This is a genomic window from Paenibacillus sp. D51F, from assembly GCF_053345695.1.
The window spans coordinates 250,664-308,334 of the sequence record NZ_JBKFAO010000006.1; the positions used below are offsets into that span (position 1 = coordinate 250,664).

Below are 57,671 nucleotides of genomic sequence, written 5' to 3' on the forward strand. Positions count from 1 at the left end.
AAAGGCAAAGGCAAAGGCAAAGGCAAAGGCAAAGGCAAAGGCAAAGGCAAAGGCAAAGGCAAAGGCAAAGGCAAAGGCAAAGGCAAAGGCAAAGGCAAAGGCAAAGGCAAAGGCAAAGGCAAAGGCAAAGGCAAAACACCTTCAAACCCCATCCGCTCCGCCGGCAGATCATTCCTCCGATCCCTGTTGAACCCCGAATGCTCTTCATCTCCCTACCCCTTATCAGGGTCAGCATCCGGTCTTCAAAGGGGAACGCTTCGCCATCTCCCACCCGCACCCTATCTCCGATGGGCGCCAAGGTCGCCGGCAAAGCTTCTGCAGAACGATTCTGCCCGCTCCGCTCCCCGGTTTGAAAACCCCAACCGCCGCCCTCCCCCTTATTAATAGGAGGGCCGCCTTCCGAGTACATGGAAGGCGGGGGCAGGCAGGGTAGAAAGGGCCGAAGCCTAGTCGACGAAGACTGGACAGCCAAGCTCGACGCCACAACCTGGTGGAGCCGGATCTGGAATGCAATGCCCGCGCAGCGAAGCGGGTGAATCCGAAGGGTAGACAGGCGAAGCCTGCACAACCTGCGGCTTAAGCCCGAACCGGCTGCTTCAGACAGTCAAGCCTGTCCTGCAAAGCGGCTGTCTGAGGGGCGGAGTCGCAATGCCGGCGAAGCTGGGATGGAGAGGCAATGCCGGCAAAGCTGGGACGGAGAGGCAATGCCGGCGAAGCCGCATCCGTAAGCTGGAGAGCCGTCTGCGGCGCTCCGTTGCAAAGGCAAGGCCTGGTCTCAAGTCCGCATGGGGACGGAGAAGGCGGCGGGATTCAGGAGAAGCGGAGCGCTCGCATTTGCCCCCGGGTTAGCACCGCCAACTCCTCGATCAACTAACCTGGGGGCAAGAGCGATCGGAAGAACCCGCGGCCTTCGAAGTCATCCTTCATGCATGACAACCGGCGAAAGCCGCATCCGTAAGCTGGAGAGCCGTCTGCGGCGCTCCGTTGCAATGGCAAGGCCTGGTCTCAAGTCCGCATGAGGACGGAGAAGGCGGCGGGATTCTGGAGAAGCGGAGCGCTCGCATTTGCCCCCGGGTTAGCACCGCCAACTCCACAACCAACTAACCTGGGGGCAAGAGCGATCGGAAGAACCCGCAGCTTTCGCAGTGACCCTTCTTGCGTGACAACCGGCGAAGCCGCATTCCAGCAGTCATCCTCATGCGCGGCAACCGGCGAAGCCGCATTTCAGAACAGAGAGTTGTCCTTGTCGAAGCGGCGGACGACCCAATTGGACAGCAGCACGAGAGTGAAGCCGACGAAGCTCTGGTAGAGGCCGGCAGCCGTGACCATGCCGAACTCGCCGGTCGTTTTCAGGCCGCGGTAGACATAGGTGTCGATGACGTTGGTGACAGAGTACAGCGTGCCGGAATCCCGAGGCACCTGGTAGAACAGGCCGAAGTCGGCGTAGAAGATCTTGCCTATGGCCAGCAGAGTCAGAATCGTCATGAGCGGCTTCAGCATCGGAATCGTGACGTTGCGGATCTGCTGCCACTTGTTCGCGCCGTCGATCATCGCAGCCTCGTAGAGGGAGCGGTCGATGCCCATGATGGACGCCAGATACACGACGCTGTTGTAGCCGATTCCCTTCCACAGGCTGATGAAGACAAGAATGAACGGCCAATAGGCCGGGTTGTTGTACCAGTTGACCGGGTCGATTCCGATGGAGGAGAGAATCTGGTTGAGCAGGCCTTTGTCCAGGCTGAGGAAGCTGAAGGCGAAGTAGCCGACGATGACCCAGGAGAGGAAGTAGGGCAGGAACATGCCGGTCTGGTACAGCTTGGACAGGCGTTTGTTGACGATCTCGGAGAGTACGATCGCCATGGCGACCGAGGCGATGAGGCCGAGGACGATGAAGACGATATTGTAGAGCAGCGTGTTGCGGGTGATGACCCAGGCGTCGCTGGTGCTGAACAGGAACTTGAAGTTCGACAGTCCTACCCAGTCGCTGTCGAGGACGCTCCGGAGGAAGCCGTGGCGGCTGATCCGGTACTCCTTGAAGGCCAGGATGGTTCCGGCCATCGGAATGTAGGAGAAGATGAGGAACCATAGCGCTCCCGGCAGCACCATCAGCAGAATCGCTTTGTTGCGGCCCAGGTCGCGGAAGAAGCCGGCCAATCCTTTCATGGGGTTGCCTCCTTTTCATGCGTGCGTTTTCAGGCAAAAGAAAACGGGCGAAGAAACTGCCTTCGCCCGGAGTGGTTGCGTTCTTACTTGTTCGAAGCTTTCCAGGCGTCCAGCTGGGCTTGGGCTTCGGCGATGATCTTGTCGAGGCCGGCCGCTTTCAGCTTTTCGTTGGCGCGCGGCAGGTAGCCGGCAGGGTCGACGGTGCCGGTCATGAGCGGAGCCCATACCTCGGCTTTGACATTCTGCAGAGCGGCGATTTCGTTCGCGACCTTGGAGGTGTCGAAGTTGAAGCCGAGCGTAGGAGCGTTTTTGCCTTCGTCGTTGAATTTCTTGAACTCGTCCCACTTGTTGTCCGGGTCGCCCGGGTTCAGGTACGTGAGCATGACGTTGCCGAGGGAGAAGGTCGGCATGTCGTAGTTTTTGGCTTCTGGAAGGTTCTCCATCCGGTTGTCGCCGGTCATCTTGTAGTGCGTGCCCTCGATGCCGGAGTCGACCATGTTGCGCAGCTTGGCGTCGGTGTTGAGCAGGTTCAGAAACTGCATCGCTTTCTCCGGATATTCGGAGTTGGCCGAGATCGCCTGCATGGAGCCCATGACGGACCAGTTGTAGATGATGGACGGGCCGGCCGGCGTCGATTCGATCGGGTAGCCGAGGCTGGCGCTCCAGGTGTTGTCGGCGAGCGGCTGGGTCGTCGCGAGGTCGATCAGCCATTTGCCGGTTTTCTCGACATCGTTGGTCGAGGTGGTCGTGGCCGCTTCAGGCGAGATGTAGCCTGCTTTGTAGTAGCTGTGCATCGTCGTCAGAGCCTGCTTCATCTCCGGCGTGTCGAGCACGTTGACGATCTTGCTGTTGTCGCCGTCGAGCGCGACAGCCATCGGCAGGCCTTGGATGATGTAGTCGTAAGGAACGAACGGAGTGAAGTTGTTGTCCATCTTCAGCCCCAGCACGCCTTGATTTTTTTCCTTGTTCGCCTTCAGGATCGGCTCGAGGTCCTCGAGCGTTTTCACGTTCTTGAAGTCCATGCCGAGCTTGTCCAGGTTCTGCTTGTTGAAGCGGTAGACCGTCTGGGCCGGCAGCTCTTTGTTGGCCGGAATGCCGTAGTTGTGGCCGTCGACTTTGGAGCCTTCGAGGAAGGCCGGGTCCAGCGTGTCCACGATGCCTTTTCCATCCGATTTCAGCAGGTCGTCGATTTTGTAGAAGGCGCCTTTGCGGGCATTCTGCACGTAGTCGAAAGCCCAGGAAGAGGTGAACAGAATGTCCATCGGCTCGCCGGAAGCGGTCATGACGCCCATCTTCTGGCTGTAGTCGCCGAAGTCGATCTGCTTCAGGGTAACGGTCGCGCCGATTTTCTCGGCCGTGTATTTGTTGACTTCAGCCATGACCTTGTCGGTATCCTTCTGCGGAACGCCGATTGTGTACCAGATCAGGTTGACCGGTTTTTCTGCGGTTCCTTCCGCGGCGCCGCCGCTTTTGCCGCAGGCCGTTACGGTCAAGGCTGCGGTAAGGATGAGGGCGATCGCGCCCATGGCTTTCGGGGATCTCTTTTTCATGCCGGTGAATCCTCCCTTTGCTTCTGTCTGTGTTGAACTGCTTATCCTCACCTTACCGGATGAAAGCCGTTACAAATAGGCGACAAATTATGAATCCGGTGTCGAAACTAAAGAAAGAGAGCTGCTAATGCCGCAGCTCCCGATATTCGTTGGGCGAGATGCCCACATATTTTTTGAATTGCTTGTAAAAATATCCCGTTTCCACGTAACCGACCTCGCGGGAAATATCCGCCACCTTGTCGTCGGTATCCTTCAGCAGCTCCTTCGCCTTCTCGATCCGGTACTTGTTCAAATACTCGGAGAAGCCGGAGCCGGTTTCTTTGCTGAACAGCTGCCCCAGATAAGCCGGATGGATGCGGTGCGCGGCTCCGAGAGTTTTCAGCGACAGCGCCTCGCGGTAATGCCCGGCAATGTACTGGATGACCTGGTTCACGACCGGCACGCGGTCGCTGCGCTGCAGCTGCTCCATCGTGAAATGCGCGTAAGCCTTGACCGCATCCGTCAGCTCCTCCAGGGAGGAGGCTTTGCCGATCCGGTCCAGCGTTTTCTTGAACCGGAACAGCACCTCCTGCGCCTGCTCGCCGCCGCGCATATCCCGCAGCTCCAGGCGGAACGCGACGACCAGCTCGATCGCCGCGCTCTGGAGCAGCTCCGGCGTTGCGCCTTCAAGCCGCTGGAAACGGCGGAAATCCTCGTCGACGCGGCCATAGAGCGCGTCCGTATCGCGGGCGAGCAGCATGCGGGAGTAGTCGCCATTGCCGATCTCCAGCGCTTCGCCGCTTCCCGGCTGCTCGCGCAGGTCGGCGGCGTCCAGAATCGGACTGCCTTCATGCAGCAGATGATAATCCTGGGCTTTCTTCGCGAGCGCGTAGCTGCGCTGCTCCAGCGCGCCGATCCGCTCCGCCGTCCCGAGCGAGAGGCGCAGTCCTCCGGCTGCGGACAACAATTCCAGCGCGCTCCGGGCGGCTGCTCTTCCCGCATCTGCCGTATCCGACGGAAACAGCAGGACGAGGTCGCCGTCGAGGTCGGCGAAGCTGAGCGAGCGGGAATCGGCCGGCAGCAGGGTGCGGACCCGCTTCCTCAACGCGGAGACGCTCTCGCCGGTTCCGCGGACGACGGCCGACGTCAGCCACGGCCTGTCCAGCCGCAGGCCGAGCAGCTCCGCCCGCTGGGCGAGCTCGGCGGGATCGATCTCGCCGCGCATCCAGCGGTAGAGGATGCGGTCCTTGAGAATGCCGATCTCTTCCTCGGACAGTGAGAGCTCGGAAGGCTCCTCCTCCGCGTCCAGCTTGGCTGCCGTCGCAGCCAGCGTCGCCCGCAGCTCCTTGAAGTTGACGGGCTTCAGCAGGTAGTTCTCGATGCCGAGCGTCATGCCTTCCTTGAGATAGTCGAACTCGTTGTAGCCGCTCAGGATGATGGCTTTCATTCCGGGCACAATCGCCCGCGCTTCCCGAATCAGCTCGAGCCCGGACATGCCGGGCATCGTGATATCCGTGACGAGCAGATCGACGGGCTGCTTCTTCAGCAGCTCCAGCGCCGCCTTGCCGCTGCCCGCGACCGCGGCGATCTCCAGATCGAAGGCCGACCAGTCGATCGCATCCTGCAGGCCTTCCACAATAAAAGGCTCGTCATCGACGAGCATGACCCGATACATCAGCTTCTCTCCTCCTCGAGTTCGTCCGGGAACCGGATGATGACCGTCGTTCCTTGGCCAGGCTCGCCGGCGATGGACAGGCCGGCTTCGGGCCCATAGACAAGCCTCAGCCTCTCCGACACGCTGTGCAGGCCGAACGAGCCTTCGGCCTCGTCCGGAAGCGGAATCCGCAGGCTCCGCTGCACTTCTTCCAGCCGCTGCGGTTCCATGCCTCGGCCGTTGTCGACGAGCGTAATGACGATCATTCCGCGGACAGCTTTGGCCTTGATGAAAAACCGGTTGTCGCCGCGCTCCGGGTCGAGACCGTGCACAATGTAATTTTCGATGATCGGCTGCAGCGACAGCTTGATGACTCCGCGGCCCCCGATATGGCCCGCCATCTCGATTCCATAGGAAAACCGGTCCTTGTAGCGGATCCGGAACAGCTCCAGGTACTGCCTCCCGAGCTCCAGCTCCTCCCGCAGCGGCACGATACTCTGGCTGCTGACCATGCTGCGGAACAGCACGGACAGGCTGTAGATCATTTCCCCGGCGTCGTCCGCGCCTTGCGAGACGGCCCTCATCCGGATGACCTCCAGCGTATTGGAGAGGAAATGAGGATTGATGCGCGCCTGCAGGGCGGACAGCTCTGTATTCCGCTGCCTGATTTCCGCTTTGTATTCCTGTTCGATATGGCGGTCCAACTGGTCGAGCATCCGGTTGAAGCCGCTGGCGATCTGGCCGAGCTCGTCTCCGCGGGGATCGTGGATGCGGCCGGCCATGTCGCCGGTCTCGACCCGTCTCATGAGGCGGACCAGGCTTCCCGTCCGGCGTGCGACGCTGAATACCGCGATCGAGGGAAGGGCGACCGCGAACAGGATGCACACCGCGCTTACGCCGAGCACGGTCCGCCGCATGCTTTCCGTCGCTTCGCTTATTTCAGACTTGGGAACGACGCTGACGACGTTGAAACCTGCCGCGCTTTCGGGAAGCACCGATACGAGCGACGTTTCTTCCAGCTCCGCAGAGGGGGATAGGGCGCTGATCCGGGAAGCGTACGGATAGACCTTGCCGTAGTAGGCGCCCGAGGAGTCGAACACGACCTGTCCCTGCGGCGTCAGCACGAGAAGGTAGCCCTTGAGGACGTCCGCGTACGATGCCAGCGCCCGCTGGATGCCGTCGGAGCTGTAATAGACGAGCAGCTGTCCGATGTTCTGCAGCGTGGAGGAATCGTTGATCGCGGATCGGACCGCGTACAGCCGCTTGTCCTCCAGCCCGAGGCCGGAACGGACCCAGGGGCTTGGAAGGCTTACCGGCGGCGTTTCGAGCGCCATCGCGTCGGGAATGTAGGACAGCGCCGAGTTCAGTTGCAGCAGCTGGGGATTGCCCTCCCTCCGGTAGGCGTATAGATACTGGACGCCGGAGCTGTACAGCAGCAGGTCCCGGATGTCGGCGTCGCCTTCCGCTTTGCGCTGGAAGTAAGTCAGCGCGTTGCCGAAGCCGGCGCGCGGCTCGTCCGCATAACGGTCGATGCGGAAGCGGAAGTAATCCGCGAACGGATGCTCCAGCAGATACGACACGTTTTGCGAGAGGGCCGTGTCCTGGTAAATGTCGGAGACCATGCGTTGAACCGAGTCGTTTTTGGCGGTCAGATAACCGCTGACGCTCTCCATGGCGCGCCGCTGGTTGCCGAGAATGTCGCGCTCGATGGAGCCCGCCATCACCGCGTAGAGCAGATAGGAGAGGGTTACGATCGCCAGCACCGCAATGGCCGAGAAGGTGGCGAGCAGCTTGGTGAACAGGTTGTTGCGGATATAGGTGCGGTAGAAGCTGCCGGCCTTCATGGCGGATGACCCTCTCCTTTCTCCGGCCCTGTACGGGCGGCATGGTTTGAATGGGGCTAATTATAGCATAAGTCCGCCCGTTTCCCAGCCCCCGCGATGCCCGCCTTCCATGGAGAAAGCCTTCTCTGCTGCAAGCCGTGGCGCCCCGGAATACTCTGTGGTATGCTAGCTGGGCAAGAAACACAACCGAAGACGAAGTCCGGGAAGGCGGCGCTGGCCAGCCACGCCCGGGAGAGGTTCGCGAACTCCCTCTATAAAAAACTACAAGGCGCACGATTCCCGCGGGGATCCGTGTGTTTTGCGTTCGGCGGAAAGCAGCCTCTGTCATCAGGGGCATGCTTTCCGCCGTTTTCTTTGGTGCGACGCCGCCGACGCTTGTTCGAAGCGGCAGAGCCGTACGGCTCGGGATCCAGAGATATGGAGTTAATCGCTGCTCTCTCTTCGGCCATCATGGAGAGGGGAAGTTGAAGCAAATGAACGGATTGGAAAAAAGAAAAGGCAAAGCGGTCGTCGTTTTCAGCGGAGGCCAGGACAGCACGACCTGCCTGTTCTGGGCGCTGGAACGATACGAGGAAGTGGAGGCCGTCACCTTCAGGTACGGACAGCGCCATGCGCTGGAGCTCCAATGCGCCGCATCCATAGCGGCGGAACTCGGCATCCGCCATCATATGCTGGACATGAGCCTGCTCGGGCAGCTCGCTCCGAGCTCGCTGACTAGGGAGGATCTCGCGGTAGCGGATGCTCCCGAAGCGGGAGGACTCCCCAATACGTTCGTGCCGGGACGCAACTTGATGTTCCTGTCGTTCGCGGCCGTTCTGGCCAAAGGAGTCGGAGCGGGCACGCTCGTCACCGGAGTATGCGAGACGGACTTCAGCGGATATCCGGATTGCCGGAACATTTTCATCCAGTCGCTGAACGTGACGCTCAACCTGGCGATGGAGGAGAATTTCGTCATCGAGACGCCGCTCATGTGGTTGGACAAGGAACAGGTATGGGAGCTGTCGGACCGGCTGGGAGCTTTTGATTACGTCAGGGAAAAAACGCTGACCTGCTACAATGGCGTGCCTGCCGACGGCTGCGGGGAATGCCCGGCCTGCAAGCTGCGCCGCAACGGGCTGGAGCGTTATCTGGCTCGGCGCGGAGCGGAGAGAGAAGGCATGGGCGCGACAGCCGGAGCAGCTGCAATCGCTGCAGGCAAGCGGGACGAAGCAAGAGCGGATGCCGGCGGTGAGCTCCAGTGATGCACACCATTTATCCTTCTCCACCCCATTCGTTCCGTTATGAGCTGCATAAGGAGTTCCATTTTGCAGCGGCCCATTATATTCCCGCCGAGGAGGCGGGCAGCTGCAGCCGCGTGCACGGACATACCTATTACGCCGATGTGACGGTTGCAGGGAACAAGCTGGACGACTGCGGTTTTCTCGTCAATTTCTCGGAGGTCAAACGGCTTGTCCGCGACCGGTTCGACCACCGTCTGCTCAACGACGACGAGTGTTTCGGCTCGGAGCCTGCCGACGACCCGGAGTCGTTCCCGACGACCGAAGTCGTGGCGCGCACGGTGTGGCAGCTCGTGCAGGAAGAGCTGGACCGCCGCGGCAACGGCGCCCGATGCCTGCAGGTGTTCCTGCGGGAAACGCCGTCCAGCTACGTCATCTACCGTCCGGAGGCCGTCCGATGAGCGGGGCGCGGATCGGAGTCGGCCGAGAGGGAGCGGCGGAGCAGGGTGCATCCGCGCCTGCCGCGGGTTCGGGCATCTCGGAGCAGGCTGCATCCGCAGCTGCCGCTGGTTCGGGAATTGCAGAGCAGGGTGCATCCGCTGTGGACGCCGGTTCGGGCATCTCGGAGCAGGCTCCATCCGCTGTGGACGCCGGTTCGGGCATCTCGGAGCAGGCTCCATCCGCACCTGCTTCCGGTCCGGGCATTGCGGACAGGCAAGCGGCTCTGGTGCCCGCCTCGGCAGGTCCAAGCGCTGCGGCGAAGCCTTCCGTTCGCGGACGAATCCCGGTGCTGGAGATTTTCGGGCCTACCGTGCAGGGCGAGGGCATGGTCATCGGCGTCAAGACGATGTTCGTCCGGACGGCGGGCTGCGACTACAGCTGCTCCTGGTGCGATTCCGCCTTTACCTGGGACGGATCGGCGAAGGACGAGATCCGCTGGATGGAGCCCGCGGAAATCGCCGGGGAGCTCGAACGGCTGGCAGGCGGCAGAACGCCCGGCCATGTCACGCTCTCGGGCGGCAATCCGGCGCTGCTCCGTCCTCTCGGCGGGTTGGTCGACCTCTTGCATTCGCGCGGAGCGCTTGTCGCTCTCGAGACGCAAGGAAGCCGCTGGCAGGACTGGTTCGTGGATATTGACGAGCTCACCTTGTCGCCGAAGCCGCCTAGCTCCGGGATGGAGACGGATTGGGCGGTGCTGGAGGATATCGCGGATAAATTGACGGAGGCCGGCCGCCTTCCGTCGCTGAAGGTGGTCATCATGGACGGGGCGGATCTCGCTTACGCGAAGGAGGTTCATCGGCGCTTGCCGGGGATTCCGATGTTCCTGCAAGCCGGCAACGATCGGCTCGAAGAGCCGGATGCGGCTGCGCTCCGCGATTATTTGGCGACCCGTTACGAGCGGCTGGTGGATATGGTCATGGAAGATCCGGAGTGGAGCCGCGTACGCGTGCTGCCTCAGCTCCATGCTTGGCTGTGGGGCAACAAGCGCGGCGTGTAGCGATTGGGTCGAGCCGGCAGATGTATCCGCGGCAGAGCAAAAGAAAGCCCTCCCCAAGCATAGGGAGGGCATGAATCATTCAGCCCGTTGAGGCGATGCTTCGCGAGCTTGAATAAGATCGAGGGCAATCCGGCTCTAGTTCATTGCGCCTGCCGGCATTCCGGCAGGCCAGGCTGTGAATCATGGCGGAAGAGATGTGGAAGAGTCAGGTTTTGGAATCAGCTGCACCTGGCCCTGCCGCCATCAGGACAGCTTCTTTTGCCCGTTCACCTGGAAGACGGAGCCGTAGTCGCCGGAATAGATCGGCGATCCGTACTTGCTCAGCCAGGTCGTATAGAAGCGGCTGGAGGCGTTTTTGCGGGTGACGATGACGAAGTCGGGATGGTTGGCATCCACGAGGTCGGTGACGTACACCGGGAAGCCGTACATGGACTGCTCGAAGGCGGTCCAGCCGAAGACCGTTTTGGTCGCGTCCGTAATGAACGGGTCCTGCCGTCCGTCCGCCAGCACGTCGCCGCCGCGGAACATGACATAGCCGGAGGAGCCGTACAGCGTCATGACCTTCGGCCTCGCAGGGCCTTGGAAATGCTCTAGGATGTAGTCCATTTCCTTCACCGGGTACTTGTAGGAGTTCGGCTGAGGCGTATGCTGGAAGTTGTAGATGACGTTCACGCCGAGCCCCAGAACGAGGCCGATGATCAGCGGCTTCACGCTCAGACTGAGCCGGAAACGGCGCAGGCCGGGAACCGACTCGATGACGGCCGCAGCAAAGTACAGGACGAACAGCCACATGAAGAAATGATACTTGTAGTTGGACACGCCTAGGAAAAAGATGCCCATCATGAAGATGAAGCGGAAAAACCGCTTGTGGATCGAGAACGGCAGCAGCGCGACGAATGCCAGCAGCATGCAGGTCGCGGCCAGATTGCCCATGCTGTTGAACTGGATGGCTTTCCATTCGTTGATGAGCAGGTTGAAGTTGCCGTGCGTCACGGTGAGGATGAAGAAGATGCTTTTCGGTCCTGCTGCATTCAGGAAGCCGGCTCCGATGACCGTGACCGCAACGACCAGCCACCGCCAGCCGATGCGCCGGTTCAGCAGCTTGCGGGTGACGAGGCTCTCCAGCAGCGCCATGCCCATGAACACGATGATGACCGGCCAGACGCCGGAGTGGAAGTTGGCGATGAGCAGCGAGATGAGCGGGAGCAGAACCATGCAGCGGGCCGCCGGCTTGATCTGGAATTCGCGCAGGAAGACGAAGAACCAGACGATGAGGAACGCCGAGATCATTTGCGGACGGGTCGTGAAGTAGATGTCGTAGATCCCCCACATGACGGGCAGCAACAGCAGCATCAGGATCGGCTCGCGGCCGCGGGACGGCAGTCCGAGCTCCTTGCGCGAGACGAGCATCATGCGGTAGAGGCCGAGCACGAGCATAATCATGCAGGCCGCGGTAAGCAGGTAAGTGCCGGCCCAGCCGAAGGCATCGTACAGCAGCGCGATGACGGCCTGGAACCCGACCTCATGCGGAACATAAGGGAGCTTGTCGTCGCCGTAAAAGGTATGGATGGCGGTATGCGGAACCTTGCCGGCCTCCAGCATGGATTTGCCGACCTCGATATGCCAGAACGTATCCGGGTCGTTGTACGATTCGGACGGCGGCATCAAAAACACGATGACCGAAAGAACGAGCGCGGCGATGACCGCCGCGGCGGCGAAACGGATTTTCATGGGGATGCTCCTTGCCGGTATGATCTTGGAATGGACAATCAGTTCTCTTCATTATAGGGGCGCAGGAATGCTCCGGCAATGGAGCGCTCCGGATACTCTTTGAACGTAGAGCAAGAGAGACAGGCTGCAGGTACGCCTAACCATAATAGATCAATTGAAATCCAGAAAGGACGATACTGAATGAACGAACAACAAGGACGCTCGCAAGCCGAATTGGACGGCGTCACGCTGCTGGGCAATCAAGGGACGAAGTACCCTTCCACGTATGCCCCGGAGGTGCTGGAGAGCTTCGTCAACAAGCATCCGGACCGGGACTACCGCGTCAAATTCAACTGCCCCGAGTTCACGAGCCTGTGCCCGATGACAGGCCAGCCGGACTTTGCTACGATCTATATCGCCTACATTCCCGACAAGCTGATGGTCGAGAGCAAATCGCTCAAGCTGTACCTGTTCAGCTTCCGCAATCACGGCGACTTCCACGAGGATTGCATGAACATCATCATGAACGATCTCATCAAGCTGATGGAGCCCCGCTACATCGAGGTGTGGGGCAAGTTCACTCCGCGCGGCGGCATTTCCATCGATCCTTACTGCAACTGGGGCAAGCCGGGCACGAAGTACGAGCAGATGGCGGAATACCGGATGATGAACCTCGATCTGTATCCGGAGAAGGTAGACAACCGGTAGGAGATCGACAGGCAGGATTTGCTGATGCAGGATGAAATGGATGGATGTGGAATTCCTGGATTGGAGTTCACCGGGAGGCAAACCATGAAAAGGAACCGATTTATTACCTGGACTTCGGTCAGCTTGTGGGTAACGCCTGTTCTGCTCTACGGGTTCTATCTCTGCCTTTATTACAGGTCGGCCTTCTTTGTGCAGGACCCTGATTTTCATCCTTTTGACGGCAACAGCTTCATCCATATATCCTGGTTTGGATTCGGATTGACGTATAATCTGATTTCTTATTTTCGGACAAAAAAGAAAGAGAGCGCTCCTTGACGGGCGCTCTCTTCGTTTATTCCTGCCTCGATGTCAGATCGCATTCCTCCAGCTTGAGGAACTTGGTCTTATGCTTCCATTTATGACCGAGCCATATAGCTAGGAATAGCGGCAAGCCGAAGTAGGAGGCGACGATGAAGCCCCAATCAAGCTTGCCGTCCCCGATGCCGCCGACGAATTGCCCGCCGATGACGACGATGCATAGGATCATGGCGAGAACAGGTCCGAATGGATACCATTTGGCCCGGTAAGGCAGCTCGTCTAGCGAGCGGCCCTGGGCTTTCCAGGCACGCCTGAAGCGGTAATGGCTCACCGCGATGCCAAGCCAGACGATGAAGCCGGACATGCCGGATGCGTTGAGCAGCCAGACATACACGACGCCGTCGCCGAACAGGGAGGCGAGGAAGGCGAGCAGGCCGAAGGCGCTCGTCACGAGCAGCGCGGCGAACGGCACTCCGCGGCGGTTGATCTTCGCCAGCCAGCGAGGAGCTTTGCCCTCCTTGGCCAACACCCACAGCATGCGGGTCGAGGCATATAGGCCGGAGTTGCCGGCCGAGAGCACCGAGGTCAGGATGACAGCGTTCATGACAGATGCCGCGATGCTGAGGCCCGCCTTCTCGAACACGATCGTGAACGGACTCATGCGGACTTCGTCGCTGGCCAGCTCGGGAGCGGTGTAAGGAATGAGCAGGCCGATGATGAAAATGGCCACCATGTAGAACAGCAGGATGCGCCAGAAGATCGTACGGATCGCGCGAGGCACGTTGCGGCGCGGGTCCTCGCTCTCGCCGGCAGCGACTCCGACCAGCTCCGTTCCTTGGAACGAGAAGCCGGCGGCCATGAAGACGCCCATGACGGCGAGCAGTCCGTTCGGGAACGGCGTCTCGGTCAGCCTGCCGACATCGCCGCTCTCGCCGCGCCAGATGCCGAGCACCATGAGCAGGCCGAGCACGATGAACACGAGGATCGTGACAATCTTGATCATGGCGAACCAGAACTCCGATTCCCCGTATACCCGGACCGACAGCAGATTCAAGCCGACGAGCAGGATGAGGAAGACAGCCGACCAGAGGATGGAGGGACTGTCCGGGAACCAGAATTTCAGGATGAGGGTTGCGGCAGCAAGCTCGGCCGCCAGCGTGATCGCCCAGTTGTACCAATAATTCCAGCCCATCGCGAACCCGAGGGATGGATCGACGAACCGGCTGGCATAGGTGCTGAACGTGCCGGACTCCGGCATGTAGGTCGCCATTTCGCCGAGGCTTGTCATGAGGAAATAAACCATGATGCCGATCAGCGCATAGGCAAGCAAGGCGCCGCCGGCTCCGGCCGAGTGGATCGCCCCGCCGCTGGCCAGGAACAGTCCAGTGCCGATAGAGCCGCCGAGGGAAATCATGGCCATATGTCTGGCCTTCAAGCCTCTTCGGAGCTTTCCTCCTTCAGTTGTTGGCGTGGATGAAGATTCTTTAGCCAATCTTGCACGCTCCGTTCATGATTATCCGCATAGCGGTAGTGGTTGTTTTACTGAATGACTATAGTATCGGACAAAATTGTCGGCCTCAAGCTTTTTGGAATCATTCTTATCTTAAACGCAGAGGAATGTATTTCCTGCAATAAAAAAACACCTGATCCCCGTCGGGGATCAGGTGTCGGGACGAGCAAGCTTAGATCAGCTTGCCGCCTTGAAGCAGCTTGTAGATGACGGTTGCGGCCGCTTCGCGGGTCGTAGGAGCAGCCGGCTGGAACACGGTGGAACCGTTCGCCGAGGAGCCTTCCATGAGACCTGCCGCCGTTACGAAGGCAATGCTGTCCTTCGCGAAGGCGCCGAAGCTTGCAGCGTCGCCATACGTGCTGATTTTGCCGCCCGTTGCTTTGATATCAAGCAGAGTGGAGGCTTTGGCCAGCATGACGGACAGTTCCTGGCGGCTGATGATGCCGTCCGGACGGAACGTGCTGTCGTTGTAGCCGTTGATCAGGCCGGCTGCATAAGCAGCATTGACAGCATCACTGTACCATGCGCCGGCTTTGAGGTCGGTGAATGGAGCAGCGGTCGTCGTGCTGAGGCCTAGGCCGCGCGTCAGCATCGCGGCGAATTCGGCGCGGGTGACGGAAGTCTTCGGCGAGAACTTCGTAGCGGACGTGCCGTTGATCAGCAGCTTCTCAGCCAGAGCCTGGATGCGGCTCTGAGCCCACGAAGAGGAGATGTCGTTGAACGCGACGGCTTTCTTGGCTACGGCGTAGGTGGAGAAGCCAGGGCGGTTCACGACAACGGTCGTCGTTCCGTCTTCATTTGCAGTGAATACGGCTGGAGCCGGTGCTTCCTTGCCGTTCTCGAGGAACAGGACGCCGGCTTTTTCAGCCGATACGCCTTTGTCCAGCGTGAACGAGCGCTTGATGAAGGTCGATGCAGGCACAGCGATTTCCTTGGAGCTGGATCCGGTCACGACGTTCACCTGGAACGTTACCGGAGTGCCGACGACTGTTGCCGATGCGAATTTGGAACCGGCAGCCTTTTGGATGACGAGCTCCAAACCGCTTCCTGCAGGCACGGATTTCAGGAGCGAGAGCGGAAGCTCAAGCGTTTCCGTACCGGTGGTCAGGTAGAGCGAGCTTCCTGCAGGTGCAGTCGACAGGAGCTGTACTTGATCCGCAGGCAGGCTCAGCTTGGAAGCTTTGCCGGCTTCGGCAGCCGCGCTGACGACAAGAGCCAGCTTGGTCGTGCCGGTACCGATTGCGGCTTGCAGATCCGCATAGGTAACCGTAGTAACCGTTGCGGAAGCTTCGGACGCGGTCGCGGATTTGACGGCGACCTGCTGTTGGCCTTGACCAACGACAGCCTTCAGGGAAAGGCTAGGTGCTGCCGGAGTCGGCGCCGGAGTCGGAGCGACTGCGCCCACGCCAGGGAAGAAGATCGGGCCGGTCGTCGTACGGGCTACGGAGAACGGAAGGTAGCCGATCGTTTGGGCTGCGATTTTGCCTTTGACGATCTTATAAGCTTCAACGCTGAGGCCGTACTGGCCATCCTTCAGCTGCGCTGTCGTTGTGTTTCCTTTCTCGTCATCGATCTTATAGGTACCGTCGAAGCGGCTTGTATAGACCTTGGATTCGAGGACGGAACCGGATGAGTAAGCGTCGTTGTACGTAATATAGCCGACTGTATCATCGTTGATGTCGCTGATGGTGATTTGGTAGTAGTTCATGCCTTCCGCTGCAAGGCGGAACGAGATGTCCATGAAGTCGTTGATGCCGTCTCCGTTAGGGGAGAGCTGGCGAGTCGAGAGCGTCAGATCCTGAATGCCGTAGCCGGTGTCAGGCTTCTGATCGCCGACATGGACGACAAACGGGATGTGAAGCGTCGGCAGGCCTGCAGCAGTCAGGACAACTTGTCCCTCGTAGACGCCTTCGGGCGCATCCTTTTGAGGAGCTACGCTCAGAGAGAAAGCAGATTTGCTTCCTGCGCTGGCGGAAATCGTGCCATTGACGAGACCATCCAACAACACTTTGATTTTGCTGTTGTCCGGAGTATTGACCGGGCTGTCCGAATAAGGATCGCCAGTCACTTCGTTATTAAGCGAGTAGGTGGCGTTATAAGTAACCGCTGCATCTGAGGTGTTGTTGACCTGCAGATCGATCGTCTTGAAATCGCTGCCTGCCTTCATCACTCCAAAGCTGGCGTTGTCACCGTAGTTCGTCGTCGGAACCGGGTTCATCTCTTTGTCGTAGAGAACAAGCTGTTCGACCGTTTGCAGAACGGCAGGAGTTTTGATCGCTTCCGCGATGTTGACGCGGCCTGCTCCTTGGGAATAAACGTCGTACAACGTACCTTCCGCATCGGAGATCGGATCTGCCGTATTAGCGAGTGCCGCGCGGATTTCGAAAGGAGTCCAATCCGGATGCTCCTGCTGGAGCAGGGCGGCGAGTCCGGCAACATGCGGCGTTGCCATGCTGGTGCCGCTGATGCGGTTGTAGGCTTCCGCATAGCTGGCGTCAGGATTCGTCTTGCCGTATGCCGGCCAAGTGGACAGGATGTTCACGCCCGGTGCGGAGAAGTCCGGCTTGATGCCGAGAATGCCGTCCGAATTCGGGCCGCGCGAGCTGAAGTCGGCCATGTGGTCGCCCTGATCCACCGTTTTTGGATAGATGGAATCAAAAGCGAGCTTGAGGCTGGAGCCTTGGTTGGCTTTCAGGAAGCGAGCCAGCGCACGTCCTTTGGATCCTTCGAGATCAAAGGCAGGAATGAACTGCAGGCTGTCGCCCAGATAGGCCGTCGGGCCGATCCAGGAATTGCGTCCCGCGATGCTTTCGCTCAGATTGGCCGTATTCGCATCGGTTGTCAGCGCATTGCCGTTGAAAATGACGATAGCCTTGGCATGATGCTCCTTGGCGATGGCGATTTTGTCGACAAACGCCAGCGTGCCGCGGGAAACGAAGACAATTTTATCTTTTACGTCGAGGCCTTTGTAATCCGCCTCGGCTCCGAGATTGGCGTAAACGGCGGATTGCTCCTCGCTTCCGATCAAGGAGGCGAAGTCCTCTCTGCCGGTATACCAGCCCATGACGTTCAGGGCATTGTTGGCGTACACGCTGCCCGCAACCGTGGTGCCGGTGGAGTTGTAGACCGAAGCGCTGACCGATGCTCCGTAATGATTGCTCGGGCTAGTGGCGGCTCCGACGGAAATCGCCAGCTGGCTGGAAGCCGGGGAGCCCATGGAGTAGTAGTACTGCTCCGAACCCTGGGCATTATTGCCGTTGGCTACAACGGCTACGACGCCGGCTAGAACCGCATTGTTGATCGCGATGGAGTCGGGAGTGAATGCGTCCTTGGCATCATCGGAACCTAGGGACAGGTTGATGACATCCATCCCATCCTGTACGGCATGCTCGATTCCGTCGATGACCTGCGCCGAGGAGCCGGAAGAGCGGCCGGTTTCTTTATTGAAGCCCAGTACCTTGTAGACATAGAGATCGGACTCGTAGGCAACGCCTTTATGTACGATCTCGGAGTTGTTCTCTGCGCGGGCAGCGATCGTGCCGGATACATGCGTGCCATGGGAGGTGCCTGCATTGCCGGTTTCTTCGTCCGGGGACTCCTCGTAAGGATCATCCGTGTTGAAGTAGGAATCATGGCCGCCTTTGTAGGCATTTTTCAGATCCGGATGAAGGTAGTCTACGCCGGTGTCGATGACGCCGACTTTGATGCCTTTGCCCGTCAGGCCTGCATCCCAAGCCTCGGGAACGCCGATCTGCTTGAGCGGATTGATGTCATACTTGTATGTCGTTTCGGTCGCAGTAGGGGAGCTTGTAGTCGGAATGGAATAATAAGTACGGTTCTCATAAATCGACTTGACTCCTGCAATCTGTGCGAGAGCCGGAATCTGGTTGGCCGGAAGCTCGACCTCCATCCCGTTCAGCACCGTATCGAACTGGTAGGTGACCTTAAGATCGATCCCGCTTTTCTTGGCAGAGGCGATGACACCGGATTGCTGGCGGCTGATCGCGCTCTCGGTCGCTTCGGTGCTGAGGGATTTAACGCCCATTTTCGCGGCGTATTTGCCCTCGGCGATCGTCGCTCCGTCCAGCTGGACAATAACTTTGACAGGTTTGCTGGACGAAGTGTCCAGGCGGGAAGAAATCATGGCGTCGATTCCTTTGGTCAGGCTTTGGGCCAAAATACCAGAGGAGACAGGCGATGCAGCGGCTTGGGCCACGAGCGGCTGAAGCAGCAGCGCGGCAGACAGCGTGGTGGACAAAGCGGTCAGAATGATTTTACGGCGGGACTTCTGCAAGCAGGTACCTTCTTTCTATAAGTGTGTTGACCTTCCCCTTGGAAGGCGTACGAAAAATGAAAGATAACGTGACATTATTCGACATGGAATCTCTCATCTCTCGTGTGTGATAAAAGAATACTTCTCCTAATCTTCTTTGTCTAGTAATAATTAACAAGAATTTAAGTTTATTTTAACGTTGGCCGAATAAATCGGCGATTAGTTATTGTATTAATGCGTTAAAGCATTTAATTGACGCAGGCACTTCTATTATGCGTTCTCCGTTTCCTATCTTACAGTTATCTCATAATAATAGAGGATAATAGAGTAGGCCTCGCTCCATATATACATGGGTCTGAAATCCCATCTCTAACTTCTATTTCTCCATTATCTGCTAGAATTCGACCAGGGGGTTATCACATCATGCGTATGACCTGGACATACCTGGCCGCCGCGTGCGTTCCGATCGCGCTTATCCTGCTGATCATGCCGTACAGGCGGGTGCCCGGCACTTCCATATATATCGCCATGATGGTTCTCTCCGCCGTGTTCAGCTTCGCCTCGCTGATGCAATACGTCATGCCGGAGCTGCAGACCAAGGTGTTATGGCGCAACATCTCGCAGATTGCGATGTTCATCTATCCCGTGCTCAGCTTGTTTCTGGCTTTGGCCCATTCGCGGTACGAGCGGTTCGCGCGAATCCGTCCCATCATCTATGCCTCCCTGGTTCCGTTAGCGGCGATTCTGCTCCTCTTCACCAATGACTATCATCATCTCATGCGCACAGCCGTGAGGATCGGCGCCAACGGCATGCTGGAGATCGAGAGGACGGCGCTGAGCTCCATGTTCATCTCCTACAGCTCGGCCAGCCAAGTTCTCGGCATCGCCGTGCTCTTCCGCACCTGGCTGACGGCTGCAGGCACAGACCGGCGCCGGCTCCTGGGCTTGATCGGAGCGGTGCTCATTCCTCTTGTATCCATTAATGTGAGGCTGGCTAATCCTGCCTTGTCCCAAGGCATTCTTGGCGCGCTGGTTTTCTCCACGTTTCCGGCCGGCCTGCTTATTTTCTGGAGCCTCTATCGCTTTCAAGTGCTCCATGTCGTCCCGATTGCCCGGAACAAGCTGTTCGAGATCATGAAGGACGGCATCGTGGTGCTCGATACCCGGCAGAGAGTGATGGATCATAACGCATCCGCTTCCCGGCTCATTGCCAGAGCGGGCGGGACGCCAGGAGGGGACTGGCGGGGGCTGCTGCTGGAGCAGCTGATACCGGATGCCGAAGCATGGTCGGAAGCTCATGAACGACGGGTCGAATCCGAGGCGAGGCTTCGCTTCAGGCGGCCGGGATCCGAGGATATCTGGCTGGAGGTGAATGTCACTCCGCTCGTGTCGGGGCGGGGGGACTTCTATGGAACGCTGAGCGTCATCAGCGATATATCGGAATCCAAAAAGGTCGAGAAGGACCTGCGCCGGAGAGCGGCGATAGACGGTCTTACGGGATTGTACAACCGCACCGGCTTCATCGAAAGGGCGCAGCGCCATCTCGCGCTCTGCGCCGAGAACGAGCGGCCGTTCAGCCTGCTCATCATGGATCTGGATCTATTCAAAGAAATCAACGACCGCTACGGCCATCAGAACGGAGATCTGGCGCTGCAGACATTTGCGGAAGCGGCTCAGAGCGCCGTGGACGGCACCGCGATGTTCGGGAGAATCGGCGGCGAGGAGTTCGCGGTCGCGGTGCCGGGCGCCGGGGCCAAGAAAGCGGAGGAGATTGCCGAGCGCATCCGAACGGCTGTCATGGCAGCCGAGGTGCATGCTGATGACGGCAGGGAAATCCGACTGACGGTCAGCATCGGCGGCGCATCGACAGACTTGAAGCCGATGGATGGGGACAAGCTTTTCCTGCTTTTGTACGGGGAAGCAGACCGATGCCTGTATCAAGCGAAGAAAGATGGCCGCAACCGGGTTGTTTTCCACCAAGACGATTGAATAGAAGCTCGGGGCAACCCGGGCTTTTCGGGCTATCCTCCATTAGAAGAGGCTGGTCTTGACCCCGTGCGGCTACGGGAGGAAAATAAGGGTAATCTTAAGTGGTCATCATATTCCAGGGAGGGGACGTCATGCTTCAATTCAGAGCGCTGATCGTGGACAAGCAGGATGAAGACGTGGAGGCGGCCGTGCAGACGATGGAGGAGGCGAAGCTGCCGGAAGGGGACTTGTTGATCCGGGTAGCTTACTCCAGCATCAACTATAAGGATGCGCTCGCCCTTGAGCCGGACGGGCGGATCGTCAGCCGGTATCCTCTGATCCCCGGAATCGATGCGGCAGGCGTCGTGGAGAAAAGCTCCGCACGCAAGCTGCCGCCAGGAACAAAGGTGATTGTCACAGGCCATGGCTTCGGCGTGAGCCAGCATGGAGGGTATTCGGAATACGCCCGCATACCGGCGGAGTGGGCAGTGCCGCTCCCAAAAGGGCTGACCCAGCGCGAGGCGATGGCTCTCGGGACAGCGGGATTGACGGCTGCGATGTCCATCCAGAAGCTGGAGGACGGAGGCGTGAAGCCGGGCAGCGGCCCGGTCGTCGTGACCGGAGCCAGCGGCGGCGTGGGCACGCTCGCCGTCTCCATGCTGGCAGGACTCGGCTATGAAGTCGAGGCTGTATCCAGCAAGCCGGAAGCCGCCGGCTTGCTGAGGGAGCTCGGAGCAGCCCGGATACTGGACCGCGAGGAGCTGCTGCCGGCAGAGCAGCGGCCGCTGGACAAGCAGCGGTGGGCGGGAGCGGTCGACTGCGTAGGCGGGGCGATGCTGACGAATGTGCTGAGCCGGATCCAATACGGCGGAACAGCCGCCTGCTGCGGCTTGACGGGAGGCTCGGAGCTGACCGGAAGCGTCTTCCCGTTCATCCTGCGGGGAGTGCAGCTCTGCGGCATCGATTCGGTGTGGGCGCCGCAGGAGCTGCGGACCAAGCTATGGAAGCGGATGGCAGGAGATCTGAAGCCCCGCGGCCTGGAGCGGCTCATCCGCGAGGTGGAGCTGAACGATGTTCCTGAAGCGGCTCAGGCTTTGATTGCCGGACGCTCCGAAGGTCGCAAGGTGGTCCGGATCGGTTGAGTCGATCTCGGGGAGAAAGCATCAGCCCTTAGTACCTGAAACTGGCCGTCTGGAAATGAAGGGCCTTTAATGGTCCCTTCATTTCCAGACGGCTTTTTGGCTGGACAAATGAATGCCGAAAAAGAAGGTCGGCGAGATCGTCGAGCAAGCAGCCGCTTGCCGAGGTTCCGCTCGTTAAACCTTGCGGCCCACGTACACAAGGTCGCGGCTGATTCCGTCCAGGATGGCGACATCCGGGAGGCGTCCCCACTGTCCGAAGCCATGCTTCTCGAACAGGCGAAGGCTCGGTTCGTTATGCCCGAACACGAGGCCGACCAGCGTATGGACGCCGATCGCCGGGCACGCTTCCATAGCCTTCCGCAGGAGCGACCCCCCGATTCCTTGGCCGCGCAGAGCCTCCGACAGATAGATGCTGATTTCGGCGGTGCCGTCATAGGCTGCGCGCGGATGGAAGGACTGGAAGCTCAGCCAAGCCACGATATGTTCGCCGTCCTTCAGCACCCACAGCGGACGGCGCTCCGCCGAGTGCTCGTGAAACCACTGGATTCGGGCGTCGGTCGAGATCGGCTCCAGATCCGCCGTCACCATCCTTCCGGGTATGGTCGTGTTGTAAATGGCCACGATGGCGGGGAGATCGTCAAGCGAAGCATCGGTGAGAGTATAGGACAGCAGCGTGTCGTTCATGGGTCGTCTTCCTTTCAATTCCGGGGCTCCGGCAGCTTTAAGACCTATTTTAGCATGAAAAACCCGCGCTGCCATAGAGGGCGGCGCGGGCTGGACAAGGGGACCTTACGGGGTCGGCGGCTGAGACGAAGACACGCCTTCAGCCTGGGAAACGCCGAGCTCGTCGGCATATTCCTCGAGCGATTTGATTTTGCCGTGCGGCTGCTGGTTTTGCTTGCGCTGCTTCCAATTGCTTTCACGGCGGTTTTTAGCTGTGCTCATATGGCCCCCTCCTTCCACTCGGTAGAATGGGCGAAGAGGCGATGATCTATTCAAGGCGCTTCAGCTGAGCTCACATGGGATAGATAGGCCTGCGGCTCGCGGCGGATCGATTTCGCAGCCAGCTTGTAGGCTTCGGGAACAAGGGAGCGGTACAGTTCATAGAGACCGGCGATTTCCGCCGCCAGCTCGGAATCGTTGTCGAGATCCGATGCTTTGGCCGCGGGGAGGGGCTTGGGCGGCCCGTCGGCTTCACAGAGCTCGGATGCTTCGGCGCCGGTGGCATTTTGGCCGATCCGCTTGCGATGCACAGCTGCCGTATCCGCGAGCGCTTCAAGCAGCTCAAGCGATCCGATCCGCCTCAGCGCCGCCAGAATGGCAGCCCACTGCTCCGGCGACTGAAGCAGCAGCCCGGTCCAGGCATAATACTCCCAGGCCGAGCCGCGGGCATGGCCGTCCAGCACCCGCAGCATGAAAATATTCTGCCTTTCCGGTGAAAGGCTGCGATAGGCGGCTGCTTTATCCCCTTCAGAAGCTCCGCGGAGCTGGGCGAGCAATGGCCCGATGCAAGCCGTAACCAGCTGTTCATCGCCCATCTCCTGCCATCGTTCCCGTTCGATGATCGGCTTGGCCGTCATCGCCGATTCCATCCCATTCGTCATTGAATTCCTCCTCTTTCAAGTCAGGCCATGCCAGTCCGACGCAGTTGGTTCCTTCCATCTGCTCCGAATGCTTTCATGCTCGCCGGCAGCCAGCGTTACCGAATTCGCCGGCAGTTTAGCGGTTTCCTCCCATCGGTCGGGAATGGCTGCGCCAGATGTTTGATAAAATAAACCTGCAAGCGAATCAGCATAGATGTACGAATGAATGCCCTGTGCATCACGCAAGAAGAAGGAGGGACAATTGCTTGTTTTCAGGTTTCCGCCTCTATTTTTTCCAGGCTGGATTCCTCGATCGGAAAAGCGGATAAATCCAGCTCCGGCTTCGGATATTCCAGACCGAGCTTCTCCAGCTCCTCCACAAGAATGCGAAGCACAAGATAATTCCGGAACCAGCGGTTGTTGGACGGGACGATATGCCATGGGCAGCCGTCGGTCGCCGTCCGGCGGATCGCATCCTCATAGGCGGAGGTGTATTCCTTCCAGTACTGCCGCTCCTGAAGATCAGTCGGATCGAACTTCCACAGCTTCTCCGGATTCTCCATCCGGTCCCGGATCTTCTCCAGCTGGAATTCGGGAGAGATATGCAGGAAGATCTTCACGACGAGCACGTTCTGCGTCGTCAGCATCTCCTCGAAGTGCCGGATCTGCTTCAGGCGGCGGCGCGCTTCCTTGTCGCTCACGTGGCCATGCACGCGCGTGATGAGCACCTCTTCATAGTAGGAACGGTTGAAGGCGGCCATGTAGCCTTTGGCCGGGACATCCTTGTGGGTGCGCCAGAGAAAATCGTGGGCGCTCTCCTCCTCGGTCGGCTTCTTGAAGCTGTAGGCGCGGAAGCCGCCGGGATTGATGCCTCCGAACACCTTCTTGATGACGCCGTCCTTGCCGCTGCAGTCCATGCCCTGGAGAACGACGAGAACGCCGTCGCTGCGGGAGGCGAAGAGGCGGTCCTGCTGCTCGGCCAGCCTCTCCAGCAGGTCTCTGAATTTCTCCTCAACTTCTTCCTTGTCCTCGAATCCGGCGGTATCTTCGGGATCGTAGCTTTTCAGCCTGAGCTTGTTGTCGCTTCCGACCCGATAACGGTCCATGTTCATTCGACAGTCACCTCCTGGGATGATTCAGTGTGGAGATAGATCTATGAAGTAGATTACCCCAAAAAGCGGAAACTCCTGCCGGAGTTGCCGGATGGACGGAAAATAGATTGTTTATTTGCTGCCTCTGCTTCTGTGTCCGGGCCTGGCGATGACAGCAGAAGATTATATCCCTTTCATGGAAAGTTTGGCGCCAAGACGCTGCAAAGCGCTCGGCTTCCGCGGACGGGGGCGGAGCGCTGCTCCCGTTGAAGGATCTTCCGGCCTTTCCGGCAGGCCGCTTCCCCGTGCCCGATGGGGCTGCCATATCCAGACGGGACGGCTCCAGGCGCGCCCGGACCGTTTTTTTGAAATCAGGGGGCGTATTGTGAGATGATAAGGGGGATCAAAGCGGCCCAAGCGGCCGGGCAAGGAGCCATCCATGAACTCTTCGCAGCTGCAGCCATTCAAGAAGCTGAAGAACGACATTACCCGTTTCATGATGATGTACAAGTTCGCCCTGGACGAGATGGAGACGAAGATCGAAATCCTCAAGGAGGAATTCCAGCTTCTCCACGACTACAATCCGATCGAGCATACGAAGTCGCGCGTGAAATCGCCTGAAAGCATCATGAACAAGATCTACCGCAAAAATTGCGAGTTCTCGCTGCCCGCGATCAAGGAGAAGATCCAGGATATCGCCGGCCTTCGGATCACCTGCTCGTTCGTATCCGATATTTACCTGATCCACGACATGCTCAAGGTGCAGAAGGATCTCGCCATCGTGCAGGTCAAGGATTATATCGCTCATCCCAAGCCGAACGGCTATCAGAGCTTCCATCTTCTGATCGAGGTGCCGGTCTACATGTCGGATCGTCAGGAGAAGGTGCTCGTCGAGGTGCAGATCCGCACGATTGCGATGGATTTCTGGGCAAGCCTCGAGCACAAGCTGTATTACAAATACAACAAAGCCGTTCCCGAGCATCTGCTTCGCGAGCTCAAGGAGGCGGCGGACTCGGCCGCTGCGCTGGACCTCAAGATGGAGCGGCTGCATCGGGAAGTCCAGTCCCTGCAGGAGGAAGAAGAGGAAGAAGGCGACTTCCTGCCGGCGCTGTTCGGCGAGGGAGAGCGCCGCGGCCTCCAGATTCCGCCGCAGCTGCTCGGACTGCTCGGCGGCCCCGACTCCAAGTAATCCGCAGCTCTTCGTTGCCAGGAGAAGCTAAACAGCAAGGTCCCGGCCATGTCCGTCATGGCCGAGGGCCTTTTTGGCTTGCCCGGGCAGAGCCTTGCGGAGCGCCCGGCCGTCCATGCTCGGCCTCCGGAGCTTCCAGCTGCTCGTCGGCATCGAACGGGAACCTCTCTCCGGCAAGGCTGCTCGTCAGCAGCACCGTCGCGGGGTCGGAGGCATGAGGCTCGGAAAGCCTGCGCGCGGCGCTGCATTCCCGGGCGGCCTCGTACCGGTCCCGAAGCGAGGAGGTGAGACTCTCCGCAACGGCGGTAAGGCTTTCGTGTGAAGTTTCAACAAATCCGAGCGCGCTGCATTGCGGCAGCTCCCGGTCATGCAGCTCATCGAGAAGCTTCTGGCTCAGCTTGTGGCGATGGAAAGGGCCGAGCAGCAGCTCGTTCTCAGCCTCGACAGGGAACAGAAGCATGTACAGAAGCTCGAAGCAGGCTCTCTCCGCGCTGTCGGACGAGGGAGACGGAGAGGGGACGGCTACGGCTGTCTGCACTTGAATATAATAACCGGCGTAACTCTCGCAGAAATGCTGGTACTCTTGCTCGAATAAGGCCAGCTCCCGCCAGATCAGACCTGCTTCAGCACTGTACAAGGAGATGCGGCGGAGCAGGCCGATGAGCAAAAAATGACGTTTGAGCTCCCGTTCCATCCAGCTGTATTTCTCATCCGTCAGCTCGGGGTTGGCGCGCAGCACCGTTTCTCGCACCTGCAGCAGCCATTCCTCAGGCAAGGCCTCCTCGAGCCTGCGCTCCTCCTCGGCGAGTTCTGCCGGCATCCCCGGAAGCAGCCCGGCCTCGGTAGATGCAAGCTCCCTATAGAACGGTTCCCCTTCGTATTTCTTTTCTCCGTCGCCGATCTTCGCCGGCTCTCCCAGCAGATTCATCAGCTTGCCCAGCATCCGCCATCACCCCTTCTGTAGATTCCTACTTACAATTAACCCTGCCGGAGGCGCGGGCAACCGCGACGGCTGGAAAAAACGCAAGAAGGCCGCCCCTAGAGGAGCGGCCTTCTTGCGGTCATGTACGGCGACGCGGACGCCGTCCAGATCGAGCGTCCGCAGGACGGTCATCTTGGCGGCATCGATAAGGAGTGCGGAAGTCAGCGCTGATCGCCTCCATGCTCCGGCAAGGCTTCCATATAGCTGTCCGACAGGCGGAGCAGCTCCAGCGCCCGATTGTAGGCGTCCTCGTCGGAGCCTGCGGCAGGGACGCCCGACTTCAGCGGATAGCGGCTCCCGTCGTCGTACCCGATGCCGGGAATGTACATCGAGCTGCCGCTGAGCAGCGTGCCGGAAGGCAGATAATAGCGCTGCGGCAGGATGTTTTGCGTTTGGCTGAGCAGATCCTGGCCGAAATGAAGCTGTCCGTCCAGCGATGCTCCCGCAAGGCCCGCGATGGTCGGAAGCAGGTCGACCTGGCCGCCGAGCGTATCCAGCTCGGTCCCTGGAAGGGCGCCAGGAAGCGAGAGAAGGAGCGGAACGTTGATCATGTCCGGGTAGCCGTATTCATGGCCCAGAATTTCTTGCATGAGCTCCTTGTCCTTGCGGTCGAGGGAATAGAGCGGAAGTCCTTGATGGTCGCCGTAGACGACGAGGAGGGAATCCTCCCACAGTCCCGCCGCCTCGAGCTCCTCCACCAGCTTGCCGAAGGCGTAGTCGGCATAGCTTTGGGAGGCGATATAATCGCCGACAAACGTGTTCTCGTACCGATCCGGAAGCTCGAAGCGGCTCAGCCCTTCCGGAAGCGTGAACGGATGGTGGGCCGTCATCGAGATGATCTGGGCATAGAACGGCTTGCCCTCGCCGCTCATCTCCTTGAGCTTGCCGACCGACTTGGCATACAGCGTCTCGTCGTCGGCGCCGAAGAACACCTGGTTGTCCTTGCCGAAAAACTCCTGGTCGTAAAACCGGTCGAAGCCGACCGCCTTGTACAGCTCGCGGCGGTTCCAGAAGTCGACGACGTTCGTATGGAAGGTCGCGGATTGATAGTCCTGCTTTTTCAGCAGCTTGGGCAGGCTCGGAACTTCCTTGTAGGCATAGGACATCGTCGCAGCTCCGCTGCGCGGGATATAGAAGCTCGTATTGACGACGAACTCCGCGTCGGAGGTATTGCCCTGGCCGACCATTTGATGAAAGTTGTTGAAGTACAGGCTTTCCTGCGCCAGCTTGTTGAGGTTCGGAGTTACCTCGCGCCCGTCCAGCTCAAGGCCGATCAGGAAGTTCTGGAACGATTCCAGCTGCAGGACGATGATGTTCTTGCCTTGTGCAGCGCCTTGGAATGCGGACTTCTGATCCGAATCAATGCCCTTGAGCTCGTCGATGCGGGCTTGCGTCACTTTCTCCGGGTCTTCCAGCTCCGTCTGTCCCCGGTCCACGAGCGCGAACGCCTCGTAGCTCAGGATGCCCATCTCCTCGGCTTTGGTGTGCTCGTTCATGCTGGCGCGGTTCGGCACGATATTGAACAGGCACAGGGCAAAGGACAGCACTGCGACCCCGGCGAACACGGCTTTTCGCCGATTGAAGCGCGCGGCGGGCTTGTTCAGCAGCTCTCGCCGCTTGCGGATCAGAATGACGGCCAGGACGATGATATCGAGGAAGATCAGCGTATAGTAGGGATCCATCAGCGAGAAGACGCTGTTGCTGACCGCCGTCACCTGGTTGACCTGCTGGAGCGCGTGCCAGGTGGCGATGACCCCGTAATATTTATGGTACATGAAGACAGAGAAGAGGATGCCGGTCAGTGCGGCGTCCGCAATGACGTAATAGATCAGCTTGCGCTTGCCTGCGAACATCTCCAGCAGGCCGAAGATCAGCCATGCGAACGGGAGCTCCGTCACGAGAATCGCCCACGACGGGCCGTCGTCGAAGACCACGAACCAGGTCAGCATGCATTTGAGCAGAATGATGATGGAAAAGAACAAAAAAGGCCGGCTGGAGAACATCCGGGTAAACCGATTTCTCTGCAAAGTCAAACCTTCCCTTCTTAACATTTTATAAGTAAAACATTACGTAAAATGTCAGATTTAAGATTCAGTTTACATTATGGGGAATGCGCAAGGCCTTGTCAAAATTCAGGAAAGGCAGCCAAAGGAAGGAAAGGGGAGAAAAGCGGCGGAAGGAAGCCGGATAAGTTTAATTCCCCGGGGCTGATACATTTGCTCGACGGCATTCGTCTTTAATACAGCTGCAGCAAGAAAGGAGGATGGGACCTTTGACGATTCCGGAATCGGCAACGTTCAAGCAGTTGTTCTATGAGCATCATCCGGCCGTTCTTCGCAAGCTGACCGCGCTTCTGCGCGACGAGGCGGTGGCGGAGGATCTGGCCCAGGAAACGTTTCTGAAAATGTACCGGCAGCCGCCGGACAGCCTGGAGGCGGCCGGAGCATGGCTGCACCGGGTTGCGACGAGGCTCGCTTACGACTATATGGGAAGCGCCGCAAGGCAGCGCAGGCTGGCTGAACGGCAGGAGCAGCAAATCGCGGTAGATGGGATTTCAAGCCCGTCCGGCGAGGACGAGCTGATGCGCAGGCTCGATCAGGAAGAGGTGCGCGACTGGCTGGAGGAGCTGCCCGAGCGGGACCGCCGGGCGCTTCTGCTCCGGTACTCCGGATACAGCTACGCGGAGATAGCGGAGGAGCTGTCGGTACGGCAGCCGGTCGTAGGCACCCTGCTGGCGAGGGCGACGGAGAGGCTGCGCAAATGCGCGGCGGCTGCCGAACAGCGGCAGGGAGATGAGGGCATGGCCCTGACAAGCCCGGCGGGGCTCGCATCGGTTCAGCCGAAAGCGGAATTACGCTAAAAGCGTAGTGAAAAAATGACCGAAGGGTCGTAAGTGGAGTCGGAAAAGCGTCAGCGTTCGCCTTTGTAGTCTGATTTCCCCTTGTATATTCAATGAAATCAGAACTACAACAGCGATTGGAGACCCATTCCGACCGCAGTCAGCTATTTTTCACCACGCTTCTAAGACGAATCAGGATGAGCCTGATTGAAGGAGGATGGGTCCAATATGACGGAACAACGGAAAGATACAGACACAGAGAAGAAAAAAACGGACGAGGCTTGGCTGCGGATGCAGGCCGCAATGGCGGGAGAGCAGCCTCATGCTTCATGGGACAAATGGGATCGCGAAGGCGGAATGGCGGCAGCGGGGGCTGCCGGTACGGTTCAGGACGCCCCGGCTGCCGAGGCTGCCAGCGGCAGCGGGCTCAAGATCGCGACGGCAGCTGATGTCGGCGCTGAGGATCGCGTCAAGACGGCAGCATCGGCGAACGCCAAGCCGCGCCGCCGGATGGGCGGCCGTGCCCGCCGCTGGACGACTGTCGCGGCAGCAGCGCTGATCGTGGTGACGGCGGCGGCAACGCCGGCCGGCAACAAGGCGCTCGCGTCCATTCTCGGCCAGTTCCGCATGGAGCAGGTCGTCAGCGTGGACGAGAACGAGCTGCAGCGGATGTTTCAATCCTTCTCGGACGGCCAAGTCCGCGAGGCCATCAACCGGTTCGGGACGTTTACGTCGGAGTCGGAACGCTACAAGGACAATCTGAGCCGCGAGCAGGCTTCGGCCGAGCTGAACTTCGCGATGCTGCCCGAGAGCTTGACTGGCAAGCAGGAGGCGTTCTTCATCTCCGGAGGACAGACGGTGACGCTCAAGATGAACGTGGACGAAATCAACAAAGTGATGAAGCAGATGGGCGCGTCCAAGCTGATGCCGGCATCCGTAGACGGCAAGGAAGTGAAGCTCGAGACGAGCAAAACCGTTTCCTACGATCTGGCCAACGGAGAGAACGGACAATACGCTTCGATCTCGCAGCAGCTCGTGCCGACCGTCGAGGTGGAGCCCGGCATAGGCCTGGAGGATGCAAGGGATGCGGTGCTGCAGTTCCCGCTGCTGCCGCAATCGCTGCGGGCCGGGCTTCAGCAGAGCGAGTTCCTCTCCACGGGCAACCTCGTCATGCCGGTCATCACGGACGGGAAGTCGGAGAACATCACGGTTCAGGGCATCTCCGTCATCCTGAGCAAGTTCAATTACAGCGACAACGGCCAGGACCGATATTCGGCGACATGGGTGAAGGACGGCCAGCTGTTCACGATGGACGGAGGCAGCCTGTTCGCCGGCAAGCTGGACGCGTTCAAGGCCAAGCTGCAGGAGCTGATAAGCGCGTGACCGCCATCCAGACCGAAGGGCTGACGAAGCGGTTCGACAACGGCCGCGGCTGCAGCGATGTATCGATCAACGTCAGGGAAGGGGAAGCCTTCGGCTTCCTCGGTCCCAACGGCGCGGGCAAAAGCACCTGCGTCAAAATGCTGGTCGGCCTGATCTTCCCTACGGAAGGTCGGGCTTCCCTGTTTGGCGAGCCGATCGGGAGCCTTGCCGCCCGCCGGCTGATCGGTTATTTGCCGGAGCTGTACCGGTACCAGGAGTGGCTGACCGGCGAAGAAGTCGTGCGCCTGCACGCGCGGCTGTGCCGCCTGCCCCGGGCCGAGGCGGACCGGAGGGTGCCGCAGCTGCTGGAGCGGGTCGGCATCGGCCTGCGCTCGCGGGACCGGGTGAAAAATTACTCCAAAGGCATGCAGCAGAGGCTGGGCCTTGCCTGCGCGCTGGTCGGCGATCCGCGCATTCTGTTTCTGGACGAGCCTTCCTCGGCGATGGATCCCATCGGGCGCAGCGAGGTGAGGGAGCTGCTCCATGAATTGAAATCCCAGGGCAAGACGATCTTCCTCAACTCCCATCTCATGGAGGATGTGGAGTCGCTCTGCGACCGCGTCGCGCTGCTCAACGACGGCCGCATTCTCCAGCAAGGGACCGTCGAGGAGGTGCTCCAGCAGCGGCCAGTCTGGAGGCTTCGCGTCGGAGGCTTCATCCCCTCGCTGTTGGATTGGCTGACCGGTGAAACGGGGCTGGCGGTCTCGCTCGCAGCCTCCGAACCGGACGGCTCCGCCGTGCTGGAGGTAGAGCTGGAGAACGACGAGCAGGCCGGCTGGCTGCATGCGGTGATCATGGATCAAGGCATGACGCTGTACGAATCGGCGCGCGCCAAAACAAGGCTTGAGGAATGGTTCGTCACCGAGCTCTCCGGCAAGAGCCACAGGGGGGAGAAGGCATGACCATCATTCTTCGCATGACTTGGAAGGAGCTGCTGCGCAAGCGCGTCCTGCTGCTCACGCTGTTCATGACGGTACTGTTCCTGATCGCCTTCTGGTTCATCGCCTCGGCCATCGGCGGAGAAGTGCGCGGCTATGGGCTTTCCCCCGACGATCCGCAGCTTCTGGTCGAAAGGTACAGCCGGGGCATGTTCATCATCAGCCTGGGCTTTTTCTTCGGAGCGTTCGTCGTTGCTTTCCTCTCCATCTTCAGCTCCTCCTCCGTCATATCGGGCGAAGCGGAGCTGGGCGTCATGCAGGCGCTGATGCCGCGCCCGATGCCCCGCTGGAAATGGTATGCGGGACGCTGGCTCGGATACGTCAGCTTTGGCATGGGCTACGCTCTTGTGCTGTATACGGCTATATTGGGCGTTGCCGGCATGCATGCGGGCGTTCCGAGGGACATGGGCACGCTTATTACGGCTTATCTGCTGTTCGCCTCCGTCGTTCCGCTGCTGGTGTCGGTGTCGATGATGGGCTCCGGCTATCTGTCCGCGATCGGCAATGGAGTTTTCATGACGATGCTGTACGGCGGCGGATGGCTGGGCGGCATGATCGACAAGATGGCCGCCCAGTTCGCCTCGCTTCAGGAGACGGTAGGCGGCTCGCTGAGCACGATCTCGGGGCTGCTGTCGCTCGCGATGCCGGCCGACGGCCTGCAGCGGACGATGATGGACCGGCTGTTCAACGTGGATTCGCTGGCCCAGTTTACAGGTCTGCAGGTCGACAGCATCATGATGCTGTTCGGCGTCGGCTCGGCCCCTTCTCCGGCATTTCTCTGGTACGCCCTGGCCTATACGATCGTTGCTTTTGTGCTTGGCATGTGGCGCTTCCAGCGCAAGGATCTGTAGTTGCGCTGCGGAGGATCAATTTAGGATTGTAATTGGAAGGAATGGAAGAACCAAGCGAGCCGCCGGAAGGAATGGACAAGCCAAGCGAGTCATCGGAAGAAATGGACAAGCCAAGCGAGTCATCGGAAGAAATGGACAAGCCAAGCGAGTCATCGGAAGAAATGGACAAGCCAAGCGGAGGGATACTTGGCTTCTTTCCTATTTCGCTCCAGTTGGCTTCAGTTCCATATCCTCCTCTGCTCCCATCTTTGCCACAAAAAGGCGCAATTCCGTTTCAATGCTTTCTCGGCTGGGGTAATAGGAAAAACCTGTCGAAAAGCGTTGAGGCCCATAAAACAACTCCATGGAAACATGCGCAGGGCCGTTTAAGATGGCGATTCTGGGATCGGGATCGAACTGGACTGAACTGGACTGAAATGGACTGAAATGGACTGGATTGCACTTAAATGGACTGGATTGGAAGAGACCTTTTGCTGACCCGTAGCAACCCTGCCTCATGCAAATACGTTTATACCGTATAGGCTGGTGGACGAGCGGGTGTCCGGGCCAGTGCCGCCGACAAGCCGGAAACCATTCTGGGTAGGGAGGAAGCGCCGTGAGAGATCAATCGAGATTGATGGGAGTCGGGCTGATAGTGGTCGGCCTGCTGGTCGCTTTGGGCTGCTGGCACTTCAACCACGGAGGCAGCCGCGCGGATGCGGCAGCGGGCTCCGCCATCCCTGTCTCCGTTGCCCAGGATGACTCGCTTCTGGAGAAGCTGGGCATCAAGCTCGAGAATCCGGGCGTCGAGAACAAGGCGCCTCTGAATCTCGTCTCCCAAGGCCGCGCCGTGCAGAATGCCAAATGGGCCTATCCGAATTTGGCCAAGACGGCCTCCTCCATCTCTTGCGTCTATCGTCTGATCAGCAAGCCGGATTTCAACTCCTTCTCTCCAGAGGCTCTAGCGGCCAATCCTGTCCTTCGTGAAACCCGCAAGCTCATGCGCACTCCCGTTTATGTGGTGTGCTTTGAAAGCAGCGTGGCACAAGACGATATTGGCGGCTCCGGCATCGATCCGGCAGCTTCCGGAAGCAAGCATCCAAGTGCTGGCAGCCAGGAGACGAATGTTGTCGTGGACGCGATGACGGGAGTTACTTTGCTGTCGTTCAGTTACTGAAAATGAGGCATGGTTGTTCGAGATAAGCGGCTTGGTATGAGGCCGCTTTTTGATGTTGACGGACATACGATCCGCTATTTCGCTGAAATCATGCCAAATAGGGAATTATCGGACATTGGTTCCGCTATTGACGTTCTACTATCGGAATGACGATGAACTTGGCAGCAATAGCGGAACGTGTGTCCGGCAGCCGGGCGATATGGAGTTTTTTCTTTAAATAACGGAACGTATGTCCGATAGAGGACGGCTATGGAGAAATTCTCAGCATTGCCCCGGCGCGCAGGGGCGATAGAGGACGGCTATGGAGAAATTCTCACCATTCCCGGCGCGCAGGTCCGATTGAGAGCGGCAATGGAGAAATTATCTGCATTTCCTCCAGACCGCCGGTCCGAAAAGAGCGGAATGGCAGTCTGGCTTCACAAAGCTTTGCCTATCGTTGCATACAAAAATGCCCGGCGGAACCGTATCCGCCGGGCATTCGCATTTTACTTGGATTTGCGGGATTCTGCGCCTGCATCCTCGGGCTCGGGATCCTTGTCGTTGGACGGCAGCGAGCGCACGTAGCTGTCCGACATGCGCAGCAGCTGCAGCGCGCGGTCGAATTCGTCGCGTGTCGCGCCGTCGCTGCCTTGCTTGGCGCCTGTTCCGGCAGCGTTGCCGAGGCCGGCTGTGCCGCCAGTGCCGGAAGGCTCGCCCGGCTTGCCTGGCTCGGGACTGGCTTCGCCTGCTTTTTCGCTGCCCGAGCTTGCTGCGCCTTGATCGCCGCCGGCATTCCCCGCCGAGCCGCCTGCAGAGCTCAAGCCGCCGGCATTCTCCGCCGGGCCGCCTGCAGAGCTCAAGCCACTGTCGGCGCTCCCAGCCGACCCGCCGCCATTCAGCCGAGCCGCATTGGCGGAAGCTTCGGCCGCGGTCGGCAGCATGAACCGGCTGCCGTCGCCGAAGCCGGTGCCGGGCACGAAGATTTCGCTATCGTCGATGAAGGAGCCCGACGGGAGGTAGTACCTTTCCGGCAGCAGATTGCTCGGCTGGTTGAACAGATCCTGCCCGAAGTGGAGATGGTTCTCCATCGGCAGGCCGACGAGATTCGCGATTGTCGGGAAGATGTCGCTTTGGCCGCCCACCTGAGTCTGAACGGAGCCCTGAAGCAGGCCTGGAGCCGTTACGATGAGCGGAATATTCATCATTTGGGAGGAATCGTACTTGCGTCCGTCGAGCTTCTCCAGCAGATCGAGGTCGCTATCGGACAGCGAGTAGATCGGCAATCCCATATGGTCGCCATAGATGGCTATGACGCTGTTGTCCCACAAGCCGGCATCCTTCAGCTCCTGGAACAGCTGTCCGAGGGCATAGTCCGTGTAGTTCTGGGCGCGGATGTAATCCCCGACGAAGGAGTCCTTGTACGTGTCGGACAGCTTCAGCTTCACTTTGCGGTCCGGGATGTTGTATGGATGATGCGAGGACATGGAGATGAGCATCGCATAGAATTTCTTGCCCTCGTCGCGCTGCTTGGCCAGTTCCTGCACCGTCTTGGCATACAGCACTTCATCCGAAGCGCCGAACGCGACCTTGTCCTCGCTGCCGAAAAACTCCGTGTCGTAGTAACGGCTGAAGCCAAGCGCCTTGTACAGCTCCTTGCGGTTCCAGAACGCGACATCGTTCGTATGGAACGTCAGCGCTTCATACCCTTGCGCCTGGAATGCTTTCGGCATCGAGGGGAGGGATTTGCCCGCATAGGCTTGAGTCGCAGGCACGCGCAGCGGCACGTAGAAGGAGGTATTGGTCAGGAACTCCGCATCGGAGGTGTTTCCCGAACCGGCCTGCTGATAGAAGCGGGGGAAATACGCGCTCTCTTGGATAAGCTTGTTGAGGTTCGGCGTAATCTCCTTGCCTTCCACGGTTTTATTGAGCAAGAAGTTCTGGAACGCTTCGAGCTGAATGACGATCACATTGCGGCCTTTGGCGGCGCCCGCGTAGAGCGGCTGCTGCGGAGCCGCCACCCCCTTGAGCTTGTTCACGGCCTCCTGCGTGACGGTTGAGGCGGGAACGAGCTTCTCGTTGCCCGCCGTCGCCATCAGGAACACCTCGTAGTTGAGGATGCCCATGCGCTCGTTCTGCACCAGCTCGTTGGAGATGCCGCGGTTGGGCCAGACGATGGCCGTGCATACAGCGAGCATCAGGACGAATCCCGCTGCTGGAATCCAGGAAGGCATCAGCCTGCGGTTGGCCAAGCCGCGCCAGGCGCGGCGGAATTTGCCGCTGAAGCCTAGCAGCAGCCATGCGGCGACAATATCGACATAGATGAGCAGGAAGTACGGATGAAGCAGCTGGAAGACGCTGCCTTTCACCTCTGTAACCTGCCCGATCTGCATGAGCGCGTGATAAGTGACGATGATGCCGAAATATTTGTAATACATAATGACGGCGAAATAGACGGTCGTCAGCAGCAGGTTGACGATGAGATACGTCATGAGCTTGCGCTTCTTGGCCAGCAGCTCGATCAGGAAATAAGCGGCCCATACCGACGGCAGGCTCGTCAGCAGAGGAAGCCATACATGCTCGCCGCCGTAGATGACGAAAGCGGCCAAGTAAATTTTGAACACAAGAGAGAGCGTAAAGATGACGAAAGGACTGAGCCAGAACGCCTTCCGGCTCCAACGGTAGTTAGCCACGGGAATCTCCTTTGCGCGCCGCCGGGAATGGATGAGAAGGCAGCCGCGTCCGTAATGAAAAATAAGCTTTCTCCATTGTAATTCCCTGGCTTGGCGATTACAAACCGGACGATTTCGCCGCGGCAGGGCTGAGATCAGCGGGATGAGTTCACTGCTGTGCTGAAATCTTGCGCAGATTACGCAGCGGCAAAGGGATTCCGAGATAGAATCGTCTCCCGATCAGGGGATGAACATCAACCTCCGGTCTTCCGGAGGTTCCCATGTTCTTTCTTCGGCTCCGCCGGCGATCAGCAGCGCATCGAGCAGCGCCGCAACGTTCATTTTCCTTCGCAAATTTTGAATGATGCCGAAAAAAGCCTTCCGGATGGAAGGCTCTTGGATGTCGTTCGTTGAAGCAGCGTTAGTTGGCGGCTTGCGCCAGGCTCTCGTACACGTTCACAATCGCTACCGCCGCCATCTCGCGGGTTACGGTCGCTTTCGGATTGAAGTTGCCGTCCTTGTCGCCGACCATCAGCTCGGTGCCGTGAACGGCGTTCACGGATGCGGCCGCGTAAGCGGAGACGGACTTGATGTCCTTGATGCCGCCCGCAGGGGCTGCGGACAGGTCAAGCTTCAAGGCGCGGGCGAAAATGACGGCCATATCCTGGCGGCTGATCGGAGCGTCCGGCTGGAACTTGCCGCCGCCGGTGCCGGTCAGGATGCCGCTGGCGGAAGCCGTGACCACCGCCTGCTCGTACCAGCTGCCGGCCTTCACATCGGTGAAGGCTGCGCCCGCCGACGAAGCCGGCTCCAGGCCGAGCAGACGCACGATCAGCGAAGCGAACTCTGCACGCGTCAGCTTCTGCTTCGGCGCGAATGCAGGAGCCGTGCCATTGCCGGCGATGCCGCTGATCAGACCGGAAGCATATCCGTCATGGACGGAATTGCGGGCCCATGCCGCGATCTCCTTCTCGTCGGAGAAGAGGGCGGAGGTCGAGCCGACGGTCAGCTTCTGGACATGCTTCAGCACGGAAGGAGCCTTGGCGTCGCTGTAGCCCGTCACCGTCAGGTCATAGCTGCCGGCTGGCATCGCCTGGAAGGTTGCCGTGCCGTATGCATCGGCAGTTGCCGTCACGGAGCCGGCTTTCACGCTCACTCCGGCAGCGGGGGTGATGGTATAGGCGTTGGCTGTGTAATCCCAGGTCTGCCGGCTCACCTGGACGGTGAAGGCTTCGTTGTCGCGCGGCTGGCGCGGGCTGACCGCTGCGGAGCTGATCAGCTGCGTGTTGTCTCCATAAAAGACGGCCAGACGGTCGCCCTTCTGCAGAGCGAAGTCTCCCATGCCGACGGAAGGCGTAATCCAGGCTCCGCCGCGCTGAACGGCGAACAGCCAGCCGTCGTAGCCGCCGAACTTGCCGCCGTCGATGCCGCCGATCGAAGACACGTATTTGCCGAACTGCATCGATTTCACTTCCACAGCCAGCTTGGCGTCCGATGCGGCTTGCGTCAGCGCATCCAGCGCATACACGGCGCGGGTAACGCCGCTTGCCAGCAGCGTGGCGTTCGGGCCTTCCACGCTCACGGTCACGCTTGGAGCGGGCTTGGCGTACAGCCTTCCGGCGCCGTTTTTGAATTTTTCGTAGGCGGCCAAAGCCTGGACGGACTGATAGGCGCCATAAGCATTGGCAGCCAGCGGCAGGGAGTGGGAGAAGCTGCCGTCCGCATTGCGGAACGTGAACAGTTTGTCCAGCAGCCCTTTGCCGTTTTGGACGAAACGGCTGTCCGCAGGGTCGATGCCCGCGGAGGCGAGGCCGATGACGATCTGGGCGATGCTTTCGCTGCTGGATTCGCCGTAGCTCGTGAAGCCTCCGTCCTTATCCTGCTGTTTGGCCAGCCAGGAGACGACGCGCTCGCCGGCCTGCTTGGCTTCCGGCTTGTCCAGGTAAGGAGCAAGCGCGGTAAGGGCGGCGCCCGTCAGATCGGGGTTTCCGGATTTTTCGCCGTCGAAAGCGAAGCTTCCGTCCTGCGCCTGATGCTTCAGCACTTCGGCCACAAGGGCTTCACGCGTCCACTTCGCGGCGGCAGGCACTTCATAAGCGCCGTAATCCAGCGCAAGCAGAGCATAGATCGGACCGTTGACGCCCTGGTTCGTCATGCGGCTGCTGGCGGCGATCCGCTCGATCAGATTGACGCCCTGGAACGAAGAGGCGTCCTCGCCGATCGCGGTCACCGCGAGCGCCGTACGCTCCAGGTCCGTGACTTTGGTGAAGCCGGCGGCTTCCGTGCGCACCGTCTTGGCAAGCCCGGCCGCATAGGACGCCGGGAGCTCGAGGCCGGCTTGAGAGGCGGCGATGGCATCCCAATCCGACGCGATCCCGCTTTTGAGCAGCGTCTGGCCGGCTTGGCGCAGGGCGCTTGCGGCATCGGGGGCTGCGGATGCAGGCGCGGCGCCTGCCGGCAGAAGGGAGACGATAAGGGCGAGCATGAGCATCCAGGACAGCGAGGCTCGGGTAAGCATGCGTTTCAAAACGGATCGACCTTCCTTCGGTTAAAATAGTAGCCGCTTCGGGGGGTTCCGGCACCTCGCGGCTTCCCATGCGCCGGAAAAGGCGAATCTCTTCCGCTTCGCTTGAGGAGGCGGACACGGAAGCGAAAAAAGATGCAAGCTTGACGGAATTAGCGCCAAAGAAGCCAAGCCTTGGAGCGAAAAGAAAAAAGCCGCCTCGAGGGCGGCGAAAAAGTAACCATAGATGGGCTGCGGAAATAGACCGTATCGGTCGGCCGCAGCTCAGCCGCATCCGCTCTCACCCCCCGAAGAGCATCGATGCGCAGACATTCGGGCAGGTCTCCTGGCTACAGCTTCATCGTCTCGTGCGCGCCTTCCCGCCATAAGGCAGTGGCTGCATGCGCAGAGGCTCGGCATTCACAGTGGCGGGACCGCGCCGGCTTCAACCGGACTTCCCTATTAAGCCTGGCGGAATGGGACATGTCCGCGCAAGCACCCGAATGATTCTGAATATGGAACAATCCCATCTATCATAAGGTTCAGGCCAGAGGTTTGTCCATAGGGGACAGCTACGGCGACGGGGCCTTCAGCGCATGCTCGGCCGGGCAGCGCGCGCGGATCCAAGCTTCGCATTCATCCAGCTCCATTTTCCAGGTCGCGGCCCGGATGGCTGCGTCGACGAGATCGTCTTCATCGATCTCCAGCTCGCAGCCGTTCACGAGCAGGAAGGTGAGCATCGCGTGCATCGCCGTGGCGGCATTGCCCTCCCGAAAAGCGAAGGAGCGGGCCAGTCCATGCCAGTAAAGCGCGGCCTGTCGGATCAGGCTGTCGGAATCCGAGGATCCGAAGCTCTCATGAAAGGGGCGATCTATTATTTGAAGCAGGAAGCCGGGATTGCGGAATCCCGGCAAGACGCCGAACGTATCCTGATGAAGCATGTGGATCCCGATCAGCTGGGGAATCGTCAGCTTCGTCGTCATGAGCGATGCGCCAGCTTGCGGAAGGCGATACGGTGCTTCAGCAGGAGCTGCTTGGCAAGCAGAAGGACGCGCTCGTCCTGCTCCGCCTCAGAAGGCATTTTTTTGTCTGGGGAGATGTTTTTTCGTTCCGGCATGGTGGAATCTAGCTCCTTTCAAGTCAGGGGGACATGTGTTCGTAAACAAATTTTACCATTTCAGTCCATATTAATCAATAGTTAAATTGAACTTTGCAGTTGAATTTGTCCCGGTTCCCGATGTCCTTGCCTGAATGGTCGGCAGGAGCGATTTTCCCTTTCCAATGCCGCTGAAGCTTCCCTGCTCCACCCGGCCTTTTTCCCCGTCCGGCCTTCTTTCCCCACCCGGCCTTCTTTCCCCACCCGGCCTTCGTTCTCCGCCCGGCTGTCAGATCCTCTCCGGGGTCGGAATGCCCAGCAGATGGAGGCCGTGCTTAAGCACGGAGGCGGCGGCTCCCGTGAGACGAATGCGGGCAAGGCTGGCCCCTTCGTCGGTTCCCAGAATGCGTTCGCTGTTGTAGAACCGGTTGAAGCTCTTCGCCAGATCGAGCAGGTAGCGGGCCAGAACCGACGGCTCGTGCTCGCGCAGCGCGCCGCGAATGGCTTCCGCATAGGTGCCGACAGCCATCAGGCAGCCTCGGGCGGCAGGCGTGGACAAAGCTTCCAGCCTAGCGGGGCGGCCGGCCGTCAAGTCCGGCTCGTTGGCGAGCGTGGAGCCGGACGGTCCGGATTGTCCGGCGGGAGCAAGCTCTTGGCTTGCCGCCTTGCGCAGCAGACTGGCGGCGCGGGCGTACGTGTACTGGAGATAAGGTCCGGTCTCTCCTTCCATGCTGACCATTTCATCCATATTGAAATCGACCTCGAGCATGCGGCGGTTGCGCAGGTCTCCGAAGACGACGGCGCCGATGCCGACCGCCTCCGCAACGGCCTCCTTGTCCGGCAGATCCGGCGTCTTGCTGTCGATGACCGCGAGCGCGCGCTGCGCCGCCTCGTCGAGCACATCCTGCAGGAAGACGACTTTGCCGCGGCGGGTCGACATTTTCTTGCCGTCCATCTTCATCAGGCCGAACGGCGCATGCACGCGCTGCACGTCTTTCCAGGAGCAATCGAGCTTGTCGAGGACCCGGAACACCTGAGTGAAATGAAGGATCTGCTCCGCCCCGACCACGTAAAGCAGCTTGTCGCCCTGCATGGCTTCCCGGCGGTACAGAGCAGTGGCCAGATCGCGCGTGCCGTAGATCGAGGAGCCGTCGGACTTCAGAATGAGGCAGGGGGGCAGGCTCTCCTCATCCAGGCGGACGACGGAAGCTCCGTCGCTCTCCTCCAGCAGTCCGGCCTCCTCGAGCCGGGCGACGGCGGCCTGCAGCTTGTCGTTGTAGAAGCTTTCCCCAAGAATATGATCGAACTCGATTCCCAAGCGGGCGTACAAGCGGTTGAATTCCTTCAAGCTTTCGCGGATAAAGAAGGACCACAGCTCGCGTGCTTCCGCGTCTCCCTGCTCCAGGCGGCGGAACCAGTCCCGGCCTTCGTCGAGAAGCTCGGGACGGGCATCCGCCTCCTCGTGGAAGCGGACGTAGAGCTGCAGGCTCTCGCCGATGGGGTCGGCTTCCAGCGCTTCGCGGCTGCCCCAATGCTTGTAGGCCGCGATCAGCTTGCCGAACTGCGTGCCCCAGTCTCCGAGATGGTTGACGGTCTCGACCCGCCATCCCGCCGCGCGGTGCAGGTTAGCCAAGGCGCGCCCGATCACCGTCGAGCGCAGATGCCCGATGCTGAACGGCTTGGCGATGTTCGGAGCGGAATAATCGATCACGACCTTCTTGCCTGCTCCGTCGGAGAGCTGGCCGAGCCCGGGCGACTCCGCTTCCCGGAGCAGGGCTTCCATCCAGCCGATGCCTTCGGCGCGCAGGTTCAAGTAACCGCCGGCGGCATCGGCATGCCAATGAATGATGGGCGCATCGCCGGTTTCGGACGCAAGGGCGCCGGCATCTGATTTCCATCCAGCTTCATCCGGCATAACCGCCGGCGCGGGATCATCGGTCTCGCCGTTAAGCCGGCGGGCGAGCTCCTCCGCGATCGCCGCCGGGGAGCGGCGCAGCTCCTTGGCCAGCGGGAAGCAGGGCAGCGACAGATCGCCCATTTCTTCATTGGGCGGGTATTCCAGCCGTGATGCGATTTCCTCCTGACTCAGCCCCGTCAGCGGGGCAAGCAGCGCAGCGGCGGATCTTTTCAGCAATGTCATCGTCTATGTCCTCCTTATTGGATTATGCGGGCGAGAACGGCAAAAAGCCCCCGTCTCAAAAGAGACGGAGGCCTTGTCGGGTCCGCGGTGCCACTCTTGTCGGCCTCCTGTAGGCAGGACACGCTCCCGGTCGGAGAGCATGAACCTGCAGGCAGGAGGCAACTCGGCAGGGTATCGGCCAGTCCGGGCGCGCCTACGCGTCCGCCGCAAGGCGGAGTTCGGGCACCAGCTCGCGGGACCGTTTCCCCGGCCTGCCGCAGCCGGTTCCCACCCTCCCGGCTCTCTGCATGCAGGCGCGGCCGGGTACTTCCCCGTTCATCGCTTGTCGCAATTAAATTTTTCCCAGTATAGCGGATGGTGGGGGGATGCGCAAGATTTTTTGTATATGGACAGAACATTGCCAACTTTGGTGCAACGGTGTCCAACACAGAAAGTACCACGGTATATGATTACCGGAAAATATTTAGCGAATCCACCCCGTCGGTCTTTTATGGAAATAGCATTACGACCTCCGCCGATGATGAGCGCACCACCACTACCTTTAAATATGATGAAGCTCGAAAAATAACTGAACCTATTGAAACGACTCAAGTGACCACCAAAGGTTATCAGTCTTCTTCTCCTGTTGTCACCTCGAGAAGCTTTGATGATTATGGGAACATCGTCACGAGCACAGATGCTCTTGGAAGCACGACCCGATATGCGTATGATGATGGCCTTCATTTATTGAAAACCGTCACTCAGCAAACCGATTCAAGGCAAAGCTTGATTACAGAAATTGACCGAAATGATAAAGGAACCATCACGGAAGTGCGATCCAAAAATCAAGATGGAGCTTTATTAACCAGAACCCAGTACGGGGGCATCGACAGTTTTGGAAACATAGGTAAACTGATTATTAGCGATGATACGAAGGACACGGTCTACCAAAACGAATATGGATATAACAACGGATTCCTGACGAAACAAACGGTTCAGGTGAAGAATGCCAAAGACGTTGTGGAGACCATTGAAACGAAAGCGGACTATGACCCGCAAAGCGGAAGAATGGTCTCGTATACCGATGGGAACGGTTATCAGACAAAGTATAACTATGATGTGCTTGGCCGCCTTACTCTTGTTATTTATCCAGATAATGCCGCTGCTTCAGTGGATTACAATGATGCTGCTAATCAGGCCACTCTGTCGGATGAAACAGGGGTAAGCCAAGTGGTGAAGTGGGATTCCATTGGACAGAAAATTGAAGAAGGAATCCAGGATGGCACGTATCGTGTAACGCAAAAGAGTGGTTACGATGGACTTGGACGAGTGAAATGGATTGAAGATGCAAACGCAAAACAAACCGTCTACAACTACGATAAATTGGGTCGTGTGATTCAAGTCGATTATCCGAACGGCGGCGGCACCTCTAAAATAAGCTATGATGCCATAAACCGGACACAGATTAAAACCGATGCTACAAACGTTCAGATACGTGAAACCTATAATGCTGGCGGCCAGATCGTAGGCATGGAAGTTAATCGTGGGAACGGATTCGAAAAAGCAAGTTCTTCTTCCTACGACTATGCAGGAAATGTGCTAACTACTATTATGATGAGAATCAAATTATTGCTGAAGTCAGCCGCGTAAATGGAGTCGACTCGGCCCCTGTGCAGTATATTCGTGGAAACGAACTCATTGCAAGGCAAGACTCCCAAGGGAAATCTTACTATCTACTGAATGGACACGGAGATGTGACGGAGCTTAGAGATAGTACGGGGAACACCAGTCAAAACCAGTATCAGTACGATATTTGGGGCGGACTCATCTCCAGTAAAGAAACGAAATCAAATCCATTCCTGTATTCTGGTGAATACTGGGATTCCAGTGCTGGGTTACAGTATCTGAGGGCACGCTGGTATGATCCGAGCGTGGGGAGATTTATTAATGAGGATCCCTATCAAGGGAAAATAATCAATCCGTTAAGTCTTAATTTGTATACGTACGTAGAGAATAATCCACTTACTCGCGTGGATCCTTCAGGGCATGTGTTTGAGACTTTATTGGATGTCGCTAGTATTGGTTGGAGCGCATATTCTCTTTATAAAGATCCAAGTTGGTCTAATACGGGGTATTTGGCTTGGGATGTAACGGCAGCGCTCGTACCATTCGTACCCGGATCTTATGTTGCAAAAGCGGGAGAAATAGCGGTAAGTGCTGTTAAAAACGAGAAAAAAGTTGTCGAAGCAGTAACAACTGTAAAAAACGCATGTCACTGTTTTGTAGCTGGGACTAAGGTGCTGACAGACGAAGGGGAGAAACCTATCGAGGAAATCGAGGTAGGTGACAAAGTACTAGCCAAAGACGATGAGACAGGCGAGATGGCTTACAAGGAAGTCGAATGGCTCTTCCAACGTGATGTTAAGGAAACGTATAATATTACTGTTGGCGGCGAGGTCATTACAACTACCGATGAGCATCCGTTTTGGATTATCGGCAAAGGTTGGGTGGAATCCAAGAACCTTGTGGTGGGCGATGTTCTGACAACCTCCGATGGCAAAGAATTAGCTATTGAGAAGATTGAGGTTAAGCAGGGGCATGCTACGGTTTACAATTTCAAGGTGAAGGATTTCCATACGTATTTTGTCTCAAACCTTGGTATTTGGACTCATAATGCTTGTAGTACACCTAATACAACCACGAAATGGGATATTAAAACAAATGCGAAAGCAGAGTTGACTTATAATTTCCACGGACAAAAAGTGAAAGCCTATCAAGACAGTAATGGGTACTGGTGGGCGAAAGATACAACTGGTCATGGTTGCTCTGCTTACAAGGTTTTTGAAAAGAAAGGTAAAGAACTCCATTGGAAGGCAGATGCAGATGAGTACGGCAACTGGATTACAGATAAGCACAAGAGTCAGACTGGTACTGTAATCAAACTGAATTAATGCATTTGGTGGAGGGAGGGGGAATCTCCCCCCCCTTCCGTCATACACATATCATGGGCGGTGTATGAATGGGTTATAATAAACAGTTAGATGAGTTTTTATCTAGTACATTTCCAAGGCTTCAATTAAAAAGCCCCCTTTTTTACAGTTCTGAAATTGCAATTAGATTTGAACTAGGGGGCAATCTTAATGAGCGTAGTAGGGTCGAAAGAGTAATTCATAGGGCATTGTCCATATTTAACGAGTTTAATCAGCGAACTGATGAAGTATATCTAACAGTTTTTGTTGATAGTTGGGATGAAAATCCGGTGGCTTCTTTTGAGAAGGATGTTTATGAACTTTTTCTCGCGTATGCGTCTGGAGTCAGAAATGAAGATATTGACAAGCTAGAGCAAGAGTTTCGCTATAAAGACCCGGATGAAAATGGCGACGACGATACTATTACGTTGCGATATTGCACAAAGGTTAAAGTGAAAGATTTGAAGGTCGAAGAATTACTGGGTGCAATTGCAAATCGAGAGATGGGATACGAGCCGCGCATCGTTGGAGATATCTTTTTGGTCAATGAAACGAAAAAATCCATATTTTATCTCTACGATGACAGAGGTATGGATGTTGTAGCAGATGATACAAGGACGCTAAGAGCAGTTTATGAGAAATATAATAACTGGATATTAGATTATGACCGAAGTCGAATAGATAAAATATTTTCTTGATAAGTCCTTGGAGGATAATTCCCTCTAAGGCTTTTTTTGTACCCCACCCAGTGCCGAATGAATCGGGCCGCTAAGACATGATGAACTTAACGTCCAATATCCCCGTATGAGATATTCTCAAAACCCCTGTACGCACAATTTCTTTCAGTTAGCTTGAATTTTATACCCCTTTTCAGTTATCTTCTGACCTCGTTTGTACCTCAAAATCATCAGTTACCATCGTATACAGTCCGAATTTCCTTATCTTCGTTTTCTCCCGTTTTTCTGAAACAAAGAGCAAATGCAAATAAATCCGGAACAAATAGCATTACCGACACGATAGGGAGGACGAGAAAGAATAATCGCAACTATTCAGATACATAGACCGACTTTTATAGTGTGTGGGAAAGCAGTCAATTATCAATTTAGTCCGCAACTAACTGGCAATATAGAGCGATGGTTATTGTGAGAGAACAATCTGGTAACGTGCCTGTTGATATATACAGGTAAGGCAACGTGAAGGCTAGCCACCTTGCCCTCTAATTATAGACGGAAATTCGTTAAAAATTTCCGCAGGGGGCTAAGCAATGAATGAAGTAAAGGTTTCGATTGACCGCATTGTAGTTGACTTTACGAACGTGTATTGGAGGTTCTTCAATCCGCTTCGTCAGCGGCTTTGTGAAAACTACAACGCTGCGTTTTATGTTAAGGACAAGGGATTCAAGTACCGTGTTCGAGTCAGGGAGGGTAAGTATTGGGCGTATCTTTCGTATCAGCTTGTTTATGCCCGTCTAGGTAGGAAGCATACGCTTCGGCTAGAATGTCCTCCTGACTCTTTGATTCACTTCCAGTCTTGGATTTCAGAGATTGGAAATCATGCAACAGAAATACTCTATGTTCGCTCTGATGTAGCATTCGACATTCCGCTGCCCTTGACTGAAATGTTCGTCCTGTCTCTGACGGGGCGGAATATGAAGAAGAGGAAGGGGACGTTCTACTCCAACAAGCGACATCAGCGGCAAGTAGCAGGATACTGCCGAGTGTATGACAAGAAGATGGAATTGCTACAAAGGCGTGGGGTGAGAATCGAAAGCGAATTAACGAGGTTTGAAATCGTGTATAAGCCTGATGAGAAAATCCCGATGAGCGTTCTAGTCCAGTTTCCGCCCCAATTCAATAGGCTTTATCTGTGTTCCCAAGTCGTTGGACTTGAGCAGATGAAACCGAAACTGCAACAAAGAATCAATGGATTGATGAGCGGCGAACTGGAACAGAAACAAGTAACGGGGTATTACCGCAGGGGAATCGAGAAGCAAATGCGGCAACGTCCTACTTTGGACTTCGATAGACTAGCGGAAGAACAGTGGGAGGATGTCATAACGATACCATGTGCCATACTGGGCGGCGTGGTGAGCAAAGTACCAGTTGCACTTTAGTATTACTCATCCTCCATGAATATCAGTTCATGAAGCTGAATGTCGAGTGTTTTGCAAATTTGCTCCAATGTATCGAAGTAAGCAGCATTAACTTTATCGGAGCAAAGGTGGCTTACTGTGCTTGAGCGGATATTCATTCTTCGTGCAAGTTCCCGTTGACTAATGTTCCGTTGTTCTAGGATTTCTCTAAGGCGTAATCGGACTGGCATAGTGAACCTCCAAGTAACGCAATACCGTTACAAAGTTGTGATTTTCTCCATCATATCACTGAAAAACTATTGTCTGCAACGGTGTACCGTTCTATAATAGAAGAGTGATACGGAATACCGTTACATAAATTGTGATTATCGTAACGGAGGGGGAGGGAACAGCATGAATGTCATCGGTTATGTCAGAGTATCAACGAGCGGACAAGCCAAAGACGGTTACAGTTTAGCGTACCAACAGGATGAAATCCGCTCCTTTTGTCAGGAACAAGGATCGAACTTGCAGGACATCTTTACGGATGAAGGTATCAGTGGGGCAAAGGTGGATGAGGATGCTCTTGAAGTGGACAGAATCAGCTTTCAGAGCATGTTAGCCGCCCTATCTACACGAACCTATGACGCTGTTGTCGTGCTTAATACAAGCCGTTTATGGCGGTCTGACATCGTAAAGGTTTTGGTTCATCGGGAGTTCAAGAAGTACGGCGTGGATGTGAAAAGTATCGAACAGCCGACTTATTCCATCCATAAGATAGACCCAAGCGATTTTCTTATCAACGGTCTTATGGAATTGCTCGACCAGTATCAGCGGCTAGAAATCGCCCTCAAGCTAGGCAGAGGGCGTAACAAGAAAGCCCAACAGGGCGGCTATGCAGGAGGACGGGCGGCGTTTGGTTACAAAGCCCGTAAAGGTCATAAGACAATAGAAGTGAATGACAAGCAAGCTCAAGCAGTAAAACGGCTCTTTGACATACGGGAACAGAACCCGAATTGGACGTTATCCGAAATTTCATTTCAACTGAACCAAGAAGGCTTTACGACACAGCAAGGCAAGCAGTTTACGAAAGTACAGGTTAAACGGATACTAGACCGCAGGGAGTTCTACGAAGGTCAGTATCAGTACGGCGGCATTACAGCAACAGGACTACATCAAGCCATTTTATAGCGTTTATAGAGGAAGAATAGACACGCTTACCCTTCAATGTACGCCTTCGGGCGAATACTAAACAGACGATGCGGCTATTCTTTTTCCCTAAACGCTATAAAGGCTAAGGGGGACACTCGAAATGAGACATCGTAAAGAGCAGTTTATCTATGTTGGCGTTGATTTACATAAGCGGACGCATACCGCAGTTGTCATTAACTGTTGGAATGAGAAGCTAGAGGTCATTGAGTTCGAGAACAAACCATCGGCTTTCCCTGCGGTGGTCAATAAGGTCAAGAAGCATGTTCAAGAAGGCATGACAGTTGTATTCGGACTTGAGGACGTGGGCGGTTATGGAAGGTCATTAGCTGTTTATCTAGTCGAGAATCATTTCCTGGTCAAAGAAGTCAACGCTGCTTTATCTAACTGGAAGCGTAAAAGCTATGCCATGACGGAGAAGCACGATAGTTGGGATGCAGAGAACATTGCCAAGCTACTGCTTGATGAACTGGATAGATTGCCAAATGCCCACCCACAAGACGACTACTGGATTCTAAAACAGCTAGTCATGCGGCGGTATAGCTTGCGAGATACCCTCGTCATGCTCAAGAATCAGCTACATACGCAGTTAAGTTACAACTATCCGAGTTACAATAAGTTCTTCTCGGAAGTGGATGGGCAAACAGCACTAGCGGTATGGCACGAGTACCCTTCACCGTATCTATTGGAGGGCGTGAAAGTCGAAGCGTTGGCAGAGTTCTTGCGGAAGAACAGCCGTAATGTGTGTTCGACCAAGAAAGCTGCTTTAATCCTTGAGAGTGTTCAAGCTGATGGGAATACGAAGCGGAACGGGCAGGAATATCGGGATTTCCTTGTTCGCAGTCATGTGAACCAAATTCGTGACGTTCAGCGTGAGATGAACGATGTGGAGGACAATATCCGCCACATAATGCAGAAGCTAGACTTCAAGCTGAACACCTTTACTGGTATTGATGACGTTACCGCTTCGGCTATCGTAGCTGAAATCGGAGATATTAGCCGTTTTACGAGTGCTGACAAGCTAGCTAAGTATGCAGGGCTTACACCAAGCCAAATGAGCAGCGGCGGCAGAGGTAAAGACCGCAATCAACGGCAAGGAAATCGAGCGTTGAACAAGATTCTGTGGGGGCTAGCAGTAAGGCAAGTACATACCGCTAGAACTTCCAGTAAGCCGCTCAATCCTATATTCCGTGAATACTAAGAGAAACGATTGGGAGAAGGTAAAAAGAAGAAACAGGCAATCATCTGCATTATGAGAAGGCTTGTCACTATTCTTTATAGTATGTTGAAGAACAAAACCGAATACCGACTTGACGCTGTACCTGAACGGGTGGCAAGCTAATGATACAATGGTGGTAGCTGAAATGGTTGCCACCTTCTTTATTCCCTGAATCAAGGTTCTAACTAACGAAGGGGAGAAACCTATCGAGGAAATCGAGGTAGGGGATAAGGTACTTTCCAAGGATGATGAGACAGGCAAGATAGCTTATAAAGAAGTCGAATGGCTCTTCCAACGTGATGTAGAGGAAACGTATAATATTACTGTTGGCGGCGAAGTCATTACAACTACCGATGAGCATCCGTTTTGGATTATCGGCAAAGGTTGGGTGGAATCCAAGAACCTTGTGGTGGGCGATGTTCTGACAACCTCCGATGGCAAAGAATTAGCTATTGAGAAGATTGAGGTTAAGCAGGGGCATGCTACGGTTTACAATTTCAAGGTGAAGGATTTCCATACGTATTTTGTCTCAAACCTTGGGATTTGGACACATAATGCTTGTGGGGTAGCACCTCATACTGTTGTAAATGCATTATCGAATTTTCAAAGTAGTCAAATGAAGTTTGGTAGTAATACTTTCCTGCTTGATAAGTCAGGAATGAAATATATTCTAGAGCGTCACCATCCGAATTACTGGGATGGCTCAGTAAAGGCACAACAATCGTTTTTTGATGCAAGTATGTCAATTGACGATATTACGAGCGCCATTAAATCAGTTATGTCCCAAAATAGAGACATCCTTGCGAGTAAAGGGACTAAAGGGATGTATCAAATCACGGGTACTTACAACGGCAAGGACTATGTACTTGGGTTAAACAATGGGCGTGTAGGTCAATTTTATACTCCGTAAGGGTGATACGATGTTTCAAGTTGATTCATATTTGATGAAACCACAATGTAAAATTACTGATTTAAGCGATGTAGTTAGAAATCCTCAGAACTATTTTGTCGAAATCACTAATTCGTCAGGATTAAAAGAAATATATAAGAATCTTGATTTCCAGTATCTTAACGGGGCAATTTGTCTAAAGTATTACGGCGATAGTATGTTGGATATGAGGTATTGGGACTTGGTCGACCAATTATGGGCGTACGTTATTAATTTAATTGAAGAAGTGCTTCAAAAAGGAGAGGGAAGCATATATTTCCCTGACCAACCCGTCAAAATTATTCTCCGTCCAACAACTAAAGAATTACTTCTATTCTCAATTGAAGGAAGCGAAGTCACAAATTATGTATTACCTAGAAATGATTTTCTGATAGCACTAGTTCAAGGTGCAGAACAGTTTTTCTCCTGCATGACTGATACGTTTAGTTCCGATTGTGATTATTCCTATGAGTTAGAAAGAATAGTCAGGTTAAAAAAGGAATTACATTAGTGTATAAGACCTTGGGGGCTACAATCCTCAGGGTCTTTCTTTTACCCCCACCCAGTGCCGAATGAATCGGGCGGCTGAGTCCAATCATGCGTAATTCATGTAATACCAGTATAAGAACTTCTTTAATTCCTTGTACGCACATCCATGCTTGAGAAAGTATACCTAAATAATGCAATGCAGTTACATGATACAGGTTGATTATGGTCAGATACCACCATGATTGACCTGTATTTTGTTATCTTCGCTTTCTAGCGATTTTTCTAATATGAGCCGCAACTGTACAATACCCTGTCCCGATAGAGAGGGCGAAAAGGTATAATCGCATCTTCTTAGGAAGGATTGGGCGTGACACTGGAAGCATTGGCAGAGTTCCTGTGAAAGAACGGCAATAACGTATGTTCGGAAAGCTACACTAATCCAAGAAAGTGTCCAAGCAGATGGAAATACAAAGGGAATGGACAGGAATACCGTGATTTCCTCGTTCGAAGTCATGTAAACCAGATTCGTGACGTTCACCGTGAAATGAACGATGTAGAGGACAACATTCGTGAAATCATGGAAAAGCTAGACTTCAAATTGAACACGTTCACAGGTATAGATTACATTACTGCTTCGGCTACCGTTGCGGAAATAGGAGACATATCACGCTTTGCTGGTGCTGATAAATTAGCCAAGTATGAAGGGCTTTCGCCAAGCCAAATGAGTAGCGGCGGAAGAGGTAAAGAACGCAAAACAACGGCAAGGAAACAGAGCCTTAAACTAGATAGCCGTAAGGCAAGCTCAGACGGCTAGAACGTCTTCTTTTTGCCTTCACGCAATTTGGGAATTAGTACACATCTACAATAAAAATCAGCTACTATCACTTCACGTGAAAAATGTTCATCAAAAAACGGTACGTAGCAGGGGACAAGTCAATCGTTACAGAATTGACCAGTTGGAGGACAATCCTTATTTGGTACTTTCTGAAAACGTCCATTTCTTCTTGATACTATATCAGCCAAGGTATATCAAGAAGACCCTGATTCAGTCCGTCATTGCGACTATCATTAAATGGCGACTCATATAAATAATATGCAAATAAATTGTATGAGGCATATCATTCGAAGCAACCTTATCCTGATATCGCATATGAACCATACTGGAGCTGCTAGACGAAATTAGGCAGAGGCTTTGAGAAGAAAGGCTAATCTTGGATAAAGAAGATTGGAAATTCATGTAACATATAATTTTGCATGGCCAATTCAAATTAGCATTTGACAATTAACTGAGGAAACATGAAAAAAATAAAAGGGGCGTTTTGCTCTAATGAACGCCATCAACGGCAAGTAGCCGGATATTGCAGAGTGTATGGACAAAAGCTGGAACTGTTGCAAAGACGAGGGGTTAGAATTGAAGGCTGCCGAGTGCAAGTAGGGATTTTTGGCATGGAGCCAGAAGTACACGGTACAGGCATCGGCTATGAGAGGAAGGGTGAGCAGGAGGATGGTCAACGAGCGCAACTGGGCAGGCAATTACAAGTACGGAGCAACGGAGATTCTGGTCCCCGATAGGGTGTCGGATATACAGGAACGGGTGTCTCGAAGTTCCCGGATCAAGGTGCTGGGCTCGCGGCATTCGTTCAACGGCATCGCGGATACGGCCGGGAGCCTGATCTCGCTGCAAAAGCTGGACCGGGTCGTCGAGCTCGACTCCGCGAACCGGAAGGTCGCCGTCGAAGGCGGCATCCGGTACGGGGATTTGGCCCGCTATCTCCATGAGAGAGGCTTTGCGCTGCACAATCTGGCGTCGCTGCCGCATATCACGGTTGCAGGCGCGATCGCCACGGCAACGCACGGCTCGGGTGTCCTCAATGGAAATCTGGCTGCCGCCGTCCATGCGCTGGAGGTCGTCGCTGCCGACGGAGAGATCGTGACGCTCTCCCGCGACATGCCGGATGCCGAGGAGTTTCACGGAGCGGTCGTCGGGCTTGGCGGCTTGGGCGTCGTCACGAAGGTCACGCTGGATATCGTTCCAGCCTTCGAGATGACCCAGCATGTGTACGAGCAGCTGCCGCTGGAACAGCTGGAGCGGAACGTCGAAGCGATCTTGTCGGAATGCTACAGCGTCAGCCTGTTCACGGATTGGAAGGAGTCCTCGTTCAATCAGGTGTGGCTAAAGCGCCGCGTCGGGGATCCGGTGTCCTCGGACCAGCCGGAAGGCTTCTTTCATGATGCGGCTGCTGCATCCGGCAACCGCCATCCGGTGCCGGGACATTCCGGCGCCGTCTGCAGCGAGCAGATGGGCGTCGCTGGTCCTTGGCATGAGCGGCTGCCTCATTTCCGCATGGACTTCACCCCAAGCGTCGGCGAAGAGCTGCAAAGCGAGTATTTCGTGCCGCGGGACAAGGCTATCGAGGCTTTGCGCGCGATCGACGGTCTCCGGGATCTGATTGCGCCGCTGCTGTACATTTCCGAAGTTCGCACGATTGCCGCGGATCGGCTCTGGATGAGTCCTTGCTTCGGACAGGATTCGGTCGGCATCCATTTCACTTGGAAGCAAGACATGGAGGCGGTCGGCCGCGTGCTGCCCGTCATCGAAGAGGCGCTGCGCCCGCTCGGGGCGCGTCCGCACTGGGCCAAGCTGTTCGCGCTGCCGCCCGGCGAGGTTCAGCCCCTTTACGAGAAGCTCGCTGATTTCCGCCGGCTGCTGCTGCGGTACGATCCCTCAGGCAAATTCCGCAACGAATTTTTGAACCGCTACATTTATTGAGGGGACGTAGGACTGAAATGGAAACTCATTTGTTTTTGTTCGGGGGAGGGCCGCCGTTCTCGCCGGAGCTGGCCGCGCGGTTCGCAGAGCTGGCCGGTGGAGCTGACGGACTCGTAAGCATCCTGTGCGTGGATCGACCGGGATGGGAGGAGTATATGCCTCGCTATACAAAGGCTTTGGAAGAGCGGGGAGTGGCGCAGTTCCGCTACCTGCCGCTTCCGACGACGCCGGAGTCCGAAGCCATGGAAGCTCTCCGCGCCAGCAGCGGCATCATCATCGGGGGCGGAGATACGAACCGATATGCCGATTATATCGTCGAGACGGGGATTGGATCGGTTGTCGCCGCCAGGCATGAGGCCGGCATTCCGGTGGCGGGATTTTCGGCGGGCGCGCTGCTCAGTCCGGACCGCTGCCTGATCTCGGCGAAGGATAACGAGGCTTCGGCTTATCAGGACCGGAGGGGACTCGGTCTGGTTCATGGAATCTCCATTGCCGTTCATTTTTCCCAATGGCAGGAGGAGAAGCAGCTTCTGGCCTCAGCGGACAGATATCCCGATTATCGCGCCCATTACGGCCTGGATGAGGACTGCGGCCTGTACTTCCGCAATGGCGGGCTGGAAAGGACGGAGGGTGAAGGAGTGTTTGTTCTCGAGGACGGCGTGATCGGGAAGCTCGTTCTTTAAGTATTGGAATCGGAACGGCACAACGGTACCCAGCCAAGGCTTCAAAAGCTTCGAAGTTTCTCTGCTGCAGCGATCTCTTGCGCAGGCCGAAAGGCAGATGAAAAAAAAGCGCCATGAATAAGGAGGTATTCCGCCAGGAGTCTCCTTCCATGGTGCTTTCGTTTTGATGCAGGCCAGGGCCAATCGGCTTGCCGCCTGGTTTCCGCTTGCTGGATGGACCGTGCAGCCGCCGCCTGCGCCTTGAGCGGCTGAACTCGCCGGTCAAAGTCGCATTTCCGTACCGAGCCGGCTGCCCCGGTCAGGAGCAGGCGCGTATTCATATCGCGCGCTAGTTCCCGCCCGTCAGCCGCCGCCGCTTCTCCGCGTCCGGATCGAGCTCCACCCGGCTGTCCGTGTCGAAGATCATCGTCGCGCGCCGAGAGGCCTCATAAGCCGGCCAATCAAGCTCGGCGGTCGACGGATTGCCGGTACGGGCGAACGCGATCCAGGCGTCCTGAACCCGCTCCGCCATGGCGCGCATGCTCCCGCTCACTTCAAGGCCGGCGTTCTGGAGCAGGTCCAGATGGTTGAACACGAACGGAATCTCCGCCGCGTGAAAGGCTTTTGCAAACACTTCATGTCCTTCTACGGTGAAATCGTACCGGTACATCCAAACGGGAGCATACGGGAGCTGTGCGTCCGCCAGCAGCAGGGAGGAGCGCCAGAAGAAAAGATCCGTCATGAGCTGCTGCTGGCCTTCGGTCGTCCTCGGATAACCGCGCGTCCACTCCGCCGCCTCCGGCGCGCCCGTCACAGCGACATAGGCTTGCGCGTTCTTCTCGTCGGAGAGGAGCGGCATGCCGGGCGGAATGAACAAGGCGCCTTCATCGCGGTTGACGCCGATGAGAATATCGACGCCCTCGGCGGAGCCTGCCTCGATCAAGCTCTGAGGGAACTCCGGCAAAGTCTTGCCGTCGACGACCGGCTGAAACAGCATGACGGCGGATTCTCCGGCAGCCCGCTTCAGCTTGTCCGCCGCTCGCGTCAGCTCGGACGTCGGGATGTCCGCCAGCCGGTCCAGCTCGCCAGGCCCGATGCCCAGCATCTGCAGGTAAGCTCCGGCGAGCACCGAGCCTTGCTGCTCCGGAAGCGCCTGGGAGGCGCCGCTCTGCAGGATGGCTCTCCGGAACAGTCTTTTCGCAGCAGGCATGGCCAGCAGGGCGGCGATGCTCATGCTGCCTGCGGATTCGCCGAACACGGTCACCTGGGCCGGATCTCCGCCGAAAGCGGCGATGTTGCACTGCACCCACTCCAGCGCGGCGATCTGGTCGAGCAGGCCGGCGTTGGATACGTAGCCGTCATCCCCATCCGAACCGTCGGCGTAAGGAGACAGATGCAGGAAGCCGAGAGCGCCAAGACGATAGCTGATCGTGACGACGACGAGGCCGCCTCTGCGGGCCAGCTCGGCGCCGTCGTAGATCGGCAGTCCGCCGCCGCCCGTGACGAACGAACCGCCGTGGATCCAGACCATGACCGGCAGCGGCTTGGCCGAAGGTTCCTGCGGCGCCCACACGTTGACGTTCAGGCAATCCTCGGATTGCGGAATGGCCGTTCGCACGAGCCGGAAGCTTCCGCCGGACGGATCGACCGGCTGCGGCGCCAGCGGCCCGGGCTCGACAGCCGTGCGCGTTCCTTCCCAAGGCTGCGCGGGCAGCGGCTTGCGGAATCGTCTGGCTCCGACGGGCGGCTCCGCGAACGGGATCCCCTTCCAGAATCGGACTCCTTTATCGCGGGCTCCCTGAACCAGGCCGCTGTTCGTGCGGATAATGAGATCGTCCAAGCGTAACATCCTCTCTCTGCGAAGCATGATGCTTTCATTTTACCACTAAATCAATCCTTACCCCAACCGCAATCAGGCGAACCCCGCGGGGCAGCGGAAGTTGGGCTAAGTGCACCCGCCACAGCAGCGCACATTTATGGCAATTAAGGCCTATCGGGCCTTAGTGTGATGCGAGAGCGGTTACGGAGTGCAAATAAGGCCCAAATCGTGCCTTAGAGCGACACGAGAGTGGTTGTGCAGTGCAAATAAGGCCCAAATTGGGCCTTAGAGCGACACGAGAGTGGTTGTGGAGTGCAAATAAGGCCCAAATTGGGCCTTAGAGCGACACGAGAGCGGTTATGGAGTGTAAATAAGGCTCAAATCGGGCCTTAGAGCGATGCGAGAGCGGTTATGGAGTGCAAATAAGGCTCAATCGGGCCTTAGAGCGACATGAGAGTGGTTATGGAGTGCAAATAAGGCCCAAATTGGGCCTTAAAGCGATACGAGAGTGGTTACGGAGTGCAAATAAGGCCCAAATCGGGCCTTAGAGCAATGTAAGAGTGGTCATGGAGTGCAAATAAATTCCAAATTGGGCCTTAGAGCGATGTGAGAGTGGTCATGGAATGCTATTAAGGTCCAAATCCGGCCTTAGAGCAGGAGCCCTAATGTGAGGCATTTAGAGAATGCTGAAGGTTTAATGAAGCCTTATACAATTCGTCAGGGGTTCAGGGATTGCCATTGCTGCCGAGGACCGTAGACACGATTGCAGACTGCCGAGGCGATTCGTCCAATTGAAAAGTTGAATTCTCACGACGCGAATCCTGCAATGCGCCTGTGATGTCTATTTTGCCGCCGCATCGGTGCTCGCGCGCAGGACGGTGATTTCCACGCGGCGGTTTTTGGAGCGGCCGCTCTCGGTGCTGTTGGAGGTGACCGGCCGCGTATCAGCGTATCCGGCGATCTCGAACTTCGTCGGCGCCAGCTTGCTGCTGTCGATGAAGTAATGGAGCACGGATAGCGACCTGGCAGCCGAAAGCTCCCAGTTGTCGGCATATTGCCCGCCCGGATTGATGGGAAGGTTGTCGGTGTGGCCTTCGATGCTTACGGTGTTGTCCAGCGACTTGAACAGGCTCGACAGCTTGTCCAGCACCGGCGTCGCCTCCTTCTTGAGCTGCGCCCGTCCGAGGTCGAACAGGAACAGGTCGTTCAGCCGGATGGCGATGCCCTTGGGCGTGTCGGCGACGTAGACGCGGTCCTGAAGCTTGTGGTCCTTGATGTAGGTTTGAATGATCTTCAGCAGATTTTGCAGCTCTTCCTCCTGCAGCCGCTTCAGCTGCTCCTTGCCGGTTTCCTCGCTGGAGACGACAGGCTTGGCGGGAACCGGGCTTTGAAGCGGGGAGCCGTCCTGTATCGCTTGGCCGGTGACGCCGCGGCCGCCGTCCAGCACCGCATCCGATTTGTTGAACTGGAATTGGAGCGATTGCGCCAGAACCTCGTATTTTTTGACATCGAGCTGACTCATGGCATAGAGCACGACGAAGAAGATCAGCAGCAGCGTGATGAGGTCGGAATAGGTAATGAGCCAGCGCTCATGGTTTTCCGGAG

General features: G+C 56.9%; 45 protein-coding genes, 1 pseudogene and 2 riboswitches (1 of these 48 cut by a window edge). Of the genes and pseudogenes, 25 read left to right on the forward strand and 21 right to left on the reverse strand.

Going from position 1 to position 57,671, the window contains the following annotated elements; translation table 11 throughout:
- Positions 1 to 190: hypothetical protein (locus tag ACLBWT_RS13520; RefSeq protein WP_447663625.1), on the forward strand; the 190-nt coding region annotated here is incomplete at its 5' end.
- A gap of 1,034 nt (positions 191 to 1,224) precedes the next feature.
- Here ACLBWT_RS13520 and ACLBWT_RS13525 read toward each other — a convergent pair.
- The 4 genes from ACLBWT_RS13525 to ACLBWT_RS13540 all read right to left on the reverse strand — a co-directional run bounded on the left by ACLBWT_RS13525 (position 1,225) and on the right by ACLBWT_RS13540 (position 7,190).
- Positions 1,225 to 2,163, reverse strand: a complete 939-nt coding sequence (locus ACLBWT_RS13525; protein ID WP_021880223.1) for an ABC transporter permease — start codon at positions 2,161 to 2,163, stop codon at positions 1,225 to 1,227.
- 83 nt (positions 2,164 to 2,246) lie between these two features.
- Positions 2,247 to 3,713 carry an ABC transporter substrate-binding protein gene (locus ACLBWT_RS13530; protein WP_447663626.1) on the reverse strand — a complete coding sequence of 489 codons (1,467 nt, stop codon included), beginning with the start codon at positions 3,711 to 3,713 and terminating at the stop codon, positions 2,247 to 2,249.
- 124 nt (positions 3,714 to 3,837) lie between these two features.
- Positions 3,838 to 5,367, reverse strand: coding sequence for a response regulator (locus tag ACLBWT_RS13535; RefSeq protein WP_447663627.1), 1,530 nt, complete (start codon positions 5,365 to 5,367; stop codon positions 3,838 to 3,840).
- Positions 5,367 to 7,190, reverse strand: a complete 1,824-nt coding sequence (locus ACLBWT_RS13540; protein ID WP_447663628.1) for a sensor histidine kinase — start codon at positions 7,188 to 7,190, stop codon at positions 5,367 to 5,369. The genes ACLBWT_RS13535 and ACLBWT_RS13540 overlap by 1 nt, the downstream gene beginning before the upstream one ends.
- Before the next feature lie 227 nt (positions 7,191 to 7,417).
- Positions 7,418 to 7,461: riboswitch (PreQ1 riboswitch) on the forward strand.
- Between the two features lie 202 nt (positions 7,462 to 7,663).
- Here ACLBWT_RS13540 and queC point away from each other — a divergent pair.
- From queC to queE, 3 genes are all read left to right on the forward strand, one after another.
- On the forward strand, positions 7,664 to 8,431 hold the full coding sequence (queC, locus tag ACLBWT_RS13545) for a 7-cyano-7-deazaguanine synthase QueC (RefSeq protein WP_447663629.1): 768 nt from the start codon (positions 7,664 to 7,666) through the stop codon (positions 8,429 to 8,431).
- Positions 8,431 to 8,868 carry a 6-pyruvoyl trahydropterin synthase family protein gene (locus ACLBWT_RS13550; protein ID WP_447663702.1) on the forward strand — a complete coding sequence of 146 codons (438 nt, stop codon included), beginning with the start codon at positions 8,431 to 8,433 and terminating at the stop codon, positions 8,866 to 8,868. The genes queC and ACLBWT_RS13550 overlap by 1 nt, the downstream gene beginning before the upstream one ends.
- A gap of 266 nt (positions 8,869 to 9,134) precedes the next feature.
- The gene (gene queE / locus ACLBWT_RS13555) at positions 9,135 to 9,905 is read left to right on the forward strand and encodes a 7-carboxy-7-deazaguanine synthase QueE (protein WP_447663704.1); all 771 of its coding nucleotides are present in this window, start codon (positions 9,135 to 9,137) and stop codon (positions 9,903 to 9,905) included.
- Positions 9,906 to 10,148: 243 nt separating this feature from the next.
- Here the strand turns inward: queE and ACLBWT_RS13560 are convergent, their stop codons facing one another.
- Positions 10,149 to 11,636, reverse strand: a complete 1,488-nt coding sequence (locus ACLBWT_RS13560) for a hypothetical protein (protein WP_447663630.1) — start codon at positions 11,634 to 11,636, stop codon at positions 10,149 to 10,151.
- A 180-nt stretch (positions 11,637 to 11,816) separates the two neighbouring features.
- On the opposite strand from ACLBWT_RS13560, the gene queF reads away from it, so the two are divergent.
- On the forward strand, positions 11,817 to 12,323 hold the full coding sequence (gene queF / locus ACLBWT_RS13565; RefSeq protein ID WP_021880380.1) for a preQ(1) synthase: 507 nt from the start codon (positions 11,817 to 11,819) through the stop codon (positions 12,321 to 12,323).
- A 331-nt stretch (positions 12,324 to 12,654) separates the two neighbouring features.
- Here queF and ACLBWT_RS13570 read toward each other — a convergent pair whose 3' ends face one another.
- Positions 12,655 to 14,040, reverse strand: a complete 1,386-nt coding sequence (locus ACLBWT_RS13570) for an amino acid permease (RefSeq protein ID WP_447663631.1) — start codon at positions 14,038 to 14,040, stop codon at positions 12,655 to 12,657.
- Between the two features lie 262 nt (positions 14,041 to 14,302).
- Complete coding sequence (locus ACLBWT_RS13575) at positions 14,303 to 18,424, reverse strand: S8 family serine peptidase (RefSeq protein ID WP_447663632.1); 4,122 nt, start codon at positions 18,422 to 18,424, stop codon at positions 14,303 to 14,305.
- Positions 18,425 to 18,826: 402 nt separating this feature from the next.
- On the opposite strand from ACLBWT_RS13575, the gene ACLBWT_RS13580 reads away from it, so the two are divergent.
- Together ACLBWT_RS13580 and ACLBWT_RS13585 are read left to right on the forward strand one after the other, a co-directional pair.
- On the forward strand, positions 18,827 to 20,392 hold the full coding sequence (locus tag ACLBWT_RS13580; RefSeq protein ID WP_447663633.1) for a histidine kinase N-terminal 7TM domain-containing diguanylate cyclase: 1,566 nt from the start codon (positions 18,827 to 18,829) through the stop codon (positions 20,390 to 20,392).
- A 131-nt stretch (positions 20,393 to 20,523) separates the two neighbouring features.
- Complete coding sequence (locus ACLBWT_RS13585; protein ID WP_447663634.1) at positions 20,524 to 21,513, forward strand: oxidoreductase; 990 nt, start codon at positions 20,524 to 20,526, stop codon at positions 21,511 to 21,513.
- Positions 21,514 to 21,687: 174 nt separating this feature from the next.
- Here the strand turns inward: ACLBWT_RS13585 and ACLBWT_RS13590 are convergent, their stop codons facing one another.
- From ACLBWT_RS13590 to ACLBWT_RS13605, 4 genes are all read right to left on the reverse strand, one after another.
- Positions 21,688 to 22,197, reverse strand: coding sequence for an N-acetyltransferase family protein (locus tag ACLBWT_RS13590; RefSeq protein ID WP_447663635.1), 510 nt, complete (start codon positions 22,195 to 22,197; stop codon positions 21,688 to 21,690).
- 105 nt (positions 22,198 to 22,302) lie between these two features.
- A complete protein-coding gene (locus tag ACLBWT_RS13595; RefSeq protein WP_447663636.1) occupies positions 22,303 to 22,458 on the reverse strand; it encodes a DUF6254 family protein in 156 nt (51 codons plus the stop codon).
- 50 nt (positions 22,459 to 22,508) lie between these two features.
- The gene (locus tag ACLBWT_RS13600; protein WP_447663637.1) at positions 22,509 to 23,117 is read right to left on the reverse strand and encodes a hypothetical protein; all 609 of its coding nucleotides are present in this window, start codon (positions 23,115 to 23,117) and stop codon (positions 22,509 to 22,511) included.
- A 251-nt stretch (positions 23,118 to 23,368) separates the two neighbouring features.
- Positions 23,369 to 24,208, reverse strand: coding sequence for a PPK2 family polyphosphate kinase (locus tag ACLBWT_RS13605; protein ID WP_447663639.1), 840 nt, complete (start codon positions 24,206 to 24,208; stop codon positions 23,369 to 23,371).
- A gap of 418 nt (positions 24,209 to 24,626) precedes the next feature.
- Here ACLBWT_RS13605 and ACLBWT_RS13610 point away from each other — a divergent pair, with 418 nt between their 5' ends.
- The gene (locus ACLBWT_RS13610; protein WP_447663641.1) at positions 24,627 to 25,376 is read left to right on the forward strand and encodes a GTP pyrophosphokinase; all 750 of its coding nucleotides are present in this window, start codon (positions 24,627 to 24,629) and stop codon (positions 25,374 to 25,376) included.
- A gap of 55 nt (positions 25,377 to 25,431) precedes the next feature.
- Here ACLBWT_RS13610 and ACLBWT_RS13615 read toward each other — a convergent pair whose 3' ends face one another.
- On the reverse strand, positions 25,432 to 26,319 hold the full coding sequence (locus ACLBWT_RS13615; RefSeq protein ID WP_447663643.1) for a hypothetical protein: 888 nt from the start codon (positions 26,317 to 26,319) through the stop codon (positions 25,432 to 25,434).
- A gap of 200 nt (positions 26,320 to 26,519) precedes the next feature.
- Positions 26,520 to 28,385, reverse strand: a complete 1,866-nt coding sequence (locus tag ACLBWT_RS13620) for an LTA synthase family protein (RefSeq protein WP_447663644.1) — start codon at positions 28,383 to 28,385, stop codon at positions 26,520 to 26,522.
- A gap of 245 nt (positions 28,386 to 28,630) precedes the next feature.
- Between ACLBWT_RS13620 and ACLBWT_RS13625 the strand changes: the two genes are divergently transcribed.
- From ACLBWT_RS13625 to ACLBWT_RS13650, 6 genes are all read left to right on the forward strand, one after another.
- Complete coding sequence (locus ACLBWT_RS13625; protein ID WP_447663645.1) at positions 28,631 to 29,218, forward strand: sigma-70 family RNA polymerase sigma factor; 588 nt, start codon at positions 28,631 to 28,633, stop codon at positions 29,216 to 29,218.
- Positions 29,219 to 29,425: 207 nt separating this feature from the next.
- Entirely contained in the window at positions 29,426 to 30,580 is a 1,155-nt protein-coding gene (locus tag ACLBWT_RS13630) for a hypothetical protein (RefSeq protein WP_447663647.1), read from the forward strand.
- Positions 30,577 to 31,521 carry an ABC transporter ATP-binding protein gene (locus ACLBWT_RS13635; RefSeq protein WP_447663649.1) on the forward strand — a complete coding sequence of 315 codons (945 nt, stop codon included), beginning with the start codon at positions 30,577 to 30,579 and terminating at the stop codon, positions 31,519 to 31,521. The genes ACLBWT_RS13630 and ACLBWT_RS13635 overlap by 4 nt, the downstream gene beginning before the upstream one ends.
- Positions 31,518 to 32,408 (forward strand): ABC transporter permease subunit, encoded by an 891-nt coding sequence (locus tag ACLBWT_RS13640; RefSeq protein ID WP_447663651.1) that lies wholly within the window; start codon positions 31,518 to 31,520, stop codon positions 32,406 to 32,408. Before ACLBWT_RS13635 ends, ACLBWT_RS13640 begins: the two co-directional genes overlap by 4 nt.
- Positions 32,409 to 32,449: 41 nt before the next feature.
- On the forward strand, positions 32,450 to 32,833 hold the full coding sequence (locus tag ACLBWT_RS13645; protein ID WP_447663652.1) for a hypothetical protein: 384 nt from the start codon (positions 32,450 to 32,452) through the stop codon (positions 32,831 to 32,833).
- A gap of 170 nt (positions 32,834 to 33,003) precedes the next feature.
- The gene (locus tag ACLBWT_RS13650; protein ID WP_447663654.1) at positions 33,004 to 33,564 is read left to right on the forward strand and encodes a hypothetical protein; all 561 of its coding nucleotides are present in this window, start codon (positions 33,004 to 33,006) and stop codon (positions 33,562 to 33,564) included.
- A 485-nt stretch (positions 33,565 to 34,049) separates the two neighbouring features.
- On the opposite strand, the gene ACLBWT_RS13655 is transcribed toward ACLBWT_RS13650, so the two are convergent.
- The 5 genes from ACLBWT_RS13655 to argS form a co-directional block, all read right to left on the reverse strand.
- Positions 34,050 to 36,233: a sulfatase-like hydrolase/transferase gene (locus ACLBWT_RS13655; protein ID WP_447663656.1), complete on the reverse strand. Its 2,184-nt coding sequence runs from the start codon at positions 36,231 to 36,233 to the stop codon at positions 34,050 to 34,052.
- Positions 36,234 to 36,633: 400 nt separating this feature from the next.
- Positions 36,634 to 38,730, reverse strand: a complete 2,097-nt coding sequence (locus ACLBWT_RS13660; protein WP_447663705.1) for an S-layer homology domain-containing protein — start codon at positions 38,728 to 38,730, stop codon at positions 36,634 to 36,636.
- A 304-nt stretch (positions 38,731 to 39,034) separates the two neighbouring features.
- A riboswitch (cobalamin riboswitch) is annotated at positions 39,035 to 39,233 on the reverse strand.
- A 54-nt stretch (positions 39,234 to 39,287) separates the two neighbouring features.
- Positions 39,288 to 39,698, reverse strand: a complete 411-nt coding sequence (locus tag ACLBWT_RS13665; RefSeq protein ID WP_447663658.1) for a type II toxin-antitoxin system death-on-curing family toxin — start codon at positions 39,696 to 39,698, stop codon at positions 39,288 to 39,290.
- The gene (locus ACLBWT_RS13670) at positions 39,695 to 39,832 is read right to left on the reverse strand and encodes a hypothetical protein (protein WP_447663660.1); all 138 of its coding nucleotides are present in this window, start codon (positions 39,830 to 39,832) and stop codon (positions 39,695 to 39,697) included. The genes ACLBWT_RS13665 and ACLBWT_RS13670 overlap by 4 nt, the downstream gene beginning before the upstream one ends.
- 268 nt (positions 39,833 to 40,100) lie before the next feature.
- Positions 40,101 to 41,951, reverse strand: coding sequence for an arginine--tRNA ligase (gene argS, locus ACLBWT_RS13675; protein WP_447663661.1), 1,851 nt, complete (start codon positions 41,949 to 41,951; stop codon positions 40,101 to 40,103).
- A 417-nt stretch (positions 41,952 to 42,368) separates the two neighbouring features.
- On the opposite strand from argS, the gene ACLBWT_RS13680 reads away from it, so the two are divergent.
- From ACLBWT_RS13680 to ACLBWT_RS13695, 4 genes are all read left to right on the forward strand, one after another.
- On the forward strand, positions 42,369 to 43,580 hold the full coding sequence (locus ACLBWT_RS13680) for a hypothetical protein (RefSeq protein WP_447663663.1): 1,212 nt from the start codon (positions 42,369 to 42,371) through the stop codon (positions 43,578 to 43,580).
- Positions 43,581 to 43,684: 104 nt separating this feature from the next.
- The gene (locus ACLBWT_RS13685) at positions 43,685 to 44,881 is read left to right on the forward strand and encodes a polymorphic toxin-type HINT domain-containing protein (protein ID WP_447663665.1); all 1,197 of its coding nucleotides are present in this window, start codon (positions 43,685 to 43,687) and stop codon (positions 44,879 to 44,881) included.
- 68 nt (positions 44,882 to 44,949) lie between these two features.
- A complete protein-coding gene (locus ACLBWT_RS13690) occupies positions 44,950 to 45,597 on the forward strand; it encodes a DUF3885 domain-containing protein (protein WP_447663667.1) in 648 nt (215 codons plus the stop codon).
- A gap of 566 nt (positions 45,598 to 46,163) precedes the next feature.
- Complete coding sequence (locus ACLBWT_RS13695; RefSeq protein WP_447663668.1) at positions 46,164 to 47,012, forward strand: replication initiation factor family protein; 849 nt, start codon at positions 46,164 to 46,166, stop codon at positions 47,010 to 47,012.
- Between the two features lie 2 nt (positions 47,013 to 47,014).
- Here the strand turns inward: ACLBWT_RS13695 and ACLBWT_RS13700 are convergent, their stop codons facing one another.
- Positions 47,015 to 47,221, reverse strand: coding sequence for a helix-turn-helix domain-containing protein (locus ACLBWT_RS13700; RefSeq protein ID WP_447663670.1), 207 nt, complete (start codon positions 47,219 to 47,221; stop codon positions 47,015 to 47,017).
- Between the two features lie 163 nt (positions 47,222 to 47,384).
- On the opposite strand from ACLBWT_RS13700, the gene ACLBWT_RS13705 reads away from it, so the two are divergent.
- The 7 genes and pseudogenes from ACLBWT_RS13705 to ACLBWT_RS13735 all read left to right on the forward strand — a co-directional run bounded on the left by ACLBWT_RS13705 (position 47,385) and on the right by ACLBWT_RS13735 (position 54,268).
- Entirely contained in the window at positions 47,385 to 48,161 is a 777-nt protein-coding gene (locus tag ACLBWT_RS13705) for a recombinase family protein (RefSeq protein ID WP_447663671.1), read from the forward strand.
- Positions 48,162 to 48,282: 121 nt separating this feature from the next.
- Positions 48,283 to 49,521: pseudogene (locus ACLBWT_RS13710) on the forward strand (IS110 family transposase).
- Between the two features lie 49 nt (positions 49,522 to 49,570).
- Positions 49,571 to 50,308 carry a polymorphic toxin-type HINT domain-containing protein gene (locus tag ACLBWT_RS13715; protein ID WP_447663707.1) on the forward strand — a complete coding sequence of 246 codons (738 nt, stop codon included), beginning with the start codon at positions 49,571 to 49,573 and terminating at the stop codon, positions 50,306 to 50,308.
- Between the two features lie 10 nt (positions 50,309 to 50,318).
- Positions 50,319 to 50,837, forward strand: a complete 519-nt coding sequence (locus ACLBWT_RS13720; protein ID WP_447663673.1) for a hypothetical protein — start codon at positions 50,319 to 50,321, stop codon at positions 50,835 to 50,837.
- 522 nt (positions 50,838 to 51,359) lie between these two features.
- Complete coding sequence (locus ACLBWT_RS13725; protein WP_447663674.1) at positions 51,360 to 51,629, forward strand: transposase; 270 nt, start codon at positions 51,360 to 51,362, stop codon at positions 51,627 to 51,629.
- 690 nt (positions 51,630 to 52,319) lie between these two features.
- Entirely contained in the window at positions 52,320 to 53,585 is a 1,266-nt protein-coding gene (locus ACLBWT_RS13730; protein WP_447663675.1) for an FAD-binding protein, read from the forward strand.
- Between the two features lie 17 nt (positions 53,586 to 53,602).
- On the forward strand, positions 53,603 to 54,268 hold the full coding sequence (locus tag ACLBWT_RS13735) for a Type 1 glutamine amidotransferase-like domain-containing protein (protein ID WP_447663676.1): 666 nt from the start codon (positions 53,603 to 53,605) through the stop codon (positions 54,266 to 54,268).
- Positions 54,269 to 54,596: 328 nt separating this feature from the next.
- On the opposite strand, the gene ACLBWT_RS13740 is transcribed toward ACLBWT_RS13735, so the two are convergent.
- Together ACLBWT_RS13740 and ACLBWT_RS13745 are read right to left on the reverse strand one after the other, a co-directional pair.
- Complete coding sequence (locus ACLBWT_RS13740; RefSeq protein WP_447663677.1) at positions 54,597 to 56,087, reverse strand: carboxylesterase/lipase family protein; 1,491 nt, start codon at positions 56,085 to 56,087, stop codon at positions 54,597 to 54,599.
- Positions 56,088 to 56,907: 820 nt separating this feature from the next.
- Positions 56,908 to 57,671, reverse strand: the 3' portion of a protein-coding gene (locus ACLBWT_RS13745) for a flagellar motor protein MotB (protein ID WP_447663678.1). 40 nt of this gene lie beyond the right edge of the window; 764 of the gene's 804 nt are visible here — the last part of the coding sequence; its start codon lies beyond the right edge, outside the window; it ends in the stop codon at positions 56,908 to 56,910.

Excerpts from the sequence above, each read along its gene's own strand:
- ACLBWT_RS13560 (WP_447663630.1), bottom strand. The coding sequence starts at position 11,636 with ATGAAAATCCGTTTCGCCGCCGCGGCGGTCATCGCCGCGCTCGTTCTT.
- ACLBWT_RS13530 (WP_447663626.1), bottom strand. The coding sequence starts at position 3,713 with ATGAAAAAGAGATCCCCGAAAGCCATGGGCGCGATCGCCCTCATCCTT.
- ACLBWT_RS13660 (WP_447663705.1), bottom strand. The coding sequence starts at position 38,730 with ATGCTTACCCGAGCCTCGCTGTCCTGGATGCTCATGCTCGCCCTTATC.
- ACLBWT_RS13730 (WP_447663675.1), top strand. The coding sequence starts at position 52,320 with ATGGTCAACGAGCGCAACTGGGCAGGCAATTACAAGTACGGAGCAACG.
- ACLBWT_RS13690 (WP_447663667.1), top strand. The coding sequence starts at position 44,950 with ATGGGTTATAATAAACAGTTAGATGAGTTTTTATCTAGTACATTTCCA.
- argS (WP_447663661.1), bottom strand. The coding sequence starts at position 41,951 with ATGACATTGCTGAAAAGATCCGCCGCTGCGCTGCTTGCCCCGCTGACG.
- ACLBWT_RS13735 (WP_447663676.1), top strand. The coding sequence starts at position 53,603 with ATGGAAACTCATTTGTTTTTGTTCGGGGGAGGGCCGCCGTTCTCGCCG.
- ACLBWT_RS13550 (WP_447663702.1), top strand. The coding sequence starts at position 8,431 with ATGCACACCATTTATCCTTCTCCACCCCATTCGTTCCGTTATGAGCTG.
- ACLBWT_RS13540 (WP_447663628.1), bottom strand. The coding sequence starts at position 7,190 with ATGAAGGCCGGCAGCTTCTACCGCACCTATATCCGCAACAACCTGTTC.
- ACLBWT_RS13700 (WP_447663670.1), bottom strand. The coding sequence starts at position 47,221 with ATGCCAGTCCGATTACGCCTTAGAGAAATCCTAGAACAACGGAACATT.
- ACLBWT_RS13705 (WP_447663671.1), top strand. The coding sequence starts at position 47,385 with ATGAATGTCATCGGTTATGTCAGAGTATCAACGAGCGGACAAGCCAAA.
- ACLBWT_RS13630 (WP_447663647.1), top strand. The coding sequence starts at position 29,426 with ATGACGGAACAACGGAAAGATACAGACACAGAGAAGAAAAAAACGGAC.
- ACLBWT_RS13665 (WP_447663658.1), bottom strand. The coding sequence starts at position 39,698 with ATGACGACGAAGCTGACGATTCCCCAGCTGATCGGGATCCACATGCTT.
- ACLBWT_RS13725 (WP_447663674.1), top strand. The coding sequence starts at position 51,360 with ATGAACGATGTAGAGGACAACATTCGTGAAATCATGGAAAAGCTAGAC.
- ACLBWT_RS13645 (WP_447663652.1), top strand. The coding sequence starts at position 32,450 with ATGGAAGAACCAAGCGAGCCGCCGGAAGGAATGGACAAGCCAAGCGAG.
- queF (WP_021880380.1), top strand. The coding sequence starts at position 11,817 with ATGAACGAACAACAAGGACGCTCGCAAGCCGAATTGGACGGCGTCACG.
- ACLBWT_RS13525 (WP_021880223.1), bottom strand. The coding sequence starts at position 2,163 with ATGAAAGGATTGGCCGGCTTCTTCCGCGACCTGGGCCGCAACAAAGCG.
- ACLBWT_RS13580 (WP_447663633.1), top strand. The coding sequence starts at position 18,827 with ATGCGTATGACCTGGACATACCTGGCCGCCGCGTGCGTTCCGATCGCG.
- ACLBWT_RS13600 (WP_447663637.1), bottom strand. The coding sequence starts at position 23,117 with ATGACGAATGGGATGGAATCGGCGATGACGGCCAAGCCGATCATCGAA.
- queC (WP_447663629.1), top strand. The coding sequence starts at position 7,664 with ATGAACGGATTGGAAAAAAGAAAAGGCAAAGCGGTCGTCGTTTTCAGC.
- ACLBWT_RS13695 (WP_447663668.1), top strand. The coding sequence starts at position 46,164 with ATGAATGAAGTAAAGGTTTCGATTGACCGCATTGTAGTTGACTTTACG.
- ACLBWT_RS13670 (WP_447663660.1), bottom strand. The coding sequence starts at position 39,832 with ATGCCGGAACGAAAAAACATCTCCCCAGACAAAAAAATGCCTTCTGAG.
- ACLBWT_RS13535 (WP_447663627.1), bottom strand. The coding sequence starts at position 5,367 with ATGTATCGGGTCATGCTCGTCGATGACGAGCCTTTTATTGTGGAAGGC.
- ACLBWT_RS13570 (WP_447663631.1), bottom strand. The coding sequence starts at position 14,040 with ATGGCCATGATTTCCCTCGGCGGCTCTATCGGCACTGGACTGTTCCTG.
- ACLBWT_RS13605 (WP_447663639.1), bottom strand. The coding sequence starts at position 24,208 with ATGAACATGGACCGTTATCGGGTCGGAAGCGACAACAAGCTCAGGCTG.
- ACLBWT_RS13615 (WP_447663643.1), bottom strand. The coding sequence starts at position 26,319 with ATGCTGGGCAAGCTGATGAATCTGCTGGGAGAGCCGGCGAAGATCGGC.
- ACLBWT_RS13640 (WP_447663651.1), top strand. The coding sequence starts at position 31,518 with ATGACCATCATTCTTCGCATGACTTGGAAGGAGCTGCTGCGCAAGCGC.
- ACLBWT_RS13595 (WP_447663636.1), bottom strand. The coding sequence starts at position 22,458 with ATGAGCACAGCTAAAAACCGCCGTGAAAGCAATTGGAAGCAGCGCAAG.
- ACLBWT_RS13585 (WP_447663634.1), top strand. The coding sequence starts at position 20,524 with ATGCTTCAATTCAGAGCGCTGATCGTGGACAAGCAGGATGAAGACGTG.
- ACLBWT_RS13610 (WP_447663641.1), top strand. The coding sequence starts at position 24,627 with ATGAACTCTTCGCAGCTGCAGCCATTCAAGAAGCTGAAGAACGACATT.
- ACLBWT_RS13590 (WP_447663635.1), bottom strand. The coding sequence starts at position 22,197 with ATGAACGACACGCTGCTGTCCTATACTCTCACCGATGCTTCGCTTGAC.
- ACLBWT_RS13720 (WP_447663673.1), top strand. The coding sequence starts at position 50,319 with ATGTTTCAAGTTGATTCATATTTGATGAAACCACAATGTAAAATTACT.